Source organism: Sulfurimonas hydrogeniphila, assembly GCF_009068765.1.
Classification (GTDB): Bacteria; Campylobacterota; Campylobacteria; order Campylobacterales; family Sulfurimonadaceae; genus Sulfurimonas; species Sulfurimonas hydrogeniphila.
Genome location: NZ_CP035534.1, coordinates 517,025 through 574,695 on the forward strand (window position 1 = coordinate 517,025; position 57,671 = coordinate 574,695).

The window sequence follows — 57,671 nt, forward strand, 5'->3', positions numbered from 1 at the left end:
GTTTGAATCATATTTGATCGTTATAAATCTTAAAAGGTCTTCGTTGATACGGAAACGTCTTTCAATTTCAGCGATTGCAGCAGGTGCTACTGAGTAGTAGATTACATAGTAGTAACCACGTTCGTTTTTTTCAATTGGGTATGCTAATTTTCTCATTCCCATAGCGTTTGTCGCTGCAATTTCTCCACCGTTTGAAGTAATAACTTCTTCAACTGCTTTGACGCTGGCCTGGATTTCTTCTGCAGTAAAAGTAGGTTTTACGATTACTAGGTTTTCGTAGTGTCTCATATAGTATGATCTCCTCTTGGTATTGCCTAATTCTAGGCTTTTGTTTCCCTTTCGGATCTGAATATAGTGCCAATTCTGACATTACAAAGAGAAAGGAACTCGAAATTATACATAAGTTTTGCTTAAAAAAAGCAAATTGAATATATTTATCTTCTTTTAAGTGGTTCTTTATTTGTTTTTAGTTTAAATAGATTAATTTAAATTATACAGTATGAAGGGCATAATGAGAATATGAGTTATAAGGTTTTGATTGTGGATGATGTGATAGAAAATATTCAGGTAGCGATGAATATTCTCAAAGAAGAGGGATATGACTTTTCATATGCCAAAAACGGGGAAGAAGCTTTAGCCCTTCTGGATTTTAATAATTTTGATTTGGTACTGCTTGATATTATGATGCCTGGTATAGACGGATATGAAGTATGCCGACGGATGAAAAACGATCCAAGACTCGTAGATATTCCTGTTGTCTTTTTAACTGCAAAATCAGATATAGACTCTATGACCAGAGCATTTGAAGTAGGTGGGGTGGATTACCTTACAAAGCCTTTTCATGCGAATGAGCTTCTGGCCCGAACAAAAACACATCTTGAACTTTATACTGCAAAAAAAATACTTCAAATTCACAACCTGTCTTTGCAGACAAAATTAAAAGAGGAACAAAAACGTATATACAGTGAACTTGAAGAGAATCAGAAGGAGATGATTTTTATTTTAACAGAACTTGTTGAATCTGTATCGGATGAGACAGGCAGACACATAAAACGTGTGGCGGAGTACAGCAGACTTTTGGCACAGTATCATCCTGCTGTTTCGGAGGGAGATGCTGATGTGATTTATCATGCAAGTCCTATGCATGATATTGGGAAGATGGGTATCCCTGAAAATATTTTGCACAAAAAAGGTTCCCTCACAAAAGAAGAATTTGAAGTGATGAAAACGCATACTGAAATCGCCCATAAATACCTGAAAATCTCAAACAGAAAACTGATGAAAGCGGCAGATATAATTGCTTATGAACATCATGAAAAATACAACGGAGCGGGCTATCCTCGCGGGCTTCAGGGCAGAGATATTCACATATTTGCCCGTATTGTAGCCTTAGCGGATGTGTTTGATGCTTTGACACATAAAAGGGTCTACAAAGATGCCTGGAGTATAGATGATGCAGTCAATTATATACAAGAACACAGTGGAGATCATTTTGATCCGGAATTGGTTGCTATTTTTAAAGAACATCTTGATGAATTCATTGCAATTGCACAGGATTAGTTTTCTTTTTTTTGTATTTTTCTATACTTCGGCTCTTTTTGGAGTTACATTTTCTTCGCAGGAAAAAGAGTGGATAAAAGAGCATCCCGTCGTTCGTTTGGGAGCAGATTACAGTTGGCCTCCGTATGAATTTGTAGATAAACAGGGAAGACATACAGGGATTGCAGCTGATTTTTTAAAGCTCATAAGCCAAAAAAGCGGTTTGACATTTGCTGTTACATCAGAAGTTTGGGCTGATGTTATGCGCGATATGAAAGCAGGAAAATTTGACGGTCTGAGTTGTGCGGCAAAGACACCAAAAAGAGAAAAATTTTTAAAATTTACAACACCCTATGTTGAGATGCCCTTGGTTATTGTCACACAAGCTACGCGGCAAGATATAAAAAACATGGATGCACTGAATAACAAAACGGTTGCGGTAAACAGGGGCTCGTATCTGCATGAATGGTTGCAAAAAAACTATCCGAATATTCATCTTTACCTTACCTCCTCAAACCGAGAGTCTCTCAAAGCACTCTCTTTTTCAAAGGTTGATGCCTACATAGGCAATATTGCAGTGGCTTCTTATATAATGAAGCAGGATTATCTTTCAAATTTAAAAATTGTAAATAATGTTCCGGGAATGGATACAAAAGTTTCTATTGCTATAGACAAAAACAAGCCTGTATTATTTGCAATAATAGAAAAATCATTACAGGATATCAGTGATAAAGAACGGCAAAAAATTACAGATAAATGGTTTGAGGCTTCTCAGACAGATACAAAAGTCTCCCGGAGTTTGCAATGGAGTGAGAAAGAGCAAAGGTGGTTACAACAGCACAAACAGATTACTCTGTGTATAGATCCTGACTGGATGCCTTTTGAAGCTTTTGACAAAGATGGAAAATATATTGGCATCAGTGCCGAATATTTTAAAGAATTTCAAAAAAATATTCCTGTTCCCATAAAAGTTGTCCGGACAAAAACATGGAGCGAATCGCTTCTTTTTGTACAAAACGGGAGGTGCGAAATACTCTCTTTGGTTGTCAAAACGCCGCAAAGAGAAAAATATCTGCACTTTACAAAGCCGTATCTGCATACCCCTTTGGTAATTGCCACAAGACCGGATGTTACCTATATCAGCAGTATGGAACAACTCGAAGGTAAAAAGGTGGCAATAGTAAAAGACTACTCTTTTAACGAAAGCTACAGACAAAAATATCCAAAAGTAGATTTTATTGATGTCAAAAGCATAACGGAAGGGTTGCAAAAGGTGCAAAATGGAGAGTTGTTCGGTTATATAGGCACGCTTATAGGTGTTGGCTATCAAGTGCAGACAAAATTTCCAAACCAGTTGAAAATATCCGGACAATTGCAGGACACTCTTTCGTTCAGTGTGGGTATAAAAAAAGATTTGCCGGCACTCGCATCTATTTTTGAAAAAGTAATCAGCGCAATAAAAGAAGAAGACAGGCACAGAATAGAGTCACGCTGGATAGCTGTAGAATATGCACATGGCTTTGATTATAAACTTTTATGGAAACTTCTGGCCGGTGTTGTTTTTATCATTGCTGTTTTTGTCTATTGGAACAGAAAACTGGCATTAGAGATTAAAAAAAGAGAAAAAGCACAGGAAGAACTTTTGCAAACACAACACAGGCTGCAAATAGAAAAAGACAAGGCCGAAGCGGCAACAAAGGCAAAATCTGAATTTCTTTCAAATATGAGCCATGAAATCAGAACACCGCTTAATGCTATTATCGGCTTTTCGGATATACTCAGTGAAAAGATACAGGATCCAAAGTTAAAAAGCCATATAAAAACTGTGAAAAATGCAAGTCATACGCTTTTGACACTTATAAATGACATACTTGACCTTTCCAAGATAGAAGCAGGAAAACTGATTATAGAGACAAAACCGACAAATCTCTTTGCATTGGCTGATGAAGTGGGTTCTATCTTTGCAGTTGAGGTGGAGAGGAAAAATTTGGATTTTGTACTACATGTAAACACCAACATTCCTAAAAGTCTGTTACTCGATGAAGTACGCATACGCCAAATTTTACTCAACCTGATAGGAAATGCAATCAAATTTACGCAAAAAGGTTTTGTAAAGTTAAGCGTAAGAGCATTTGATATTGATCAGCATCTCTCAAAATTAAATCTGGAGATTTCTGTCGAGGACAGTGGTATCGGTATACCAAAAGAGCAGTTGGCAAAAATTTTTAATGAGTTTGAGCAGATGGACGGACAGGATACACGCAAGTTTGGCGGTACAGGACTTGGACTGAGTATATCAAAACGTTTGTGTGAAATGATGGGAGGCAATATTTCTGTAGAGAGCCAAGAGAAAAAAGGAACTGTCTTTAAAGTGCATCTGTATAATGTAAGCATAGCATCAATAGCAGAGAATGATGCACAGGATGATATTCGTATAAAAAATTTAAAAAATTTAAAATTTAAAAAAGCAAAAATACTGGTTGTTGATGATATTGAAAGTAATCGTGATTTGATAGTGAAAATTTTTGAAAACACTGCAATTACAGTGATAACGGCAAAAAACGGTTTGGAAGCGATAGCACTTTGTAAAACAGAGCAGCCGGACTTGGTTTTAATGGATATAAAAATGCCTGAGATGGATGGCTATGAAGTGACAACTGCATTGCGAAAAATCTCCAAGTGTCCTGTTATTGCATTAACAGCTTCGCTTATGGAAAATGAGCAGGAGTACAAAGATACCCATTTTGACGGTTTTTTACGAAAGCCTGTTTTGAAGTATGATCTTTTTGTGGAATTAAGCAAATTTTTGGCAGTTGATGAGGCGGAAATGCCTGATAAGCCAGATAAAGAGGTATTTGAACTCAGTGAAAAAGCAAAACAAAACAGTGCTGAGATACGAAAAACTATAGAAGAAGAGATACAGACTCTTTATAAAAAAGCACTGCAGACGCATAGCTTTTCTGACACAAAAGATTTTAGCAAAAGACTTTGTACCCTGGCAGCAGAGTATGATATAAAACCTCTTGAGCAGTATGCATTGCAACTTCAAGAGAGTATAGAAGCGTTCGATATCAAAGAGCTTGAAAAACTGCTTGAGCGTTTCGATACCACTGCCGAAGATCTATATGACAAACTGCAATAAAATTAAGATTTTTATTTTTTTAGGATATAGTTTCAATAAATTTAACTTTAAGATGAAGAGTAGATGGCAAAAAGAAAAAAAAGAACAAGAAGAACGAAGAAAAAAACCGGTTCTTCTTTATTAAAATATACAGCATGGTTTTTAGCACTGACAGCCCTTGTTTTAATATCTTTAATTACAGGGTATTATTTTGGAGCAAATGATGGAAAAACGCATAAAAAAGAAAAGTCAATAACAAAGCACAAGTCAGCACAAACAATTCCAAAGGCACCAGCTGTAAGTGTAAACAAAAGACTGCAGGAGGTACTGAAAAAAGAGACAAAAACATACGTTTCCGCAGCACATGAAATAGATAATGAAACCCTGGCAAACCCTCCGAAGCAAAAACCGAAAAAAGTGCAGATTTATACATCAAAACCGAAATTGGCTATCATCATAGATGATATGCAGACCGCATCTCAGGTAAGAGCCGTAAAACGTTTGCATCTCAATGTTACTATGTCTTTTCTGCCACCACGTGCAGCAAGACCCGACTCTGCGAAACTTGCATCACATGAAAAGTTTTATATGGTTCACTTACCGATGGAAGCAATGCACTTTAGTGCTGAGGAACCGCATACTCTCCGCATACATGATTCTCAGCAAAAAATCTCTGCAAAAATTAAAGATATTAAAAAACTGTTTCCAAAAGTCGCTTATATCAACAATCATACCGGCAGCAAGTTTACATCAAATGAAATAGCAATGAACAGACTGGTTTTTGCGCTAAATGCAAACCATATACGCTTTATAGACAGCAGAACGACTGCTAAAACAATGGCACCAAAAGTACTGAAAAATTTCGGACTGAAATATGTTGCGCGCGATGTTTTTTTGGATCATCACATGGACAAGCCATATATATTAAAGCAGATAAAAAAAGCTATTGCAGTTGCAAAGGCACATGGCAGTGCCATTGCAATAGGCCATCCTCATAAAAATACACTGCAGGCACTCTCTGAATCTAAGGCTTTGTTCAAAGATGTTGAGTTAGTGCAGATAAATAAAATATATTGACTTTGCAATGCAACAAATAAATTTTCATATACCCGAACTTGATGCTATGAAGCACTATCCGGAGAAACTTTTTTACAAAGGAAACAGTGAATTATTGCATAAAAAGAAAATTGCAATTGTAGGAAGCAGAAAACCAAATCAATATGCAAGAGAATTGACACACCGGCTTTCTCACAAGCTTTCTTTAGAGGGTGTCTGCATAGTAAGCGGCGGTGCTTTGGGCGTTGATGCCATTGCACATAAGGCTGCCGGTGCAAAAAACACCATTATGGTTGCAGCAACAGGACTTGACAAGCGCTATCCTGCAATCAACAAAAATATTATTGCAGATATTGAGATAAACGGTTTGGTACTGAGTCAGTTTGAAGAAGGGACTCCTTCTCGTAAGTATCATTTCCCTTTGCGAAATGAAATAGTTGTTGCTTTGGGAGATGTACTTGTAGTGACTTATGCAGATTTTAACTCAGGAACAATGCGCAGTGTTGAGTATGCTTTGAAAATGGGAAAAGAGGTATATGTTTTACCACACCGTATAGGAGAGAGTGAAGCGACAAATAATTTACTTGCAAAAGCAAAAGCAAAAGCTATTTATAATCTAGATGCTTTTGTAGCAGAGTTTGCAGGGTTTACATGTAAAGAAGTGGCTTTAGATGAGTTTTTGCACTATTGTCAAAGTAATCCGACATACGAAGAAGCTTTGCAAAAATATCCGACAAAAATTTTTGAAGCGGAACTGGCCGGAACCGTAGAGATAAAAAATGCAAGAGTCTATCTTAGTAACTGATTGATAAATAAAGACTGATGTCAAACTTATTGTCTTTGGATAAATACTTGTTTTTTTTATAAACGACATAAGGGGGTTTTGTTGTGGTTTCATACTCATTTTGCGGCAGCCAGCTGTGATATACCCAATGAATAAATTTCAAAAAGTCTCCGGATTCTCCCTGCAGATCAAATTTTGCATAGACTCCTCCTGAGATTTTAAAGTTTGGCAATCTGTCATTCACGGTAATATTTGGATCCTCATTGACGATGCAGGCGACATATTGGCACTCGTCAAGCGGTGTAATTGCCGGATTGTCATGCAGAAGTGCAATTTCTTTGTAGTTGGTGAGATTGTTGCTAAACACCCATGTTTGGAGTTTTTGCCAAGTCTGTTTTATGCTGTCGTTATATCCCCTGTGTCTTATGTAGTATGCTGAAAGTTCAGGCATCTTCACAATTTCAGGTGTAATGGTATGAAACTGTGCCTTTGATTTTGTGGCTATTAAAGACTGCTTGAGGATTTTGCTCGAATACTTTTTGTAGCCCCCTTTTCGCCACTCTTTGGGTGTCATGGCAAAGCGGATTTTAAAAGCGCGTATAAAAGAAGTCTGCGAAGAGTATCCACAGGAGTTTGCAACTTCGGATATTGTGGAGTATTTGTTGGTTAAGAGCAGATTGGAAGCTTTTTGCAGGCGTATGGATTTTATACTTTCATATATATTTCGGTTGAATATCTCTTTGAAAATCTTATGCATGTAAAATTTATTGATTTTCAGGTTTTGGGCAAGTTCATCCATATTGATATCTGTATCTATATTGGTATAGATGTAATACATAATATAATTGGAGATTTTTATCTTTTTTTCTAAAGTTGTTTTTTTCATAATTCTTATTATAGCAAAATTAGAAAATAAAAATTACAAAAATAGATAACTTTAATGCCAATTAAAGTATAGAGATAATTTTTTTAAAACTTTATAATACTGCAGTTTAAAATATTGGAGAATCACATGAAGCAAAAAATATCTAAAATGTTGATCGCAAACAGAGGCGAAATAGCGCTGAGAATTATTCGTGCGTGTAAAGAGTTGGAAATAAAAACAGTCGTTGTGTTTTCAGAAGTTGATGTGGAAGGCGTCTGGGTTGCCAAGGCAGATGAATGCTATCCTATAATGGGGAATCCTATTGAAGCATATTTGAACTATGACAGAATAATTTCAATGGCAAAAAAAGCAAACTGCGATGCCATACATCCGGGATACGGATTTTTATCTGAAAGTGCTGAATTCGCCAGAGCCTGTGAAGAGAACGGCATCATATTTATAGGCCCCAAACCAGAGCACATTGAACTTTTTGGTGATAAGATGGCTTCCAAAGTTGCGATGAAAAAAATCGGTGTTCCTGTCTTAGAAGGGACTGACACACCGGTTATAGATGTTAAAGAGGGTGAAAAAATTGCCAAAGAGATAGGATTTCCTGTAATTATCAAAGCTGCATTCGGCGGCGGCGGCAGAGGAATGAGAATTGTCAAGCAGGCAAAAGAGTTTTCTAAAATGTTTGAATCTGCTACAAATGAAGCGGTGAAATATTTTGGAAAAGGGGATGTTTTTATAGAAAAATATGTTGAAAATCCTCGTCATATCGAAGTCCAGATTGTTGCTGACAAATATGGCAATATTGTGCATTTGGGAGAGAGAGACTGCTCGATTCAGCGTCGTCACCAAAAAGTTATTGAAATTGCACCGTCGCCACTGCTTAATGATGCGGTTCGCAAAGAACTCTACAGAGTTTCCATCAAAGCAATGTTCAGACTGGGGTATGAGAGTGTCGGAACAGTAGAGTTTTTGGTTGACGAACAGGATAATATTTATTTTATAGAAATGAACACCAGAGTGCAGGTGGAACATCCTGTAACTGAAACGATTACAGGTGTGGATATTATACAAAGAATGATAGAGATTGCCGGCGGAGACAAATTGAAATTTTTACAAGAAGAGATACAGTTTCGAGGCTATTCCATTGAATTTAGAATCAATTCTGAAGATCCGCAAAACAACTTTATGCCAACTGCCGGTACGGTTACAAAATATCTGACACCTGGAGGACCGGGCGTGCGTCTTGATACAAGCCTTTATGCGGGCTATGAATTGCCTACATGTTATGATTCTATGCTTGGAAAACTCATAGTCTGGTCTCTGGACTGGGAGGGTGCTGTGAGAAAAGCCAAAAGAGCACTGGATGAGTTCTATATTGAAGGATTCAAAACAAATATTGTTCTTCACAGAGAAATTGTACGGGATAAAGAGTTTAGAGCAGGAAAATTTAATACAGGCTATCTGGATTCCAAAATGGAAAAATTCAATCTTGGTGCAGTCTCTCTTCTTGCTGATGAAGAGAAGAAAGTCTCTTTTTTAAGCAGTATTATCAAAAAAATCAAAGAGAATAATTTAATTACAAGAAGCTGAAACAGCAGTGCTTAGAGAATAAGCATTGCATCGCCGTAGGAGTAAAACCTGTATTTTTCTTGTATCGCTTCAGCGTAAAGCTGATGCGTTTTATCAAGCCCGACAAAAGATGCAACCAGCATAAGCAGTGTTGATTTTGGCAGATGAAAATTTGTCAAAAGATGATTCACGCGTAAGGGTTTGTTGTTTGGATGTAAAAATAGATTTGCTTCACCCCTCATTTGTCCTTTGTGTCTTGCATAAAATTCTATAGTTCTTGTTGATGTTGTTCCAACACTCAAGACAGGAATATCAGAATCCAAAATCTCTTTTGCTTCCTTTGAAATATCATAGTACTCCGAATGCATAGGATGGTTTGTAATCACTTCAGCTTCCACAGGTTTAAAAGTACCGCTTCCTACATGTAAAGTAATATAGGCATGCTTGTGTTTTTTACAAATTCTTTTATGCTGCTCGGAGGTAAAATGCAGCGAAGCGGTAGGTGCGGCAACGGCTCCTTCCTGCGAAGCAAATACGCTTTGGTATTCATCAGCATCTTCATCCTCATCTGGTCTTTGAATATAGGGAGGAAGAGGGATATGCCCTATTTTGTCTATTACAGGAAGCAAATCTTCAAACCGTAAGAGTATGTTATTTTGGTAAAAATTGACTTCACGACTGCCGTCATCATTTAATTGTGTCACTTTTGCCATGAGATTGTCATCAAAAAATATCTCTGTGTCTCTCTTCACTTTTCCTCGAATATATACATTGATATTGTGTGCAGTAATGGCTCTGTTTATGAGAAGTTCTATTTTCCCGCCACTCTGTTTTTTTCCAAAAAGTCTTGCTTTTATAACTTTTGTATCATTAAAAATGAGAGCACACTCCGGAGAAAGAAAGTTTTCAAGATTATAAAAAAAAGTATGTGTAATTGTGTCCGTGGCTCTGTCGTAGACTAAAAGTTTTGCATGATCACGGGGAGAAGCAGGATAGTTTGCTATAAGTTCATCAGGAAGAGTGAAGTCATAGCTTGCAGTGAGTAACTCTTGGTTACTCATCTTTGTCCTTTTTGTCTGTAAGCTCATCATATTCATCATGATGCTTAACACTTAAACTGCTTTCATCTTCTTCCTCTTCATCATCATCTTCTTCTTCTTCCAAAGGCGGGGCAGGGTTTACCATTTTCACTATCAAAATAGAAAGCAGATAGAGTATCACAAGCGGACCGGCCATAAGCAGCTGTGTTAACACATCCGGTGGAGTCAGCAGGGCTGCAACTATAAAAATAATAATGATTGCATATTTGAAAAATGCCGTCATCTGTCTGTCATCAACAAGTCCGAGAAGTGCCAAAAAGTAGGCAAACACAGGCAGTTCAAAAGCAAGACCGAAACCAAACATGATTTTTGTAAAAAATCCGACATAATCCTCGATGTTAATAAGCGGAGTAAATTTAAATGAACCGAAGGTAATGAGGAAGTCAAATCCAAAAGGTGTCACAATATAGTAGGCAAAAAGAACACCCACAAGAAACATAACTGTACCACCGACAATAAAAGGAATGATCATCTTTTTTTCGTGGGCATAGAGTCCAGGCGCGATAAAAAGCCAAATTTGCGAAAGTATAATAGGCAAGGCTCCGACAATCGCTGCAAAAAAGGAAACTTTCAATGCGACAAAGAATGCGCCGCCAACCTGTGATGTGGTAATCATACCGTTTGCCGCATTGACAGAGACTTTGCCGACTTCTGTCAGAGCATCATTGAGTGGCTGTACCATCCATGTAAGTATAGGTTCATGGAAGTAAAACATGACAAAAAACATAACTATTAAACTTGCTGCTGAAATAGCCAGCCTCTTTCGGAGTTCTACAAGGTGCGGTCTTAATTCATCAAACATTTTTATTTTCTTCTTCTTTCTCTGTATTTTCTTTTTCTTTCTCTTTCTTCTTTTTCTTAAAAGTCACTTCCTGCGTCTCTTTAGGTGCTTTTTCGATTGTATCTTCATCATCTTCTAAAAGATTGTCTGTGAGGTTTGTAAGTTTTGCACCGGCCTGCGCAGGAATGTCTGTAACTTTGTTCAGGCTTTCGCTGGCATTGAGAAGCTCTTGTTTATAAGCAAGTGCTTCCTGTTTTATCTGACTTAAATTCATCTCTTCTTCAAGGGAGTCTTTTACTGTTCCTATCGTGTTTTTAACGTTTCTAAAAAATTTAGCAATTTCGACCATTGTACTAGGCAGTTTGTCCGGACCTAGAAATAAAATAGCGACAACTGCTATGAGTAGCATCTCTGTAAAACCCATACCAAACATATTCAGCCTTCATAGTTTATTGATAGTGAGATTTTATCCAAAGAATCATTAAAAAATCTTCAAGAGGTCAAAAAGAGCGCAATTTCATCTGCCAAAAGGTAATCTGTGTTGTATAAAATATTATTTTTTAACATGATTTTGTTTTCATTGAGCAAAATTTCTGCTTTTTGCCGTTCCTGTGCATTTAATATATCCTGATCTACGCCGACAACAGAGCGCAGACCCAAAAAGATCTGTTCGAGTCTTTTGTCTTCTCGTGTGAGTATCTCTTGTCTGATTGACAGAGGATCGCTGATATATGCTTCTATATCAGTTAAGGGATAAAATCTTGTTAGTCCAAGTTTGCCGACAGCTCCGGCTCCGGCACCGATATAGTCTTTATATTGCCAATAGCCAAGATTGTGAAGAGATTGATAGCTTCCAAAATTGCTTATTTCATACTGTGAAAACCCATGCTTTTGAATCTCTTTGAAAATCCATTTTGTAAGTGAGAGCTGTTCACTTGACATTTGAGGACGGTTTTCAAAGGCCGTACCCTCTTCAATCATTAAGGCATAGGCACTGATGTGATTGATTGGCAGAGACATCGCTGTTTGTATGTCATGTGAAAGAAGTTCTTTTGTATCACCCAGGGTAGCATAAATCAAATCCAATGAGATGTTTTTAAAGCCGACAGCAGAGGCATTGTGAACAGCATCTGAAGACATCTGCGGGGTATGTGCTCTGTTTAAAATTTTGAGTTTTTCCTTATCAAAAGTCTGCGTTCCGAAGCTGATACGGTTCACTCCGAGAGTATACATGCCCTCAAGCCACTCTTTTGTTGCAGAGTTTGGATTTGCTTCACTGGTTATTTCTGCGTTTTTCACAAGATAAGGATTAAGCAGGTCGAAAATTTCTTCATAAAGCTGCGGGGCAACGGTTGAAGGCGTACCTCCTCCTATGAAAACAGTTTCTATGGTCTCTTTTTCTGCCTGAAATCTTTGCAATTCATACTGCAGCTGTTTTTTAAGTGCATACATGTAATTCTCTTTGAGATGAAACTTGTCAACATAAGAGTTGAAGGCACAGTAAGAGCATTTGGAATCGCAAAAAGGAATATGAATATAAACTAACATAGTGAAATTATAGCCGGATAAACTTATTTTAATTGCTATTGCTGTATAATCGCGTACAATTAAATACAGGTGCTTATATGAGTAAAGAAGAAATATACCGTCCCAATGTTGCTATGATAATCGTCTCAAATGAGTATCCGCAAAAAAAAGATGTTTTTATCGCACAAAGAAATGATTTGACTGACATTTGGCAGTTTCCACAGGGTGGCATTGATGAAGGCGAAGAGGTCAAAGAGGCTCTTTTCCGTGAAATGGAAGAAGAGATAGGGACAGACTCTGCTGAAATAATAGCAGAATATCCAGAGTGGATTTCTTATGATTTTCCTCCTAAAATTGCGAGTAAAATGAAGCCGTATAAGGGACAGACACAAAAATATTTTTTACTCAAACTCGCAAAAGATGCCAAAATAAACCTAGATACAAAGCATCCCGAGTTTATAAACTATAAATTTGTGGCAATAGAGGATGTTTTAGACTTTACACCGCATTTTAAGCAGTCTGTATATGAAAAAGTTATAAATCATTTTAAAAGAGAGGGGCTGTTGTAAATGCTAATAGTTCAAAAATTCGGTGGGACCAGTGTTGGTGATTTGGAACGCATACAAAATGTAGCGAATCGTGTGGCAAAAACAAAAGAAGCCGGGCATGATGTAGTAGTTGTTGTTTCGGCAATGAGCGGAGAAACAAACAAACTTGTTGGATATGCCGAACATTTTTCAAAAAATCCTGCCCGTGCAGAGATGGATATGCTCTTGAGCTCAGGTGAAAGAGTGACATCGGCACTCCTTTCTATTGCACTGCAGGAGATGGGAATCGATGCTGTTGCAATGACGGGGAGAAAAGCAGGTATTGTAACCGACAAGCAGCATACCAAAGCGCGTATTGAAGAGATTGATCCCAAAGCTATGAAAAGTGCGTTGCAAAGTGGCAAAGTTGTTGTAGTTGCCGGTTTTCAGGGAGTAAACACAGACGGAGATGTCACAACACTCGGACGTGGAGGAAGCGATCTCTCAGCTGTTGCTATCGCAGGTGCATTAGAAGCTGACTTATGTGAAATTTATACGGATGTGACAGGTATTTTTACAACAGATCCGCGAATTGAACCAAAAGCAAAAAAACTTGATAAAATCTCTTATGAAGAGATGCTTGAACTTGCATCATTAGGCGCAAAAGTATTACAAAACCGCTCTGTAGAGCTGGCAAAAAAACTCAATGTCAATCTCGTAACACGAAGCAGCTTTTGCGATGATGAGGGAACATTAATTACAAAGGAAGAAAATATTATGGAAAAACCACTAGTAAGCGGAATTGCGTTAGACAGAAACCAGGCACGCATCTCTTTAATGGGTGTCAAAGACAGACCGGGCATTGCTTCTGATATTTTTAATGCATTGGCAGATGCCGAGGTAAATGTGGATATGATCATTCAGAACAAAGCGGTTGATGATACAACAAATATTGACTTTACTGTACCTGTGAGTGATCTGCATGATGCAAAATCTGTTGTAGACACCTTTGTGCAAAGCGGTGAAATCAAAGATGATTCTTATAATGAAGATATCTGTAAGGTTTCGGTAGTGGGTGTTGGTATGAAATCGCATGCCGGTGTTGCTGCCAAAGCCTTCTCGACGATGGCAAAAGAAAATATCAATATCAATATGATTTCAACATCAGAAATAAAAGTATCCATGGTTATAGACGAAAAGTATGCAGAACTTGCGGTGCGATCTCTGCACAATACCTATGAGCTAGACAAATAAGTACTTACATGCCGGATTTTGCACAATGGAGCCTGGATGCCATAAGAGAAAAGGGCGGCAGTCTCAGCTGGCTTGAAGAACACCGGTTTGAGTGGTCTAAAACAACTGCATACGCACTGGAACAGATTCTTAATGGCAAAACAATTATTCTAATTACTGACGAAAAAAGAAAGTGGTTTGAAAATTACATTTTGAGTTCTTTAAACGGAGTACTGCTTGAACGCCCTATGATACCTATCATCAGCATTGACAATATTTATACCCATTACAACAGTGTAGGCAGTGGTGAAATGATAGATATTATAGACGATATGATTTCACTCTCTTTTAAGGGCGATTATTTTTTTTGGTACATCGGCAAAGGAGATGATAAACGCAGCGATATCGCCAAAAGAAAAGATGAAAGTTATTTTTGGATCTTTGATGAAGATTTTAACAATGCGTTTACACTCAAATCCTATGATACGGATTTGGATATCAAACTGTTACAGCTCTACAAACTTTTTGATGCTTCGTTGAATGCTGCAATGTTTGGAGAGGTTGATGCAAGTTCCTGATGCAATAAAAGGGCATATCCTCATTGCAAATGATGTGGAGGAAGCTGCTGAAAAACTGGAAAATGAACTGCAGGGCTTCCGGGTTGTAAAGTTTATAGAAGAAAATTTTAAAATTGAACATGCAAAACTTGTAACGGCTGAAGCGTACATCAGTGAAGCACAGACAAAGTATATCATCATCGCAGCTTTTGAGTTTACTGATGTGGCACAAAACTCTCTGCTAAAACTTTTGGAAGAACCGCCGACAAATATAGAGTTTATTATAATCTCCCCGACGAAATCCAACTTGCTGCCTACTGTACGCTCACGACTGCCGATTTTAAAGAACCAGCTCCATCACAGTGTTATGGATTTGGATATTACACTTGCACGACTTGACTATAAAGAGGTTTTTGCATTTTTAAAACAGCATGCCAGAGTCTCTAAAACAGAAGCCAAAGCTTTGGTTGAAGCGCTTTTTTACAGAGCAACTGTTATAGACAGGCTCATACTTTCTCCATTGCAGCTGGATAATTTTGACAAGGCCTACAGATTGCTTGATCTGAATTCACGGCCTCAAAGTGTTTTGGCAATGCTGCTTATGAGCTTTGCACAGGAGAGACCGTGAGAGTAGAAAAACTGTCAAATGAAATAAATATAAAAGATGCATTGCAAAAGCTTGGTGTTGATTCGGGCGGTATTACAATTTTGGCGTCAAAAGCAACAATGCATATTTTATATATATATGATTTGCATGTAGGGGCTGCCAATATTTTGAAACAGGATGCTCTCTCCATCGGGGCTGATTTGGCTGTTCCCCGGGGGACAGTTATCGCAGCAAAGCCAAAAGTTGACTGCATACTCATTGCGAATACAAAACAGCTGAAAGTTTTGGCAAAAAAAGAGTTGGCACAACCTTTTGGACTCAAAGAGTTAGCAAAAAAACTCAAAGAGTTTGCGCAGGTTCGTCAGCCGGATGCAGTAGAAATTATGGGTATTGTTAATGCGAATGATGACAGTTTTTACGCACAAAGCAGGCTCAAAGAAAAAGAAGCAATACAAACCATAGAGACTATGATTCAAGAGGGTGCAGATATAATAGATATCGGTGCTGTCTCTTCTCGTCCAAATGCTCCATATGTGAGTGTAGAAGAGGAATTGGCAAGAATAGAACCGCTTTTGAGACTTATAAAAGAAGAAAAACTGTATGAAAAGGTACAATTCAGTTGTGACAGTTATGAACCAAAAGTTTTACAAAGGGCACTGGAGAGCGGTTTTAGTATTGTAAATGACATAACCGGTTTGCAAAACGATGAGGTATGCAGGCTTTGTGCGGCTTATAATGCAACAGCGGTAATCATGCATATGAAAGGAACGCCCCAAACGATGCAGAAAAACCCCCATTATGAAAATGTCATAGAGGATGTATATGATTTCTTTAGCAAAAGAGTAGAAAAAGCTGAGAGTTTTGGAGTGAAAAAAATTGTGCTTGATGTAGGCATAGGTTTCGGAAAAAGAGTAGAAGACAATATAAGACTTTTAAATAGCCTTGAGCACTTTTTAACGCTGGGCAAGCCATTGCTGGTCGGAGCTTCCAGAAAATCCATGATAGATAAAATTTCACCTTCTTCTGTTGAAGAAAGGCTTCCCGGCACATTGACCCTTCATCTTGAAGCAGTAAAAAACGGTGCATCCATTTTACGGGTGCATGATGTCGCCCAGCACCTGCAAGCGCTTAAAGTTTTTAAGGCCTTGCATACATAAAGTATCTATTTTATGTATGCTTTGATTATTTCCTGACGTTCCAGCGGTCTGTCTCCGCCAGAACGTCCGGAGGTAGCGACATTGTTTAGTTTTTGCAAAGTTTGCATGGATTTTTGATTTGCAACCTTTCCAAAAATTGTATAGCCGCCGTTAAGCCATGGTGTCGGAGCTGTTGTGATAAAAAACTGACTGCCGTTTGTATTTGGACCTCTGTTTGCCATTGCCAAAATACCGGGTTTGTCAAAAACAAGATTTGCTTTGAATTCATCCTTAAACTCTTTATGCCAGATGCTTTCACCGCCTCTGCCGCTTTCAGTCGGATCACCGCCTTGAATCATAAAATTGTGAATGATTCGGTGAAAAGCAACACCGTTGTAATAGCCTTCCTTTACATGTGTAAGAAAGTTCTCAACCGCCAAAGGTGCCGCATCTGGAAAAAGTTCAAGTTCTATATTTCCCTGTGTTGTTTGCAGGACAACATGCGGATTATTCTCAGTTGAAAACAAAAGAGTCGTATAGAGTAATACCAGTGCCAGTAAAATTCGTTTCATTAAAAAGCTCCTTATTCTTCTTCAAAGTCTAAACATACAGAGTTGATGCAGTATCGCAATCCCGTAGGCTCAGGACCATCAGGAAAAAGATGGCCTAAGTGAGCATCACAACTGCTGCATCTGACTTCTGTACGAATCATACCGTGTGACATATCCTTTATTTCAGTGACAGCCCCTTCAACAGCTTCATAATAACTTGGCCAGCCTGTTCCTGAATCAAATTTTGTACCTGATTCAAAAAGCGGGGCACCACAACAGATACATTTGTAAATACCATCACTTTTGTTATCATAATATTTTCCGGAAAAAGGGGCTTCTGTGCCGTTTTTTCGGCATACCGAAAAAGCTTCAGGACTCAGAATTTTTTTCCATTCATCTTCACTCTTTGTTATTTTCATTGAATTTCCTTATGCTTTTTGCGTAGTATAGCAAGTCTGTTTTGTATTTTATATAAAAGGAGGGTTTTGTTCAAAAATTATAGGGGAAAAGAAAGAATAGTACTGCTTCTCAAAAGCAATACTATTAAATAGTTATTTACCAGCTGCAACGCGGTCTTTAAGACCTTTACCTGCTTTAAACTTAGGAACCATTTTATCTTGAGTCGTATAAGTTTTATCTGTACCCGGAACTTTACCGGTTTTACCTTTTTGAAGTACTGCCGCAAAACTACCAAAACCAACGAGAGAAACATCTTCCCCTTTTACTAAGGCTTCGATTACTGCTTCAGTGAAAGCTTTAATTGCATTTTCAGCTTCAACTTTAGTTTTGTAGTTTCCGTGTTCTTGTACTAACTCAACGAATTGTGCTTTATTCATAAATTTACCCTTGGATTAAGATTTGCCCTGAAATAATTCAGCTACAGATACTTTATAGTTTATTTGCTTAAATTTTTCTTCTTTTTGGTGTATTTAAGAAGAAAATCTGAAATTTTTGTTTCTTTTAGTCCACATTTAGCCTGTTTTAAGAGCTTTTTGAAATTTAGAGTCGTTTTAGGCATCATAATTAAAGCTGATAAATCTTTGATTTTTTTGTATTTATTTGTTGATGTATGTATTGATAAAAACACATCTTCAAGACCATCTCTTTCATTTTTAGTCAGTATCCCCATTCCGCTACTCCTCTAATCTGTTGATTTTTCTTACAGCCCTGATAATTTCATCATCATCTAATTTACCTAACATTTTTATAACAGTTGCCGCAGCCTGTGGTTTGGCACGTCCCAGTTTCCAGTCCTGATATGTACGCATAGAAATCCCCAGACTTTTAGCCATATCTTTAAGGGAAATCTTTTTCCCATTGTATTGAGACTCTATTGAGTTATGGAGGATGTTAAATAAATCATTTATTTGCATAAAAAATATTATACGGAATAAATACTTAAATATACATTTTTTATAATATAAATTGATAATTATCGTATGATAAATATTGATTAATGTGTATTATATAATTTATATATATTATAATGATGTATTTAATGTATTTTGTATACGGATTACCGTATGTAAAGAGTATGGAATTTTGAAGAATAAACAGAGAAAATTAAAAAAATACTATTTTTCTTCGATAACTATGGATTTTGCGACAGGGTGAAGGGTGATGATGTTTTCTTGTATTTCAAGATAAAAGGGAGGATAGAATTTTGCATCTGTTTTGTAGGCTATTTCATGGGCATTGTCAATAGTAAAGACAATGTTGTTTAAACCTTTGAAAGGTTCTTTGACAGTAATTTTTGCATTTTTGTAGGCGTTGTGTATTGCCTCTTTTTCTTTTTTAAGGCGTGTAATCTCTTTTTCCAGCTCTTCAACTTTACTTAAGTTGTGTCTTTTTGCTCCTTCTAATTTATGCCTGAGTTCCTTGATATCTTTGTCTATAAATTGCAGTTTGCTTTGCACTATTGGGACATCACGGTAGTTTATTTTAAAGAGATTGTCTTCACCGGATACAAGCCGGACGGTAATAGAATTCGAAGCATAAACTTTTAGATTGTTTTTCACGTGCTTGATGGTAACATCCTGGGCGTAAACAGCACCCCCTATGGAAGCCTCAATTTCTACAGTGGTTGCATGTACCACACCGCCTTCAAGCAGAGAAATTTTCCCCTCATGGCATCGTAATGTACCTTTATGTCTGTTAATGGTTGCATATTTTGCATACTGGAGTGAGTCCTGGTGGGTAGCTCCCTCAATTTCAAGGGTTATCGCTTCAAGACGGCTTTTTGCTCCCACAAAACCGTTTACATGTATTCTCTCTGAAACAAGTGTCACCCCTTCTTTTATGGTATCCCTTGCTGTATCATGCTGTGTCACCACTATTTCAATATTATTGTCTTCGAGGTCTTCTACAAGGTCTTTGTGCTTTGTGATTTCACTGACTTTTATGCGATTGTCAACAAGAAGTTCTTTGCCGTCATAATGTACATATCCGCGTATTTTGCTTATATATTTTTTTGATGTTGCATTTTCCTCTATTCTAATAGATTTTTCATCAACATCTGCCTGCAGGTCATCCATGTTGTTGGCAAAATTTGCGTCTATATATTCACCAAAAGCATTGAGTCCGTTTTGTCCGTATACAGGCTTTTTATACTCAACAAGAAGTTCATTTTCATCTACTTCAATAACTTCGCCTGTATGTGCTTTTTCTTTAAACCAAAAAATAAGTTTACCCGGACGTGTGAGAACAGGCTCTATTCCTTCAAACAGAGGAATTTTGACACGTTTGACAAATTTTCCTGCATATATGTACTTCACTAAAATTTTCAGAGATTTTTTCATCTCTTCATCAAAGATGTTCACAAGTATTTTATGATACGCTTTGATTTTGTTGCATTCTCTAAAGAGTATTTTTAACAACTCAACAGGCTGATGTGATTTATAGGGAATTTTTGAATCCGGTGACAGTATCAAAAAAGGATGTGTGAAAAATTTTGAAAAATCTATAGTATATTCAAGTTCAAGATCTCTTTTTTCTTTTTTCATCAGCGAGACAGTATAGCGCTGTTGAAATTCCACATGTTCATTGAGTATTTTTTCTTTATCTTTGTATTTTTCCTGTATCTCTTTGCTGTAAAGTTCAAAAGAAGTGCTGGCATTGCTTTTTATATATGTTTCTGTCTTGTTTATAACAAAGTCACATTCTGATGGAAGAATAAAATTTTCTTGCGCAAATGTTTGCAATGCTTCTTTGATATGACGGGTTTTTATAATTTTATGTTCTGTTTTTTTTGGCATTCATTAATACTCTAACAAATCACTGTAATCATACTTCGCAAAATCGAGGTAGAGTTTACCGTTTTGTTTAATGACTCTGATATCACTGTCATACACGGCTAAAAATCTTTTTTTGATGATTTTTCTCTGGTAGGGTTCCAGATCAAGTGTTTTCAAATAGGTTTTGAGTTCAACAATCTGGTTGTCTTTTTCCGCCTCTATGGTTTTTTGTGTTTGCGGCAAAGGTTCGACATCATGTACCGTGTTGCTGTTTTGGGCAAGAAGTTTTGTGTTGAGCAGTTCCAAAACCTGCTTTAACTGCTCGTCTTTTGTGGCATAAACTCTTTCTATTTTACTCATCTCATCACGGAGCATCTGCTCTTTGTCATTGATGAGCTTGTCTATTTTTTCTTCGAGCTGAACAATTTTAGCTTTGAGCTGCAGGTTCTCTTTTTGGTACAATGACAAAACCATGGCAACCGTTGTCCGTGGTTTTGCAGGCGGAGTGTTTTGCTGAGGTCTTTGTTGTGGTTGCGGTGAGGCTTCCTCGGGAACAATTATGTAAACAGTGTCATCTTCAACGATATAATTTAACTTTTTGCTGCGAAGTTTTGAACTGATCATCTCTTTTGACATTTTAAATTTTTTTGAATATTCATCGAGTGTAAATTTCATATACTGTCCTTTTTGAAACACCGGGTGTTAAAATTTAGAGGTGCCCTTTATAAATTGGAGGAATAATTATACCTGATTTTCTCAGCCATACACGGTATCCCTTTTTTTCATTGCCATGCTTGTCCTGAAAAGCAAAGAGGGTGGACTTTTTAAATTCTCTTTCCTGAAGGAGTTGGTTGTACTCTTTATGCACAGAAATGAAACGTTTAAAATTGTAATATGCTTCATGAGAGATCATTACCGTTGAAATACTGAAGTCTTTAATTTCCAAGTATCGGGCACAGTCATTGAGTCCTGTGCCTATAAAATTCTGATGCCCTAAAATGTCTGTAAATTTATTGATTCTCCCCGTATGCACTGCTATACGCAAGCCATGAAAATAGGAGAATTTCTTTGAAAGCTGCTCTGAAAAATGATGAAAGCTCAGCCCTAAAATTGTTCCGTAGCCTCTGAACTTTGGTGTGAGTATGCAGTAAAATCCGTCTCCTGTCGGGATATAACCCAAAATAAGTTCTTCTACAGGAAGTTTTGCACTTTCAAGCAGGCGTTGTATGATTTTTTTGTAACTGCGTGTCAAAAAATTGATGATTTCAAACTGTTGCTGTATGGTAAGCATTGAAAAATTAATGATATCTATTAAAACTATATCAGTATTGATTTCTTCACAAGCACTCATCTTTATGTATCCTTTGGGATTCTGATTTTAGCATAAAGTTCTTTTAAATGAACTATATATTATAATTGTAAAATTAAATTTTTTAGGGAATTATTATGAGTAATGGTGTATTGGATATTGTTAAACCCGGGGTCCTTTTTGGTGATGATGTTTTAAAAGTCTATGAATATGCAAAAGAAAATGGTTTTGCTATACCTGCTGTCAATGTTGTAAATACTGACTCTGTCAACGGTGTATTGGAAGCTGCTGCAAAAGCCGACTCTCCTGTGATTATACAGTTCAGTAACGGGGGTGCTTCCTACTATGCAGGCAAAGGTTTAAGCAATGATGGTGAAAAAGCAGCAATTATTGGAGCGGTGGCCGGTGCGATTCATACACATATGATGGCAGAGGCTTACGGTGTTGCGGTGATTCTGCATACTGACCATGCCTCAAAAAAGCTGCTTCCGTGGATAAATGCTCTGCTTGAAGCAGGTGAGAGTTATTACAAAACACAGGGAAAACCGCTGTTTTCTTCCCATATGCTTGATCTCTCAGAAGAGTCTTTAAATGAAAACATCGGTACATGTAAAGCCTATTTTGAAAGAATGAACAAAATCGGTATGAGCATCGAAATAGAGCTAGGCTGTACAGGCGGAGAAGAAGACGGTGTGGACAACACAAACATTGACAATGCACTTTTATATACCCAACCCGAAGAGGTGGCTCTTGCCTATAAAGAGTTGAGTGAAATTTCTCCAAATTTTACAATAGCCGCTTCCTTTGGAAATGTACACGGTGTTTACAAGCCGGGAAATGTACAGTTGACACCTAAGATACTAGACAATTCACAAAAATATATTCAGGAAAAACTGCATACAAAAGAGAAACCTGTCAACTTTGTATTTCACGGCGGTTCAGGATCTTTGCCTTCAGAAATCAGTGAAGCGATCAGTTACGGTGTTGTAAAAATGAATATCGATACCGATACTCAGTGGGCAACATGGAACGGCGTTCGTCAGTATATAGAAAAGTATCATGATTATCTTCAGAGTCAAATCGGAAATCCGGAAGGTGAAGACAAACCGAACAAAAAATACTATGATCCAAGAAAATGGCTGCGTGCCGGACAGGAAGGTCTGGTTGAGCGTGTTATTCAGGCCTATAAAGACTTGAATGCCATGAACAGAAACTAAGAGTGCAGTTTTTTGTGAATATCCCTGATACTTTTTGTATCAGGATTTTTTGTATAGTGTATATGTAACAGCTGTCTTAGTTTGTTTTCATTAAATCTCCAAAAATGCTCTTTGTCAAAATCTTCGTGTTTTGTGACCATTTCATGCAACTCTTTTTCTGTGAGTTCTCCATGACTGCCTTTTATGATTTTTAAAATCAAATCCATTAATTCTGTCTGTGCCTGAGGGGTTGTGTCATCATCTTTGAGTTGTTTTGTCGGCATAAATTTATACATTTTCCATGCACTCAGACCGAGACCGAGTAAAAAAGCAATCATCATCCAAGAAGAGAGTGAAAGTTCCATTAATATCCTTTTTTTGCTCAATTATAGGCTTATTTTGATAAAATTCCAGTTATGAATGATAAAGTATTTACAAAACCGATAAAAAAACAGTTTGAATTTGATGAAGAAGTGGCAGCTGTCTTTGATGATATGCTCGAGCGGAGTGTTCCTTTTTACAAAGAGGCGCAAAAAATTACAGAATTTTTTGCACTGAAAAACCTGAATGAAAATGGGAGAGTCTATGATCTTGGCTGTTCAACCGCATCAACACTGCTGAGTATTCACAGAAAACTCTCAAACAAGGCAGAGCTTATAGGTCTTGACAATTCTGAAGCAATGCTCACGCGTGCAAGAAAGAAATGCGAAGCGTATGGTGCCGACATAAAAGTTTGCAATGCGGATATATTGAGCTATGATTATAAAGAGGCAGATGTTTTTATCAGTAACTATACTCTGCAATTTATTCGTCCTCTTGTTCGTGAAGAGCTGGTAAAAAAAATAGCCGTTTCATTAAAAAAAGAGGGTGTATTTATATTTAGCGAAAAAGTCATCTCTCATCATCCCAAACTCAACAAAGAGTTGATTGAATGTTATTATGATTTTAAAAAAGCGCAGGGCTATTCCGAGTATGAAATCATGCAAAAACGCGAAGCTCTGGAAAATGTACTGGTGCCTTACAGTGAAGAAGAAAATATAAAAATGGCATTAAATGCAGGTTTCTCTCATTGTGAAGTACTTTTACGCTGGGCAAATTTTGCTACTTTTATTGCTGTAAAAGAGTAGAACCTACCAGACGTTTTTTTCTGCTTTTGGCTGCTCTTTTTCACCAAAAAAACTTTTGACTTTTGCGCTGCTTTTTTTTATTTCTTTGCCCATTGTCTCATAGGTAATGATGTCATCATCTCCGCACTCTTTGTGATAATATCCCTGAAAATCGTAGTACTCTTTGCAGTCACTGTAGTATTTTGCAGAAATCCCGTGTTTGTTTAGACAGCCGTTAAAAAAAAGCATGAATAAAACTAATAAATATATGCGTATCATAATAATCTCCAAGCACTTTGCATACCTAAACTTTGAAACTCTCTTTTGTTCTGCAAAACTCTGTTAAAAAACATTCATCGCATTTAGGATTTTTGGCAGTGCAGATGTACCTTCCAAACAAAACCATTGCCTGATGGAGTACATGCAGGTCGGTTTTGAATTTTTTTACCAAAGTGGCTTCTGTTGCCTTGGCTGTTTTGTCATCGCTCAGACCAAGTCTGTGTGCGACACGAAATACATGGGTATCCACTGCCATTAGGTTCGCACCGGTATACTCTATCATCACAACATGGGCTGTTTTTTGTCCGACGCCTGCCAGGGTCTGCAGGTCTTTTTCATTCATTGGTATTTCACCGTCATACACTTCCGCAACACGTTTTGCCATGGCTATGAGGTTTTTTGCTTTGTTGTTAAAGAAGGAGCAGGTGTTAATAAGCTTTTTCACCTCTTCTATATCAGCATCTGCCAAATCTTGAGGCGTCGGATACTTTGCAAACAGGGCAGGAGTAATAAGGTTGACTCTTTTGTCGGTACATTGCGCTGAGAGTGCTACGGCAATTACCAGTTCATAGGCATTTTTATAATGCAGTTCTGTGACCGCATCACTGTAGCGCTCCATAAAGCGTTTTTGGATCTCTTGGATCTCTTTTTTCGTTGCTTTTTTCATAAATGTATTTTAGCAACTTATATGTTATAATCAAAGCAATGACTTTTAAAAAGGGGTAAAATATGGGCATATTTTCACTGTTTTCGAAACAAAAAAACACGCATGTGTATGATACAGGCAAAAAAAAGGAGACACTTTTTTCACAATTGGACAAAGATTTCTTTATTGAAGTGGCAGACAGCAGTGATACAATGATGCTCTATTTTTTACAAGGTGAAGGATGGATTGGTGCAAATAAAACTTTTTTCACTACAATGAATTATTTTGATATAAAAGATTTTAAAAGAGCCAATGAAAGCATTCGTGATATGTTTTTGAGTGAGAGTGAAGAGATTTTTACCGAGTCTGACAAAAGTTGGCTGGATTATATCAAAAAGTACAAAAGCGATGGTTACAGGGTAAATATGACTGATGCTAAGGGGCAACTTCTCAGTATTGAAGCAAAGTGTCACAGGTATTCAAAAAACATGAAGCTGTATATTTTGGAATTAAAAGATGTTACAGAGTTGGAAAAAGCACGTTTGCAGGTGAAAGAGGTTGAAAAGCTGAAAACAAAATTTTTGGCCAATATAGGGCATGAATTTAGAACTCCGATGAATGGTATTCTCGGATTTATAGAGCTGCTCAAAGAAACCAGTCTCAACGAACATCAAAATGAATACCTTGATATGATTGATTATTCTTCTAAAAATCTGATGAATAATATTGAAAGTCTCTTGGATTTGGCGCAGTTGCAAAGTGGGCGTCTTGCAGTGGAGTCAGAACCTTTTAATCTTCTTGTCGCAATGGAAAAACTCATATATACATGTTTTGACAAGGCAAGCAACAACGGGGTACAGGTTATGAGTTTTATAGACCCGAAATTGCCACAGGAACTTGAAGGTGATGCAAACAAAATTTTGCAGGTTATGCGTTCTATCATTCAAAATGCAATTAAATTTACACCGCATGGCGGCAAGGTTATTATAGAAGTAAAACTTTTAAAACGACTCCAAAACGGAGCCTGTTCTGTCGGTTTTAGTGTCAAAGACAATGGTCAGGGGATGTCTCAAGAACAGATATCTCTTATGGATGAACCTTTTACCGCAGGCAGTCATGCAGATGAGAGACTCGGCATAGGATTGAGCCTCTCAAGCGGTCTGGTACGGTTGATGGGATCAGAATTACGTATAAAAAGTGAATTAGACAACGGTACCTACGTGAATTTTGTTCTTGATTTTAAAGCTTCAAGAGGGCAAAACTACAAAATGATGCCAAATAAAAAAGCAAAAGTGCTTTTACTGGATAAAGAAAAAGTTGATGATGCCAATTTCTTAACGACCTATTTGCGTTCTTTTGCTATTGATGTGACAAAATCTTCCGAACTCAATGCTGATATTTATACAGATATAGATGAGCTTTATGTGGTAGGTGACCAGGGTGATTCATCGTGGATACTGGATCTGGCGACATATAAAAAGCAGGCACCTGTTGTTTTTCTTTTGGATGAAGATGAAAAACTGCAAACAAAGATGACACACATTATTGATGAAGTGATAGAAAAACCATTGCTGGCCAGTGTGATAGCCAAACATCTGTATATGGCAAACAGCTACAAATATACCAATGAAGATAAAAATGAACTTACTCTCAAAGATAAAACCGAGGCTTTGGTTGTGGAAGACAATCTTATCAATCAGCGTCTGATAAAAATACTCCTGGAAGAGTATAACATAGATGTTTCTACCGCCTCTAACGGACTTGAAGCGGTAAAAATGTATAAAGAGAAAAAATATGACATTATATTTATGGATATAGATATGCCGTATATGAACGGGATTGTTGCAACCAAAGAGATTAAAGATATGATGCTCCTAAAATCACAGGCGCCGATTGTTGCCCTGACAGCAATGGCAATGGAAGGGGACAAGGAGATGCTTTTGGAAGAGGGGCTTGATGATTATCTTTCAAAGCCGCTAACAAGAGACAAACTGGAGTATATTTTAGACAAATACCTTAAAATAAGCTATGAAAATGAATCTGTTTAATAACTATTAATATATTGTTATTAAACTTCTCTTTATCAATTTAGTAAGGAACTCTATAATGAATAAAATTACAATGCTATTATCTGCCCTGTTGTTGACAGGTTCAGTCGTCTGTGCAAAAACATTAGTGACAGTAAACGGAAAACCAATTACCCAAGAAGAAGTTGACCAGGAGCTGATGCAGGCGACACAGGGGCGTTTTAACCAGGTACCGGCTGATCGTCAGGCTGCATTCAGACAACAGGTTTTACAACAGCTTATAGGCAAAGAGTTGATTTATGATGATGCAAAAAAATCCGGTATCATCAACTCTGCGGAGTATAAGAATGAATACAATAAGCTTGAACAAAGAATGAAAAAAGAGCTTGCTATTCAGGTTTGGCAGAAGAAACTGCTTGACGGCATTAAAATTTCAACAAAAGAGTTAAAAGACTACTATAACAAAAACAAAGAAGAATTTAATGAAAAAGAGAGCGTGCATGCCCGCCATATTTTAGTAAAAACCAAAGAGGAAGCAGAAAAAATCATTGCGCAGTTGAAACATTTAAGCGGAGAAAAACTCAAAGAAAAGTTTATAGAGCTTGCGAAAAAAGAGTCAACAGGGCCTAGCGGATCAAAAGGCGGAGATCTTGGATATTTCAGTAAAGGGCAAATGGTACCTGCTTTTAATGATAAAGTTTTTTCTATGAAAAAAGGCGAAGTGACATCAGAGCCGGTTAAAACACAGTTTGGATACCATGTTATTTATGTGGAAGACAAAAAACCTTCATTGACACGAAGTTTTGATGAGGTAAAAGCATTTATAGAACAGCGTCTGAAAATGGAAAAATTTAAAGCTGTTATGAAGAAAAAAATGGATGAACTGCAGAAAAAAGCATCTATTAAGTAGTTAGGCATGCAAAACTCTCCTCTTTCTAAAATTATTTTAGAAGAGAGAGAGTTTTTTGTCAAACGCGATGACCTCATTGACCCCTGTTTGGCAGGGAACAAATACAGAAAACTCTACACGCTCTTAAATACTCCAGACAACATTTATGATACGCTGATATCCTACGGCGGAACACAGTCTAATGCTATGCTGGCGTTGGCCGCCTTGTGTCAGAAAAAAAAATGGAAATTTCTTTACTATACAAAAAAACTCTCTGCAACACAAAAAGAGCAAGGCAGCGGAAACTATGCGCATGCGCTGAAATTAGGTATGCAGCATAGAGAGATAGAAAATGATTTTTATAAAGAGTTTATTGCTTCTTTGCGCTTACATGTAAATGCAAAAACCTGTTTTGTTGATCAGGGTGGCGCAGTACAGGAAGCAAAAACAGGATTGGAAGTTTTAGCGCAGGAGATACAGGAACAAAGCAGAGACTTACATGTAAAGGCAGTCGCAACACCTTCCGGTACAGGGACAACAGCACTTTTTTTAGCACTTGCTTTACCTGAGTACAGAGTTTATACAACACCCTGCATAGGGGACAGCAGCTATCTCAAAAAGCAAATGCGTGCTTTGGCAGAAATTCCGGACAATCTTGTTATCCTGGAACCAAAGAGAAAATACCATTTTGCAAAACCCTATAAGGAGTTTTATGAGATATACAAGGCTTTACATGTAAAGGGAATTGAGTTTGATTTACTTTATGCTCCGGCAATGTGGCAGGCACTTTTGGAACAAACTGATGAAAAAATTATGTATATACATAGCGGCGGAGTGAGCGGTAACAAAAGTATGCTTGCTCGTTATGAGAAAAAAGGACTCATATAACGGAGGCGCGGTGAGCGGATAACGACTGAAGATAGCCAATACATTGCCGTTAGGTAATTTATTGGATACTCTGTTTTGTTATACTTTTCATGAAAGCTGTTTTTTTAAAAACAAAGAAATTTTATCTAAACTCACTCTGTCATTTTCAAATAAATAAGCAACAATAATCTCTACAATTTCACTTCTACTTTTATTTCTAGCTCTTAATTCAGTATCAATGTGATTGTAAAACTTTTTACCATTGTTGTCTTTTGTAGTAGCTACTTCTGTTTTATATTCATCAATTATAGTTTTAAGACTTTTTTGATGAAAAATAAAATCATTTAATTCTCTAAATAGTTTATGGTCAACATTATCATATAGTTTAGATTTTAGATATTTTTCTAAACTTTCAATTGGTAAATAATTCAATGGAATATTGTTTGTTATCCCTTGCTTAGTAATATACTTTTGTGCTTCTTTTTTAACATCCCCATCTAGCACAATAGAAATACTTGAAGTTTTACCAATTAAATTACTAGCCACAACTTCTTGTGCTAAATCTATAACATTAGTATATCCTCCACAAGGAAGAATATGAATAAGTCGATTTGAATGTAGTTTTTCTTCTTTTAGTATTCTTTTAATAATCTCTTTTGCTAAGTCATCTTCAACAAGTATTACATAATCATATCCTGAATGGTCGTAAAGTATTCTTGTCGCATATGAAGGATAACAAGGATTTAATACTTCTAAACTATCATCTGCATATCTTTCAAGAAAAAAGATATTTTCAGGTGTAATACCACTAATAAGTTCTATAGAGTGAGTAGAAAAATAAATTGCATAATTATATTCAATAGCAATTTCTTTTAAAAATGCCACTAATCTTTTTAAAGACGATGGATGCAAAGCCAATTCAATTTCATCTAAAAATAATATACATGGTTTTAATAAACTAGCTCTATCACTATTTCTAATATTAATAGAATTTAGAACACTGATTAAAAGGTTTTCTCCAGTAGACATGTGAAACTGACTAATTCTTTTACTTCCTTTTTGATAATAAAAAATATCACCACGAAAATTAACTTCAGAGCCTGCATTAGAATTATTTAATTTAAAAACTTTATCATAAAAGCTTATATTATTATGCAGTATTTTTCCTAAGTTTTCGCGAATAAAATCATCAACATTTTCAAGTTCTTTATTACCAATTTTATCTAAACTTTTCAATGTTCTATAATCTGTATTTTTAAATCTGTTTCCAAAAATTATTGAGCCTTCATAAAATCCTTTAACATTCATTTTTCCATCTGAAGACTGTTCCCATTTACCATTGTTTTTTTTCCATGCACGAGTTGCATTATTAAGAGAAAATTTGATAAATGCATCATCATCAGTTTCACCAAAATAGTCATTCATTGGCATATTAAAAAATACACTGGAAGCACATGTTACTAAAGTACTTTTACCAGCACCATTTTGACCTGTAATTGCATATAAACCTTTATCAATAGGTAATTCTATTTCAAGATTATTGATAGATTTGATTTTGTTAATTGATATTTTCAATTTCATATATATTTCCATTTATTTATTTTTTAGGATAACGGAGGCGCGGGTGTTCAACCCGCGCCTCCGTTATCCGGTCACGTAGTGAGCGGATAACGATTGTCGTGAGCAATAATTTTCCCGTTAGAGTCAATTATTGATCTCCTCGTACTTGTTATATCTTTTACTTTTTCTGGTGCATGCATTGGCTTAAATCAGAATTATCCATTTTCACATAACCTTTAGCAACTATATAATATCTAGAAAACTGATTTGCAAAACACAATATTAAGGATGTTGCTTCTTTTAAATCTATTATAGGTGTAATTCTTTTTGGTTTTTTTGCATGTCCACCATGTCTAGCATTTATACCTAGAACAACTGGATTATTACAGGCAGATGTAAAGCGTTCTAAATCTTTTAAGTTAATTAATGATTCCAATGTAATATCAACCTCTTTAGAACCATATTTTATTGTATCTACAATCTTGTACAATGTATTCCATGTTAGAATTTTATCTGTAAAACTATTGCTTGAAATCACTCCTGCTTGAAATAATAATGTTCTAATAACAAAATCTATTTTAGAGATATTAAATAGTGTTGCGTCGAATGTAGATGGGAGCTTAATCTTAGGATTATTCGTATAATATTCTTCATTATGCAGAAATGGATATTCTTCTATTGAATCACTCCATAAAGACATGCCATTATTAGGTTCTATTCCCAGTTCTTTATTCTCAATATGGTAATTAGAAAATTTAATATTTGGTGGAGTCATTTTTGAGGAAACAAAGATAGCTCCATTAAAAAGAATATTTAAGCTAATTAATCGTTTATTTAATTCTTCTTTTTTTTTAGTCCTTCAATATGAGGGGAATAAGCTGAAAATATAATTTGATCTAAATGGTCATAGTCAAAAGTTAAGTGTAAGTCATGTGATTTCCAACTTTGTGTCATACCTCTAAGATAGATATGATGGTCTAGAATAATTTCAATTTCACGTGTGTCTATCATTGTGCCTCTCTTTAGCTGATAATGTTTTTTAAGTGATATAACAAAAAGTGGGTGGCACGTTTAGGGCTCAGCTACGTTTTGTTATATCTTTTACATTTAATTATAATCTTTTATAACTTTATATGTAATATTCATATTTGTTGCTTTTAAGACTTTGATTCGTAGTCCTTTGAAACCGATTATTGTTTTTCCATCTTTTTCTAACTCGTATTCAATATCTTGCGTAAATGCTGGTCTTGCCATATTGTCTTTAAATTCTCTAAATGAGATTTTTATAAGATTTCCTTTTTTACCTTGATATAAAGCTACATATTTAAATGAGTCTTCTGTATAAATAGGTTTAGATTTTTCCAATTTATATTTAGTTGATTGATCTAATTTAACAAAATCCTTACTCCCTTGTGTAGTCAAATATGTAAAAGTATTATCATTGTTCATATCTATTAAACAATCATAAGGAGAATAACACATTGCATTTTTTCCTTCAACATTTCTTAATAAGTGCCATGAATCGTATGGATAGAGCGTTTTAGTGACTTTGACTCCCAATGAAGTGACTGGAAGAGTTTCTGATGAATCGATACTGATTCCATATCTACTACCTTTTGCGACACCTTCTAAAATTACTTTCTGTGTTGTTGGATTTATCAAATAAGACTTACTATACATATTTTGTCCTATTTCAGCTGTAGTAATTTTATTTAACTTAGGATCTCGTATTACAGTTCCTGGACCATTTGGATCCACAATATGACGAATTGATGGATTTATTTGTGGACCGCTACTACACCCTACTAACATCAATGTCCCTGCAATCGCGAATGATACAATTAACTTTCTTTCCATTTTATTTTACTCCAAAAATTCAATTTACCTAATTTACATTTATAAATAGGCATATTCAAATTTCCAGATAATGTGGCTTCTTGGATATAACTATTCTATCAACGAACATTATAACACAAATGACTCATATATTAAAAAATAAATGAACACCAATAATGTTAGTTTATTGGAAATTTTATTGTGGTTTGTCATGTTTTTGATGATTTATGAAAATAATGACTGTTATGCTTAAAAATAAAGTGTGCTTTTATTGCTGAATTGACTAATATTTGAACAAAGTGTTTGTTCCTTTAGGTAGGAGAGATTATTATGAGTGCTAAAAAAATCTAATGAATGATTTTGCTTAACTTCCTTGACAAATAAAGACTCAGGTCGGTATAATTGTAACGCTTTGCAACTAAAGTAGCAAAATGATATTTTGCAAAAAGGTATACTTTCAGCATAAATAAAAAAAAGGATTGAGAGATGAATAACATTTTTGAGAAACTAACACATAATATGACAGAGGCGATTGAGAGTGCGTTGTCTTTAGCTTTACATAACAAAAATCAGGAAGTGACACCGGTACACTTTTTGTGGGCACTTTTAACAAATTCGGATTCTGTACTGAACCAAATGTTTAACAAGTTGGGTATAGATAAAGTCGCAATGGAATTAGATATTAAAAGTATGGCAGAAAAACTGCCAAAATCTTCAAGTGTGACAAAAGAAAATATCAAACTTTCCCAGGATTTTGTACGAACACTTGAAAACGGTATAGGTCTGATGACAAAAAACGGAGATTTTTATCTTGCTGTAGATACATATATATTAGCAAATTTAAATACAGAGCCGTTTTCAACAATACTGCCAAAATATGTTGATGTCATGCAGTTGAGCAAAGAGCTTGAAGCAGCTCGCGGCGGTGCGAAAATTGATTCGCAAACAGCGGATGAAACATTAGAGGCACTTTCCAAGTATGGTATTGACTTGACAAAAGAAGCAGCGGAGGGAAAACTCGCACCGGTTATCGGACGTGATGAAGAGATAGCACGAACAATGCAGATTCTGATCCGTAAAACGAAAAACAACCCAATGCTTCTAGGAGAGCCTGGGGTTGGTAAAACAGCACTGGTTGAAGGACTTGCACAGAGAATTCAAAGTGGCAATGTTCCAACTTCTTTACAGAACAAGCGTGTGGTTGCGCTTGATATGTCGGCATTGATAGCCGGTGCAAAATACCGTGGTGAGTTTGAAGACAGACTCAAAGCGGTTATAGATGAAGTCAAAGAAAACGGGAATATTATTCTGTTTATTGACGAAATTCATACTATAGTCGGTGCCGGAGCATCAGAGGGTTCAATGGATGCGGCAAACATCCTGAAACCTGCGCTTGCCCGTGGAGAACTCCATACTATAGGTGCAACGACGCTCAAAGAGTACAGAAAATATTTTGAAAAAGATGCTGCATTGCAACGCCGTTTCCTGCCGATCGCTGTGGATGAACCGAGTGTAAACCAGTCACTGCAGATTCTTCGCGGAATCAAAGAGAGATTGGAAGCTCACCATAATGTGAGTATTGCAGACAGTGCATTGGTCGCTGCGGCAAAACTCTCTGACAGATATATAGCAGACAGATTCTTGCCGGATAAAGCGATCGATCTGATCGATGAAGCAGCAGCGGAACTCAAAATGCAAATAGAGTCTGAACCAAATGAACTGAGTGCTGCAAAACGCAAGCTCTCAGAGCTTATGGTTGAAAAAGAAGCACTGAAGATGGAAGAGACACCTGCGAATAAAAAGCGACTTGAAGAGATAGAAAAAGAGTTGGCTGATATTGAAGAAAAAGTAAGAAAACTTGAGTCTCAGTTCCAAACAGAAAAAGAGGTGTTTGAAAAAATCTCAGCTATTAAAGCTGAAATAGAAGCAAAACGCCGTGAAGCAGAGCTTGCAAAAAGCCGTTCTGAATTTAACCGTGCTGCAGAAATTGAGTATGGAGAAATTCCAAAACTCATTGAAGAAGAAAAAGCCTTAAATGAGCAGTGGAACAGAATGCAGGCAGAGGGAACTCTCTTGAAAAATTCTGTTGATGAAGAGTCGATTGCTTCTATTGTCAGCAGATGGACAGGTATTCCTGTAAATAAAATGCTGCAAAGCGAGAAAGACAAGATCCTGCATGTCGAAGATGTGCTGAATGAAACGGTTGTAGGACAGTCACAGGCGACGCATGCTGTTGCTCGTGCTATTAAACGCAACAAAGCAGGTCTGAGCGACAAAAACAGACCTATAGGCAGCTTTATGTTCCTTGGGCCAACAGGTGTCGGTAAAACACAGACTGCAAAAACTTTGGCAAAATTCTTGTTTGACTCTGAGGATGCGCTCATTAGAATTGATATGAGTGAATATATGGAAAAACATGCTGTGTCACGCTTGGTCGGTGCAGCTCCTGGATATGTCGGCTATGAAGAGGGAGGACAGCTTACAGAGGCTGTAAGAAGAAAACCTTATTCTGTTGTACTTTTTGATGAAGTGGAAAAGGCACATCCTGATGTGTTCAATATGCTTCTTCAGGTGCTTGATGACGGGCGTTTGACAGACAACAAAGGTGTTACGGTTGATTTTAGCAATACTATTATCATCCTGACATCAAATATTGCAAGTGACAAAATTATCACTCATTCAGGAAGTCCTGAACTTGAAGGCATGGTTATGGCCGAACTCAAAAAAGCCTTTAAACCTGAATTTTTGAACAGACTTGATGAAGTGGTAATCTTTAATGCGCTTGGCAAAGAACAAATTAAAGGGATTGTCGATATATTCTTTAACGAGATTGTCAACAAAGTTAAAGAGAGAAATATTGAACTTTCTTTAAGTGAAGAGGCAAAAGAGTATATTGCAGAAGCCGGATTTGATCCTGTATACGGAGCACGTCCGCTCAAACGAGCATTGTACGAAATTGTGGAAGACCGTTTGGCTGACTTGATTCTTGAAGGGACAGTGAAAGAGGGCTCTCATGTTGAATTTACCGTTGTAAACGGTGAGGTGGAAGTTAAGGTTTCTTAAGAATCTTAACCACGCTTTAAGTAAAGTTTTTGTAAACTTCCGAACTTAAATCAGATAAGGATATGTCGAATGAAAAGAACATACCAGCCACACAATACACCTAGAAAGCGAACACACGGTTTTAGAGCCAGAATGGCTACTAAAAATGGTCGTAACATCATTAATCGTCGTCGTGCCAAAGGTCGTAAAAAATTGACAGTATAGGCGGATTCAACACACTGAAACTCCATAAAGAGTTTCAATATGTTTACAACAAAGGAAAAAACCAACATTCTCAGAGTGTTGTCCTCTTTTTCCTTCCTCAACCAGGAGTACGCAAAGTAGGTTTTACCGCCACCAAAAAACTTGGCAATGCGGTAAAGCGTAATCGGGCGAAGCGCCGTCTTCGTGCGCTTTTTTGTGAGTACTCCTATTCACTAAAAGACGGTATCTATGTATTTGTTGCAAAAGCGGCAATCTTTGACGCACCATTTGAAAAACTCACCAATGATTTCCATAAAGTATTAACCCGTGCGAAAACTTTTACTTAAGCTTTTATGGCTCTATCAGAAATTTTTTACACTTATCGGCTATGGATCATGCCGCTATTATCCTACATGTAGCGAATATGCACGTATAAATTTCGAAAATAATTCAATTTCAAGTGCTTTTTACCACTCTTTTACTAGAATACTACGTTGCAATCAATTTTTTGACGGCGGAATAGAGTATCCACTCCTGGACAAACTCTCTTTAGAGCCCGCTAAACTTGAAATTGATACTGTAAAATATTGGTTGGTTCCAAATAAAAAAAACCGCTATTACATCATAAAAAATTTTTTATATAAAGGGTAATTTGTGTTAGACAAAATGTCACCAAACCAAAGACTGATAGTCGCCGTACTATTGTCAATAATTTTTTTCGTAGGCTATACTGCGATATTTCCGCCAAAAGAACAAAAGGTAGCAGAGAATGCTAAAACAGAAAATGCTGCGTCTTTAACAGATACACAGAACAAAGATGTTGCATCACGAGTAGAAGAGGCGTCAGGACATGCTGTATCTGAATTGGAAAAAGCAGATAAAAGCATATCCAATACCATCGTTACAATTACAAACAAGAATTTTATCTTAAAAATTGACACGCTCGGACGTATCTCTTCAAAAGAGTTGCTTGAAGAAAAGTTCAGAAATGATGATAATCTGCATGCACAGGTTATTCCGGAATTTGGAACGAAACCGCTTTATATCCGTTTCAGTGATGATGCTGTTAATGATGAAGCTACAAAAGTGGCATATAGTGCAAATGTAAGCAGTGTAGAGCTATCCGACAAGCCGGTTACTGTTACGCTGACACAAAAGTTGTCAAATCTTACCGTTACAAAAATACTGACATTTTATGCAGATGGGCATTATGATGCAAAAATATCTACATCGCAGGATGTCAGACATTATGTTTATCTGGGAGACAGACCGCAGGTTTCCAAAAAGCTTATGGCAGTTGCCGGTGCACTCATCTATACAGATGATGATGTTGTGCATATTATTGAAGACGGTGATGCCGAGGGAAGAAAAGTATTTCAGGGTGTAAAACTTGCATCATCGTTTGATCAGTACACTGCAATTATACTCTATGGATTTCAAAAAGATACCAATGTCATCGTTGAACGCGGAAAAGATGACAACCCTGTTGTCTACTTTGAAGCAGGCAAAGAAGAGAACATACACGGATACATCGGACCAAAAGAGCATAAAGTCCTTAAAGCGATTGATCCGATGCTGACAAATGCTATAGAGTACGGCTGGTTTACTTTTGCTGCCAAACCTCTTTTTGCACTGCTTTCCTGGTTACACGGAATTTTTGGAAACTGGGGATGGGCTATTATTGCATTGACGGCAATTATCAGAATTGTACTTTATCCTTTGACATACAAAGGTATGGTTTCTATGCAAAAAATGAAAGAACTGGCACCGAAACTCAAAGAGCTCAAAGAAAAGTACAAAAAAGATCCGCAACGTCTCAATGCGGCTACGATGGAGATGTATAAAAAACACGGTGCCAACCCATTGGGCGGATGTCTCCCTATGATATTGCAGATTCCTGTGTTTTTCGCGCTTTACAGAACACTTTTGAATGCTGTTGAACTGCAGGGTGCGCCATGGATTCTGTGGATTAACGATCTGTCCCGTATGGATCCGTACTATGTGCTGCCGATTTTAATGGGTGCGTCTATGTTTTTACAGCAACGTATGACACCAAACAACTTTACAGACCCTATGCAGGAAAAAGTATTCAAATATCTTCCTGTCATATTTACATTTTTCTTTGTAACTTTTCCTTCGGGATTGGTGCTGTACTGGTTTACAAACAACCTGTTCTCAATTGCACAGCAGTATATTGTAAATCAGCAGTTCAAAAATGCCAAAGATGCAAAAGCGGCAATTGAAAAAAGCAGTGAGAAAAAGTAATGATTAAGATTGAGGCAGTAACCCTGGAAGGTGCATTCAAAGATGCAGCCACTGCACTGGACTGCTCTGTAACGCAGCTGGCTGTTGAAGTTGTACAGGCTCCAAGCAGTGGCTTTTTAGGCTTTTTTAAAAAGAAAGCTATAATAGTTGCAACAATAAAAAATGAGATTTCCAAAGAAGAAAAAGAACCGCAAAAGACTCCTCAAAAGGCTCCGGAAATTTTGCCGGATACAAATGATGATATACAACAGCATACAATGCTCAACGATACAATTATGCCTACGTCATTTGTAAGTGATCAGGATGAAGATGAACTCGAAGAAGATTTGGCGAGCGGGCTTGCATATACAGCAGACTATGATGATGAATATGATGACATAGCAATAGAAGAAGTGAGCGATACTCCAAATATAGAAACAATTGTTACAGAGGTTGAAAAAGACATTAGCCAACTCTTTGCTCTTATCTGTTTTGACATAGAAAAAGTTGAAGTTTCAGCCTATGACAAAGAAACACTGTTGGTTGAGTTTAAGGGTGAAGATGCAGCACTTCTTATAGGAAAAGAGGGCTATAGATACAAGGCGCTCTCTTATATGCTGTTTAATTGGATTAATACAAAATATGGTTTGCAAATACGTCTTGAGATAGCAGAGTTTTTAAAAAACCAGGAAGAGTCGGTTGGGAGATACCTAACAAATGTTTATGAAAATATTGACAGAGACGGACGGGCACAGACAAAAATACTTGACGGTGTACTGGTACAAATTGCACTCAAAGAGTTGCGTGAACGGTATCCGGACAAATACGTAGTTATCCGTTCTACAAAAGACGGTCTGAAATATATAATCATTAATGATTACCACAACAACTAGACTATGAATGAAACTATAGCTGCCATTGCAACAGCAAATGGCATTGGCTCTATTGCTATTATTCGTTTGAGTGGTGAAAAAGCTCTGACAATAGCAAAACAGCTTACATGTAAAGAGAATTTCATCCCCAGATATGCCACACTCACAAATATTTACAATAATGAAAATGAGCTTATTGATGAAGCGATAGTTATTTACTTTCAGGGACCATACTCTTTTACTGCTGAGGATGTTGTAGAGATACAGTGTCACGGCGGTTTTATAGTTGCACAGAGTATTCTCAGAGCAACACTCAAAGCAGGGGCACGTCTTGCCAATGCCGGTGAATTTTCAAAACGGGCTTTTCTAAACGGAAGAATTGACTTGAGTGAAGCAGAAGCCATAGCACAGCTTATAGAAGCCAAAAGTGAAGATGCGGCAAAAATTTTGGCTTCTCAGATGAAAGGTTCTTTGAAAGAATTTATAGAGCAGGTCAGAGATGAGATTATTCATATTCTGGCATACAGTGAGGTTACTATAGATTATGCAGAAGAAGACTTGCCTCAGGATTTGGTAGCACAGATAGAGTCAAAACTTGAGGAACTCTATGCACTGCTCGAAAAAACCCTTATTGCTTCAAAGTCAAGAGAGGGATTGATGCAAGGGTTTAAGGTGGCTATTATCGGAAAGCCAAATGTTGGTAAAAGTTCACTCTTGAATGCCCTGCTTAATTATAACCGTGCGATAGTCAGTGATATAGCCGGCACAACACGGGATACAATAGAAGAGCAGGTCAGAATAGGCACACACCTTATACGGATTGTAGATACTGCCGGTATTCGTGAATCAAACGATGAAATAGAGCGTATTGGAATACAGCGTAGCCTTGAGGCAATCCGTGAAAGTGATATTGTTATAGCTTTGTTTGATGCTTCGCGCGTTGCAGATGCACAAGACAAAGAAATAGTAAAACTTATTGCCTCAAACAAAGAAAAAAAAGAGATACTTGTTGTTAAAAATAAAATAGACCTGGAAGAAAAATTTGACTTGCCGGGCTTGGCTTTTGATTTGGCATTGAATTCCAAGAGTGATGTGACGGCTTTGGTTAAAAAGCTTGAAGAAATTATGGACTCAAATAATGTAAGTGATGAGATTATGCTTATCTCTGAGCGTCAAATTTCTGCAGTTGAAGCGACAATGCAAAATATACAAGAGGCTTTTGAACCGCTCAAGGATCAGGAATTGGAAATATTTTCTTTTCATCTCAATGAAGCTGTAAAGGCAATGGCAGGCATTACCCGTCCGTTTGAAAATGATGAAATGCTTGATAAAATGTTCGGCTCTTTTTGTCTGGGTAAATAGTTTTGAAATATATTGCAATAGATTTGGGGCTCAAACGTATCGGATTGGCATATTCAGCACATAAAGAGATCGTTACACCTCTTCCCGCCATTATAAGAAAAAACCGCAACCAGGCTTCACTGGAAGTAAAAAAAGCCATAAAAGAGTGGGAAGCTGATGCGGTTGTCATAGGCATTCCTCTGGGCGGGAGCAGTGAAGATGAGATGCGCAGACGTATTGAACATTTTATGAATCTGGTTGCTTTTGAGGGAGAAATCTTTTATCAGGATGAAGCTGGCAGCTCACTTGAAGCGGAGCAGATGATGAAAGGTAAAATAAAATATATCCGCGATGGTCGAGTGGACTCACTTTCAGCAATGATTATTTTACAAAGATTTTTACAACTTAAAGGCACCTCTAAAAACCCTGATATATATTAACATTCACAGCAATATTCCTACTGCTTTGCTATGGTGTCAATGATATTAAAGCTTCAGTTTACTACAATATAACTATGTTAAATAAAACTATAACGTTTCAAAATATATCAGAATTAAAAAAAATGAAGCCTTTTGCTTCAGACTCTAAAACACTTATACAAATATTTTGTGCAAATAATAATCTACAAGAGATAAAAGAGATACAAAACTATTTTGCAACAACTTATCCCCAGACTACGATTATCGGGACAACAACAGATGGTGCCTTGCACAATACAGATATTTATATTGCATCAAAGCATGTTGTAACCTTTACGAAATTTGAAAAGACAGAGTTGAAGGCTATCCTTGTAGAGCATGCCGATTCTACACAAATGAGCTATATCTGCGGTAAAAAATTACTAAGAAAAATTCTGCGTCCCAATACAAAAGCACTCATCAGTTTTGCTGACGGACTCCACACAAACGGGGAAGAGTTCCTAAAGGGCATTAACAGTATTAATCCAAACATCGTAGTTTCAGGCGGGTTGGCCGGTGACAACGGAGAACTCAAAAAAACTTTTGTATTTAACAATAAGCATATTACTGAGAATGGAGCAGTCGGTGTTACTTTGAATTCTGATGCATTGAATGTTTTTACCCACTACAGTTTTGACTGGACACCTATAGGCAAGAAGCTTACAATTACAAAAGCAGTTAAAAACAGAGTGTATGAAATAGACGGTATAAGCGCCGTAGATATGTATGCAAAATATATGGGCAAAGAACTGGCTCAAAATCTTCCTAAAATCGGTATAGAATTTCCACTTATATTTGAAAAAGACGGGGTAAACATAGGCAGGGCAGTACTGTTTAAACACGAAGACGGTTCGTTGACCTTTGCCGGCAATCTTGACGAGGGTGAGAAAGTCCGTTTTGGTGTAGGTAATGTTGATAATCTGCTAAAAAGTGGTGAATATCAGCTGGATAAAATATTTGACAGACTTCAGTTTCAACCCGAAGCCGTATTTGTTTACTCCTGTATGGCAAGAAGACGTTTTATGGAAAAATATATAGAGTATGAATTAGAAGGACTCTCTACGCTTGGCGACATAAGCGGTTTTTTTACTTATGGAGAATTTTTTTCTAATCAGAAAAGTGATTTGCTTAATGAATCCATTACTCTGCTTGGTCTAAGCGAAAGCAATAAAACACTCGAGAGTGTTCACAGAAAAAGTGTTATACACAAAAAAGATTTCGCAGTGAGTACAGAATATGCCCTTGCAAACCTTGCAAACAGCGTATCGCAGGAGTTGGCTGAGTTAAATGCCGAACTTGAAAAAAGAGTGCAAAGAAGTGCGGAGTTTATCTACAAACAGGCATATTTTGATAAATTGACAGAGATGCCAAACAGATTGAGTCTGCTTCACAGGATAGATGAGTGTGTGGGTGAAACAGTTTTTTTGGTAAATATTGATGATTTTACTACTATAAATGATTTTTACGGGCATGCGGTAGGCGATACTGTGTTGGTAAAAATGTCGCAATATTTACACGAATTTACAAAACGTGAGGGAATGGAGTTATTTAAGTTGCCTTCGGATGAGTTTGCCATTATTTCAAATAAAGAACAAACCTATACGGTTATTGAAAATACCATTCAACAGCTTATAAGTAATATAGAACAAAAAGAGTTTTTGGTAAAAGATCAGGTTATTCATGTTTCGGTGACTGTTTCAGCAGCATATATCAATGAGAAAAAAACCGGTCTGGCTAATGCCGATATGGTGCTTAAAGCTGCGAAAAAAGCGCACAAACCCTATTTGATTTTCAATAAATCTTTAGAACTTGCAAAAAAATATGAGTCAAATCTGCAAATGGCAAATGAGATTAAAAGAGCGATAGAGAATGATGACATTATTCCGTACTATCAGCCTATTTTTAGTATAAAAACAGGAAAAATTGAAAAATATGAAGCACTTGTACGCCTGAGAAAAGCTGATGGAAAAATTCTTTCTCCCTATTTTTTTCTTGAAATCAGTGAAAAAATAAGGCTCTACCCTCGAATAACCGAAATTATGATAGAAAAAACATTTTCTTTTTTTGCCGGCAACGGTTTGGACTTTAGCATCAATCTCTCTTTCAGTGACATATTCAGCGAAAAAATGCGAAATTTTCTTTTTGAAAAAATCAAAGAGTATAGTATTGCAAAGCAGTTAACAATAGAAATTCTGGAAACACAGGAGTATACGAACGAAAATATCGTAAACGATTTTACAAAAGAAGTCTATGCATCAGGCGCATCTATTGCCATTGATGATTTTGGAAGCGGATTTGCCAATTTTCAATATATGACAAGTATTTCATGTGATTATATGAAAATAGACGGTTCGCTGATTAAAAATATTCATCAGGATCAAAATTCGCGCTTGATTGTCGAAACAATTGTGGTATTTGCAAAAAAACTTGGGAAAAAAGTCATAGCAGAGTTTGTGCACTCTGCCGAGGTGTTGGATGTTGTCAGAGAAATTGGTATAGAATATGCGCAAGGGTATTACCTTGGCGAACCACAGGAAAAGCTTATTGAGCCATTATGAAAAGATTATTGCTTGGATGGGTTATTTCGCTGAAACGTTCTTTTAATTCTCTGTCAAAAGTCAAAATAAAGACATTTGTATTTTTTAATCCGGCATCTTGAAAATTTTGCAGTAAAACATCATCTGCCACATTTTTTCCATGATCACACTTCATAAAATTAAATGAGTTGAGTGTTTTGCCGTAATCATATAAATTTGCCTCCCATTCCGCTCGTTTAAGATAGAGGGAATCAGGGTTTGCTGCTAAAAAAATATTGGTATCAGAAATTTTGTAAGGCTCGATAATATCATTGAAAATCGAGGCAATACTTGAAAAATTTTCTATATCCCAAAAAAGATAACTTTGTTTGGCCTGTGATTTTTGTTTTTTGTTGATAAGTTTGAGCCTTTTTGTAATATTGAAACTTGAATGTGCCGTGTCGTTGATAATTTGAATACGCTTTTTTAACTGTTGGGCGTCATTTGTGGGAAAACCCAGAATTTCACCCAGGTTTATATAAAAATCCAGGTTCAGCAGCTCTTTTTCTGCGCCGCCTTTTTGATACTTTTTTAATTTTGCCAGTTTTGCATCACAAAACAGAAGGTTTATGCTCATTTTTTCATGATTCGCATAGGCCTGTTTTGTTTTAAAAAAAATATCTTTCGCTTCAGGAGTATCTGGGAACTCTATTGATCCTCTGTATTTATACTCTATAGTAATTTTTTGTTTGTTTAAAGACATTTGAAATACTCAGCTGCTTCTTTTTCATCGTCAGTAAGTTTCTCTGTTGTATATAAAGGATTTTCGCTCATTAATTTTTTAATCTCATTTTGACAGTAGGAAAAAAGAATTTCTTTTGCATGTGTGTTATCATCCAAAAAACCCAGTCCGCTGAATTTATACGGATCTTCCTGTTCTATGCACAGCAGTGTTCCCTCACACTCTTTTTCAAGGATATCAACAAGCGTTCTGTAGTTTATGTCAAATTCTGTTGCATTCCAGCCTATCTCTTCAAGTGTTTCATCGGCAAATTTGTCAACACCGTCGCCTGTTGTATCATCATAGGAGGCACGGGGTGTATTCACTCTAATCAACTCCTGCCAATTGGAAAATGCTTTTATAAGTACCTGCTGTTCATTTTCGGTGATTTGATAATTGTTACCAAATATTTCTGCAAGAGAAGGTGTTTTTGCCGATGAGAGTGCATTCATCGGCAGAGGTGTATGCCTGCCCTGATAAATGAGGATTTCTGTTTCGTTAAAAGGCGCATATTTTATTGCTCCGTCTATATTGATGCCGTACTCTTTTGCAGAGTTTATTGCTTTAAGCAGTTCCGATTTATCAACTGTAATGATTTCATTAAAAAGGTTGAATTTTTTCATTTTTTCTCCAAATTTTTTCATATTATACAGAGTATGAGATTAACTCAGATAATTTAACAGAAGTTATAAGTTTAGTATAATAAAAGTTTTACTATTAATAGAGTATAATGCGACAAATTTTTCAAGGGATATACCCATGAAGCTCAAGGAAATGTAATGGCATTAAATGTTTACTATGATAAAGATTGTGATATTAATATAATCAGAAGCAAAAAAGTTGCAATGATAGGATTTGGTTCTCAGGGGCACGCACACGCTGAAAACCTTAGAGACAGCGGTGTAGATGTTGTTGTCGGTCTTCGTAAAGGCGGCGCAAGCTGGGCAAAAGCCGAGGCAAAAGGATTTGAGGTCTTAACAGTTGCTGAAGCTACTGCAAAAGCAGATGTTGTTATGATTCTTCTTCCTGATGAAGATCAGGCAAGAATTTACAAAGAAGAGATTGAACCAAATTTAAAAGCGGGCGATACGATCGCTTTTGGTCATGGTTTTAACATTCACTACAAGAGTATTATTCCTGCTGCAGATATTAATGTTACTATGATTGCACCAAAGGCTCCGGGACATACCGTACGTTCTGAATTTGTACGCGGCGGTGGTATTCCGGATCTTATTGCTATTGAAAATGATCCTTCAGGAACTACAAAAGAGTTGGCACTCTCTTACGCTTCTGCAATCGGTGGCGGGCGTACTGCGATTATTGAAACAACTTTCAAAGATGAAACAGAAACTGACCTTTTTGGAGAGCAGGCTGTTCTTTGCGGCGGTGTTACTTCTTTGGTTCAAGCCGGTTTTGAAACATTGACAGAAGCCGGATATGCTCCTGAAATGGCTTACTTTGAGTGTCTTCACGAACTCAAGCTTATCGTTGACCTGATGTTTGAGGGCGGAATCGCTGATATGAGATACTCTATCTCAAACACTGCTGAGTATGGTGACTATGTTTCTGGCAAACGTGTTATCAACAAAGAATCAAAAGAGGCAATGAAAGAGATTCTCAAAGAGATTCAAGACGGCAGATTTGCAAAAGACTTTATACTTGAAGGTCAGGCCGGGTATCCTCGTATGAATGCAGAAAGAGCAAATGCCCGTGCTTCATTGATTGAACAAACCGGTGTAAAGTTACGTGAAATGATGCCTTGGATTTCAGCAAATAAAATTGTCAACCAAGATACAAACTAATTTTATTCTCAGCACTTGCCATTTGGCAGTGTGCTGATGATCATCTGCATATATTTTCATCATTTTTCCAAATATTTATAAACTTCTCTTTAAAAAGATAACCCTGTATATAGTCAACACCCATCTCTTGTGCTATTTTTAAATCATTGCTGTTTTCAATACCTTCCAAAATCGTTTTTTTGGATGAGATTTTTGCATAGTTGACAACACCTTTCATCACTTCTATATATGCGGGATGCTGTTTGATTCTCTTTAAAACATCTATATCCAGTTTAATAACATCCGCTCTGCATAACAGAGAGGTAAAATAGATACTGTTTGGTTTGGCAAAGTCATCATAGGCATAGGATATTTCATATTCATTCATCCAGTCCATAAAATTTTCAACATCCTGAGCATTTTCTTCATCAGAATTTTCTATAATTTCCACAACAACATTATCGGTATTTTGGAAAAAGTCGATCCAAAAAGCAACATGATGATCACTGATAGCGACATCAGGGTCAAGATTTAAAAATAATTTTTTGCCGGGAGGCTGATGGTGCAACTGAAATTTTTTCAAAACAGTTTCAACATAAAAAAAGAGTTCAATATTTTGATGGATACTCTTAAAAAATTCATAAGGAGATATGATAGTATTTCCGTATTTAAATCGGCTTAATGCCTCATAGGCAAATATTTCCATATTTTTTAACTCAATTATCGGCTCATAACAGACGCCATACCCTTCATTCGCTATAATAGAACCGATATATTCTTTTATCTTCATGCTATACAAGAGACTTTGTGAGTGTATAAATTTTATTTTTTGAAAGATATGGATATCTCATAGAAAGTATTTTAACAATAGGACAAATGAGTTTAACACTTTTGTCATAAGCAGATTGCTGCAGCAGAGTCTGTATTTTTGATTTTAGTATTGTGTCTGACATAAGAAGCCTTTTAATGATAATTAGTATCAATTTTTGAAATTGTAGCATGCTCTTTCTTAAGTATATATTAATATCGATAGTGGTTATCAATATATAGTTTGGTTTTCTATGATATAATTTGAAAAAAGGAAATAGATTTGGCAAAACGTATTTTTGTAACAGCTACCAATACCGATATAGGCAAAACATATACTACAAAACTTCTACTGGAGTCATTTGCTTCGCGAGGTTTGCGTGTAGGTGTGATGAAACCGATAGAAACAGGTGTTGTTGATGGTTTTTATCCTGATGGAAGTGAACTTTTGACATTGGTGCAAAAATTAAATCCGGAGTTTTTGGGTTTACATGTAGAAGATATAGTTCCTGTATCATATGAGCTTCCTGCCGCTCCTTTTGTCGCATCAGGCGGTAAGGCGCTTGATAAGAGCAGATTACATGTAACTGTGCAAAAGCTTGAGAAACTGTGTGATGTATTGATAATCGAAGGGGCGGGCGGATTATATGTGCCTGTGGATGAAAAGTATATGATTATTGACCTGATAGCAGAGTTTGAAGCACCCGCACTCCTGGTAACACACTGCTCTTTGGGCTGCATTAATGATACTCTGTTGAGTAAAAAAGCTTTGGAAGATAAAAATATTGCGCATGTAGTTGGATTTAACTGCCGGGATCAAGAGGCTGGTTTTGATAAAATCAGTCGGCCTTATTTTGACAAAAGCGGATTTGGTGTGTTGAAAATTCAAGAGGATATTGACACTATAAGCCAACTCCTGTATAATTTGTAAATTATATAATTTAGGATAAAAATGCAGCATTTAATACGCACTGATGATTTTACAAAAGAAGAGATACAAAAGTTGTTGGCAGATGCAAAAAAATTCAGTGACGGCCGTTTTGAAAGAATTTTAGAAGACAAGATTATTATTACACTTTTTTTTGAAAATTCGACACGAACAAAAAGTTCGTTTGAAATAGCCGCAAAAAGACTCGGTGCTGAAATAGTGCATCTTGATGTTGCAAAAAGTTCTACAAAAAAAGGTGAAACACTTGTAGATACGGCAATGAATCTTGATGCTATGGGACCACATGCCATCATAGTCCGTCATGAAAATGCGGGTGTGCCCCAGATTCTTTCAAAGCATACCAAGGCTAGCATTGTCAATGCCGGCGACGGTGCCCATGCCCATCCTTCTCAGGCGCTTTTGGATTTGTATACACTCAAGGAGCACTTTGGCTCACTTGAAGGAAAAAAAATCGCTATTGTCGGAGATATTAAAAACTCCCGTGTTGCAAACTCAAATATAGAACTTTTAACACGTTTTGGAATGGAGGTGATTTTGGTGGCACCACCGCATTTTCTGCCAAAAACCCGTCTAAGAACAACTCATTATTTGTCAGAGATTATTGACGAGGTGGATGCTATTATGAGTCTTCGTACACAGACAGAGCGACACTCTTCGCAAAGTTACGCTTCGTTAAAAGACTATGCAAGCGATTTTTGTATAACGGAGGAACTCATTGGAGACAGAGAGATTATACTCCTGCACCCGGGACCAGTTCATCGAAATATCGATATCAGTGATGCAATGCTCGAAGATAAGCGTTGCAAGGTCTTGGAGCAGGTGAGTAACGGGGTTAATATACGAATGGCTATACTCAAAAAACTGATTGCATGAGTTTTGAGAAAATAAATGTTTTGGCAAAACAGAAAAAGCCGTTTTTGTTTATAAGTGACTTTAAAGGGGAAGATGTTGAGGTAATTCTTCTTGAAGACCTGGAAAAAGAAGATATAGAGTTTTGTATTAACGAAAAATACAGTTTCAAAAAACATTTGCATATTCTTCAGACTGATCCCATAAAATTTTCAGAGTATAAAAAAAAATTTGATGCTGTTATTGAAAAGATTAAATCAGGTGAGACCTATATCCTCAATCTTACCCAACAGACACCTGTAAAAACAGACCTTACTTTAAAAGAGATGTTCAGGGTGGCAAATGCGCATTATAAACTGCGTTATAAAGATGAGTTTCTCTGCTTTTCTCCTGAAAAATTTATACAAATAGCCGACAATACGATTCATACCTTTCCTATGAAAGGCACTATTGATGCTGCCAAAGTCAATGCCGAGAAAAAAATATTAGCCGATGAAAAAGAGATGGCTGAGCATATTATGATAGTAGATTTGCTCAGAAATGATCTTTCCATGGTCGCTTCTGATGTTACAGTAGAGAGATTTCGTTATATACAGACAATAGAAGCCGGAGAGAAGAAACTTTTACAGATAAGCTCCCATATACGCGGTTCTTTACATGTAAACTGGCAGGAAGAACTCGGTACAATATTGCAAACACTTCTTCCGGCGGGCAGTATAAGCGGTGCACCCAAAAAAAGTACCGTCAATATTATTGAAGATATTGAAGGCTATGCCCGCGGATTTTTCAGTGGAGTATTTGGTGTGTTTGACGGGAACAGCCTGGACAGCGGTGTGATGATACGTTTTATACAAAAGAGTGCCAAGGGGTACTTCTATAAAAGCGGCGGTGGAATTACTTTGGACAGTGATGTACAAAGTGAGTATAAAGAACTGCAGGATAAGATATATTTACCATGAAAAACAAATTGTTAGAGAACTTTTTTACCAGTGGCTGGGATTTTAAAGAAGATGAAAGTGAATTAAAAAATAAATTTCAAATGGTGAATATTGTTTTTTTACTCTCTTTTGCCGGATTGATTTTTGGGATCAGTGCAAATATTCTCAGAGCAACGCCGGCGCTTATTCCTGTAGAAACTGTCTTATTGTTGAGTGCTGTTGGACTCATGTTGGCTTTACGTATCAATAAAAAGTATTTTAAAGTCATATCTTTTTTGATGACTCTGCAGTACAGTATACTGTTTTTACTCCTGGTTTATATGAGCAAGCCTGAAGAATTAAAACATATATGGATTTTTACCTACCCTATTATTCTTCTCTACTTTGGAAGTGACAGGTATGTGTTTTTTTGGGTTGCGGCAATGGTGTTTTTCTTGCTCATCGCACCGCTACAGCCTTTTGTACATGTATCGTATTCTCTGTTTCAGGTGACGTATATCTCTTTTGTGCTTATTCTTGTAAGTATCATTATCTATTTTTATCAAAAGCGTATGAATGAAGCGGCAAGTTTAATCATTGAACAGAAAAATATGCTCAAAAAGCAGCTGGATGAACTGACGAAAAAAGATAAAATATTGTCTGTACAGTCCAAACAGGCGGTTATGGGCGAGATGATAAGCATGATAGCCCACCAATGGCGTCAGCCTCTTTCAACTGTCACCCTCAATATATCAAATTTACAGATAAAACGCCTGTTGGGAAAAGAGATCAGAGAAAAAGAATATGAAACCGCTTTTGAAGAGATAAACAATACTATTGCCTACCTTTCGGCCACGATTGATGATTTTCAAACCTATTTTCATCCCAAAAAAGAGATAAATTCCATAGAGATAAACGAGTTGATACAAAAAGCGATTAATTTTACTAAACCGAGACTCAAAGAAACATATATAAAAATTTTATATATGCAAAAAAACAGTGCAGTTATCAATACATATACCAATGAACTTATTCAGGTACTGTTGAATATTTTAAATAACGCCGTTGATGAACTTATTGCAAGAGAGATTAAAGATCCGAAAATAATTATTCGTGTACAGAACCGGGGAGATGCCTTGCAGTTAGAAATTGAAGATAATGCGGGAGGGATAAAAAAAGAGCATATTGATTCTATTTTTGAACCTTATTTCAGTACAAAAGGCAAGAATGGGACAGGACTTGGCCTTTACATGTCACAAATGATAATGCAAAAACAGTTTCATACAACAATAGAGGTTGAGAGTGAAAATAACAGTACTGTATTTCATTTTACAGTACCAAAGAAACTAGCTTAATTTTAGATTGATTGGGTTATAATAGATTTCAAAAATTACTAAACAGTAGGAATTAAAATGTATATAGAAGATTTGAAGTTTTCATTATGGGCTGATTTTATAGAAAGAGATTACCTGGACAAAGAATTTAAAGAACTTATAGACAAAAAAATAATCAATGGAGCCACTTCGAATCCGGCAATATTTAAGAATGCAATTTTAAGCTCTCCTGCATACAAAGAGCAACTTGCATCACTGGATGCGCTTTCTCCAAAAGAAAAATATGAAGCAGTGGCAATATATGACATACGAAAAGCAGCAGATATTTTAAAACCCTTATACGACAAAGGGGATGACGGATATGTCAGTATAGAAGTTGATCCTTTTTTGTGTGATGACGCACAGGCAACTGCTGCAGAGGGAAAAAGGCTTTTTAAGGCGATAAACAGAGAAAATGTTATGATAAAAGTTCCGGCCACAGAAGCCGGATATGAAGCGATGCAGGCGTTGACATCTGTTGGAATCCCTGTGAACGCAACATTGATTTTTAAAAAATCCCAAGCCATATACTGTGCGCAGGCTTTTGAAAAAGGAAGTGAAATATATGGCAAAAGCGTGCCTACTGTTATCAGTATTTTTGTCAGCAGAATCGACCGGGCACTTGATATACTCTTAAAAGAAAACGGTATAGAAACAGGATTGACAGGCATATACAATACTTCTGTCATCTATGAAGAGATACAGAGTATGAATGTAGAGGGATGCAGGGCTCTTTTTGCCAGTACCGGAGTAAAAGACGACTCTCTGCCGCCCTATTATTACATCGAAAAACTGTTGGCGTATAACAGTGTCAATACAGCCCCTGTAGATACCATAAAAGCTTTCCATGCGCATAACGGTTCAAAAAAAGCAGCTTTGCCGATTGATAAAAAAATCATTAACAGACATTTCACACAGATAGAAGATACCGGTGTTAAAATGGATGAAGTACTGCAAAAGCAAATTGATGATGGTTTGGAAGCATTTAAAAAAGCATTCCAAGAGATATTGGAGGCATTATGAATACAGAGGTTGATGTCAGTAAGCTGACATTTGAGCAGTTAAAAAAAATACGCCTGCATCTGAAAAAAATGATTGAGGTGGGAGGCAGTGACTTACATGTAAAGGCCAATGCTGTAATTCGGGCAAGGATTAATGGAAATATTGTCCAGTTTTCCGGTGGTATTTTAACAAAAGAGGATGCCCTGATATTTGCAAAAGAACTTTTAAAAGGGCGTTTTGCCGAGTTTGTTGAAAAAAAAGAACTCGATTTGGTATATCCTTATGATGAAAACAATCGTTTCCGTGTCAATATATTTTTTCAGATGGACGGAGTGTCGGCAGTATTTCGTGTGATTCCTATCAAAATTCCTTCATTTGAAGAACTCTATTTACCGGATATTGTCAAAAGTTTTACACAAAGAGAAAGAGGCTTGGTTCTTGTGACGGGTGTGACCGGAAGCGGTAAGTCTACAACACTTGCAGCACTTGTCAATGAGATTAATCTTACTAAGAAAAAGCATATAATTACCATTGAAGATCCGATCGAATTTGTGCACAAGGACAGAAACTGTATCATCAATCAGCGTTCTGTAGGCCAGGATACCCTCTCTTTTGGAACAGCTCTGCGTGCAGCACTTCGTGAAGACCCTGATATTATTCTGGTAGGGGAAATGCGGGATCAGGAGACGATAAACCTTGCCCTGCACGCGGCAGACACCGGTCACCTTGTTTTTTCAACACTGCATACAGTGGATGCGAAAGAGACGATCAACCGTATAATTGCCCAGTTCCCGACAGATGAGCAAAATCGTGTGCGTCTTTCACTTGCAGGTGTTTTGCAGGGAGTAGTTTCTCAAAGGCTGATACCTACTGTAGACGGAAAGCGCCGCGCCGCTCTTGAAGTACTGGTACGGACTCCGACAATTGAAAAACTTATTTTGGAAAACAGAGATTACGAAATTCGTGATGCAATTGAAGCAGGAAAAGAGCATTACAAATCACAAAGTTTTGACCAGGCTATTCTGGATCTCTACAATGAAGGTGTTATTTCCAAAGAAGAAGCGCTTAACAATGCGACGAGTGCTTCTGATGTAGAACTGAAAATGAACGGACTTATAAGCGGGACAATGGCAGATATGGCTGAAGAAAATGAACTGCCAAAAGTTGAAATATCTTCTGACGATGATGATATTTTTGATTTAAAGTAAAGTTTAATCCATAAAACTGTATAATTGCGCCTATTTTAAAAGACAAAGGACTTCATATGTTAGAAGGTATAGTTAGAGAGAGTATTGGCAAAAAGGGCACAAAAGCGCTTCGCCGTGATGGTTATCTAATTGCGAATATTTACGGAAAAGGGCTTGAAAATATCAATGCTGCATTTAAAGAAAATGAGTATATCCGTACTGTTCGTAATAAAAACACATTGGCATTTCCTGTTTCAATTGATGGAAAAGAGATGCAGGTTGTTGTTCAGGCATATGAGTCTCATCCGGTAACAGGAAAACTTTTACATGTAGATTTAATGGTGGCACAGCCAGGTGTTGTAACACACTATATGGTTCCTGTTGAAGCGGTCGGTGATTCAATCGGTGTGAAAAACAAAGGACTTGTAAATATTTCAAAAAGACGTTTGAGAGTCAAAGCAAAGATTGAAGATTTACCAAAAGCAATTACAATTGATGTAACAGATATGGATATTGGCGACGCTAAGCTTATTCGTGACATCGAAGTAACTGAAAATGTACAATTTACAGATGCTGACCGTGTTGCCGTACTAAGTATTATCAAAGCTAAGTAGTAGCAATATGCTTATAGTTGGGCTGGGAAACCCTGGATCCGACTATGAGGCTACACGCCATAATATCGGTTTTATGGTTATAGATGAACTGATTCGTCGTCATAATGCCAGTAAGATTTCCTCCTCATCATTTCAAGGTGAACTCTATAAATTTCAAAATCATTTTTTATTAAAACCATTGACATATATGAATCTTTCCGGAGAATCTGTTGTAAAAGTAAAGCAGTTTTACAAAATCGAAGATGTCGTTGTAATACATGATGATTTGGATCTTCCCTTTGGTGCCTTACGTTTTAAAAAAGGCGGAGGACATGGCGGGCACAACGGTCTTAAATCAATAGATTCAAAAATATCCCGTGAATATGTCAGAGTAAGAATGGGCATAGCAAAACCAGCGCATAAGGGAGAAGTGGCCTCTTATGTATTAAGCCCTTTCAGTGCAACAGAACAAAAATGTCTGTCGGAATGGATAGATAAATGTTGTGATGCAGTGGAGTTTTTACTGACACATTCATTGGAAGAGACACGGTGCAAATACTCCCAAAAGGCAATGGAATGTTAGCATTCAGATATATTTCATGGCACTATATAAAATATTTTTTGATTATACTGATAGCTTTGGTTCTGTTTGTTGTCGGTTTTGACTATATGGGCAGTGCCCAGGATTTATCCAAGTCATCGGCAAACCTTATTTTGATTTATCTGGTGTACAAATCATTTTCTGCCATAGATATTTTACTGCCAATCGCACTGGTATTTGGAATGATATCTACAAAAATATATCTTATCCGCTCCAATGCACTTGTTTCATTCTTTTCTTTGGGATATTCAAGAGTAGATGTTTTGCGTCCCTTTGTTCTTGTTTCTACCGCTGTTATTGTTCTGTTTATAGCGCTGCATGCGTGGTCGAATTTTGCCAGAGCAGAAGAGTTTTCCAGAAATATTAAAAAGAATTCACAATATTTAAGTCCCACACGCGATCTTTTTTTTGCGTACAAGGGAAAGTATATATATTTTTCAAAACTGCTTCCTTTGCAGGAAACTGCGAAGAATATTCGTGTGTTTAGTGTTACAAATGAGTCTTTAAAAGAAGTGGTTGTTGCCAAGTCAGCCAGATACATAGATAACTACTGGTTTATCAGGCAGGCTGACATTATTACAAAGCCTGATGATTTGTCTCTTGCCTCACCCGGAATAAAAGTCACTAAAGCAAAAGATTTGAAAATTTTAGAAGGGTTTCGCCCTAAAATGCTTGACCAGGTATATGAGGGAAAAGTGAACTTTACAATTATAGATGCCGTGGATGCTATGCTTTTACTGAATAAACAAAACATTAATACGGATAATATCAAGTCAGCACTTTATAAAATATTTATCTATCCTTTTTTTGTTCCGTGTCTCATTGTTATAATATTTTTCTTTGTCCCAATGAGTGTACGATTTTTGAATGTTTCTCTTTTTACATTTGGTGCAATCCTGGCAACGTTGCTCACCTGGGGAATTCTCTTTTTTCTGATAAAGCTTGCAAACAATAAAGTGATACCGAGTGAAGTCGGGATAGTTCTTCCTGTTGCGATATTGGCTCTATTGGCCTTTTTTCAGTGGTATAGACACAGAACACTACTGTCTTAGGCACTTCTAAGCACATTTTAGATAAAATTATCTAAAAAATATTTGGAATTTTTATGATTGATTTTAAAGCATTGGCAGATGAGTATGGAACACCCTTGTACGTATATGATTTTGATTATATGTCCGCACAGTATACAGAGTTAAAAGAAGCATTCAGGGGACGTAAGTCTATTATTGCTTATGCAGTAAAAGCAAATTCAAATTTAAGTGTTGTTCGTCATTTTGCAAAAATGGGCAGTGGTGCTGACTGTGTTTCTATCGGTGAAGTGCGTCGTGCTCTTTTGGCAGGAATTCCCGCATATAAAATTATATTTTCTGGTGTCGGCAAAAGTGATGAGGAGATACGTGAAGCGATAGAAAAAGATATTTTATATATCAATGTTGAAAGCGAAGCGGAGCTTGATCGGGTTGAGGCTATTGCAGAGAGACTGGACAAGCCTTCACGCATAAGTATCAGAGTGAATCCCAATATTGACCCGCAGACACATCCTTATATCTCTACCGGACTGCATGACAATAAATTTGGTGTGGATCTCTCAAGTGCTAAACGTATGTATATCAAGGCTAAAAATTCTCAATATTTGGACCCTGTCGGTATTCATTTTCATATAGGCTCACAACTGACACAATTGCAGCCGATAAGAGAAGCTGCCGAAATAGTTGCAGATTTGGTGCGTTCACTGCAGGCTATTGATATAGAGTTGAAGTTTTTTGATGTTGGTGGCGGACTTGGCGTCAAATATGATAATGAAGAGACGATAAAACCATATGATTATGCACAGGCAATTTTAGGAACACTTACGGCACTTGATTTGACGATTCTTTGTGAACCGGGCAGGTTTTTGACGGCAAATGCAGGATACTTTGTGACGAGAGTTCTCTATGAAAAACAAAATGGTGATAAAAAATTTGTTGTTGTTGACGGTGCAATGAATGATCTGCTGCGTCCGTCACTCTATAATGCATATCATAAGATAGAAGCAATTACAGACAATAATGGTCCGGTGAGAGAAGTAGACATAGTCGGTCCGGTGTGTGAAAGCGGTGACTTTTTTGCGAAAAACTATCCTCTGCCGGAGCTAAAGAGAAATGATTTGCTTGTGATTCACAGTGCCGGTGCCTATGGATTTGGAATGGGGAGCAATTACAATACACGTGGACGAAGTGCGGAAGTCGCTGTTGAAAACTCCAAAGCAAGACTTATCAGAAAAAGAGAGTGCTTTGAAGATCTTATCTGTCTAGAACAAGAATTTTTAGTAGACTAAAATGTATTTTATAGATGTGCAGGGAACGCTTATCAGTGATGAAGACAAATCTCCAATAGATGGAAGCAGGGAGTTTATACAAATGCTCAATCGTGAGCATATTCCTTATATGATCATAACAAATAATACAAAAAAAGCATCACAGAATTTTTTGGCATATCTAAACAGACTGGGTTTTGAATTTGACGCGACAAAGTACCTTGATCCTTTAATGCTTCTGGAATCCCGTGTCGAAAAAGAGGCTGTGGCTGCATATGGTGCAAAAGAGTTTTTACAAACACTGCAAAGCATGGGATACAAACTTGACTACACAAACCCCAAAACCGTACTGATTGCCATAAAAGAGGATTTTTCTGCGGATGAATATGCACAAATGATAGATTTTTTACTTGATGGTGCGAAACTTGTCGGTATGCATGAGACATCTATTTATGCAAAAAACAACAGGCGCTACCCTGGAGTAGGTGCGATTTTGAAGATGCTTGAATTCGCGACAAGCTGTTCTTATGATGTTGTAGGCAAACCAAGTCAGGCATTTTACAATGAAGCACTTAAAAGAATTAAAAGACAAAATCCTGCCGCAGATTTTCAAAACATAACTATTATCAGTGATGATGTAAAAGGTGATTTGGGCGGAGCAAAAGAGCTTGGTATGAAAACACTCTTTGTAACAAGCGGAAAATATAAAAGTGCCGAGGAAATTGTCCCTTTTTTAAAAGAAGCAAATATCCCCGATTTTATATATAAAAATATGCAGGATATTTTAATCCGCCACAAGATGGAGCAATAATGAAAACTTTAGATGACTGTAGAGAAGCGATAGATGCGATCGACAATGAGATGCTTACACTGTTGAATAAGCGTATGAAAGTTGTCCAGAGAGTCGGAGAAATCAAAAAAGAGACCGGTGGCGCAATCTATAGACCAGAACGTGAAAAAGCAATTATTGACAGACTGGTTTCTTTGAATGAAAAAGAGGGCGGACTGTTAAATAACAAAGCGATAGAAGCAATATTTTTAGAAATTTTTGCTGTGGCAAGAAATTTGGAACTGCCGGAACGTATAGCCTATTTGGGGCCTGAAGGGAGTTTTACGCATCAGGCGGCTGAGAGCCGTTTTGGGGCTATGAGTGACTATCTTTCGTTAAATTCTATCGCTTCTGTATTTAAAACACTTGAATCCGGCCGTGCCAAATTTGCAGTTGTGCCTATTGAAAATTCCCGTGACGGAATTGTTGGAGAGACACTTGATCTGCTTGCAAAAAGTCCTATGAAAATTGTTGCAGAACTTTATATGCCGATACACATGTCTTTTGCAACAAAGGCGGAAAAACTTGAGGATATTACAAAAATCTACTCAAAAGACAAAGGCTTTGGGCAGTGTCGGGAATTTTTAAATGAACATGGTTTGATCAATGTTGAACTGATCCCGGTAGAATCGACGGCAAAAGCAGCCATTTTGGCGGCACGTGAGCCAAATTCGGCTGCAATATGTTCTCATATTGCAGCAAAACTGTATGGACTTCCTACTCTGTTTGAAAACATTGAAGATGCCATAGACAATACAACGCGTTTCGTCATTTTAAGTGATTTTAAAAATTCTGTCAGCGAGAATGATAAAACTTCGATACTGGTACGATTAAAAGACGCTGTTGAAGCTGGTTCTCTGGTGCGTTTTTTACAGGATTTTGAAGAAGAGAAGATAAATCTTTCAAAAATTGAGTCTCGTCCCTCAAGAGACAAAGGTGGTTTTGGCTACTGGTTTTATATAGACTTTTATGGTCATATAGATGAGGAAAAGATTCAAAAAGTCATACAGAAACATAAAGACGAAGTCACTTGGCTTGGAAGTTACGTAAAGGGTGAAGAGTGAAATTTAATAAAAAACTACAAAATATCAAAACTTATGAGGCGGGCAAGCCTAT

General features: G+C 36.9%; 62 protein-coding genes (2 of these 62 running past the window's edge). 38 read left to right on the forward strand and 24 right to left on the reverse strand.

All coding sequences use genetic code 11. From position 1 onward, the window contains the following. Positions 1–288, reverse strand: the 5' portion of a protein-coding gene (gene rpsF / locus ETP70_RS02760; RefSeq protein WP_151899743.1) for a 30S ribosomal protein S6. It extends 159 nt beyond the left edge of the window; only the first 288 of its 447 coding nucleotides appear in the window; it begins with the start codon at positions 286–288; its stop codon lies beyond the left edge, outside the window. Between the two features lie 231 nt (positions 289–519). Between rpsF and ETP70_RS02765 the strand changes: the two genes are divergently transcribed. From ETP70_RS02765 to ETP70_RS02780, 4 genes are all read left to right on the forward strand, one after another. Further along, the gene (locus ETP70_RS02765; RefSeq protein ID WP_151899744.1) at positions 520–1,560 is read left to right on the forward strand and encodes an HD domain-containing phosphohydrolase; all 1,041 of its coding nucleotides are present in this window, start codon (positions 520–522) and stop codon (positions 1,558–1,560) included. Then, positions 1,532–4,681: a transporter substrate-binding domain-containing protein gene (locus ETP70_RS02770; RefSeq protein ID WP_188110033.1), complete on the forward strand. Its 3,150-nt coding sequence runs from the start codon at positions 1,532–1,534 to the stop codon at positions 4,679–4,681. Before ETP70_RS02765 ends, ETP70_RS02770 begins: the two co-directional genes overlap by 29 nt. A gap of 63 nt (positions 4,682–4,744) precedes the next feature. Next, positions 4,745–5,737: a divergent polysaccharide deacetylase family protein gene (locus ETP70_RS02775; RefSeq protein ID WP_151899746.1), complete on the forward strand. Its 993-nt coding sequence runs from the start codon at positions 4,745–4,747 to the stop codon at positions 5,735–5,737. A gap of 7 nt (positions 5,738–5,744) precedes the next feature. Beyond that, entirely contained in the window at positions 5,745–6,521 is a 777-nt protein-coding gene (locus tag ETP70_RS02780; protein ID WP_151899747.1) for a DNA-processing protein DprA, read from the forward strand. Here the strand turns inward: ETP70_RS02780 and ETP70_RS02785 are convergent. After that, entirely contained in the window at positions 6,511–7,386 is an 876-nt protein-coding gene (locus ETP70_RS02785; protein ID WP_151899748.1) for an AraC family transcriptional regulator, read from the reverse strand. The two genes, ETP70_RS02780 and ETP70_RS02785, sit on opposite strands and share 11 nt — an antisense overlap. Before the next feature lie 126 nt (positions 7,387–7,512). Between ETP70_RS02785 and ETP70_RS02790 the strand changes: the two genes are divergently transcribed. Continuing rightward, complete coding sequence (locus ETP70_RS02790; RefSeq protein WP_151899749.1) at positions 7,513–8,967, forward strand: acetyl-CoA carboxylase biotin carboxylase subunit; 1,455 nt, start codon at positions 7,513–7,515, stop codon at positions 8,965–8,967. An 11-nt stretch (positions 8,968–8,978) separates the two neighbouring features. On the opposite strand, the gene queA is transcribed toward ETP70_RS02790, so the two are convergent. From queA to hemW, 4 genes are read right to left on the reverse strand one after another with little or no spacing between them, the layout of a single operon-like run. Continuing rightward, on the reverse strand, positions 8,979–10,007 hold the full coding sequence (gene queA, locus ETP70_RS02795; protein ID WP_151899750.1) for a tRNA preQ1(34) S-adenosylmethionine ribosyltransferase-isomerase QueA: 1,029 nt from the start codon (positions 10,005–10,007) through the stop codon (positions 8,979–8,981). Further along, the gene (gene tatC, locus ETP70_RS02800) at positions 10,000–10,848 is read right to left on the reverse strand and encodes a twin-arginine translocase subunit TatC (RefSeq protein ID WP_151899751.1); all 849 of its coding nucleotides are present in this window, start codon (positions 10,846–10,848) and stop codon (positions 10,000–10,002) included. Before tatC ends, queA begins: the two co-directional genes overlap by 8 nt. Beyond that, positions 10,841–11,260: a Sec-independent protein translocase protein TatB gene (gene tatB / locus ETP70_RS02805; protein WP_151899752.1), complete on the reverse strand. Its 420-nt coding sequence runs from the start codon at positions 11,258–11,260 to the stop codon at positions 10,841–10,843. Before tatB ends, tatC begins: the two co-directional genes overlap by 8 nt. Positions 11,261–11,319: 59 nt before the next feature. Then, entirely contained in the window at positions 11,320–12,375 is a 1,056-nt protein-coding gene (gene hemW / locus ETP70_RS02810; RefSeq protein ID WP_151899753.1) for a radical SAM family heme chaperone HemW, read from the reverse strand. A 77-nt stretch (positions 12,376–12,452) separates the two neighbouring features. Between hemW and ETP70_RS02815 the strand changes: the two genes are divergently transcribed. The 5 genes from ETP70_RS02815 to folP are packed head-to-tail and all read left to right on the forward strand — an operon-like array spanning position 12,453 to position 16,435. Continuing rightward, complete coding sequence (locus ETP70_RS02815; protein WP_151899754.1) at positions 12,453–12,923, forward strand: RNA pyrophosphohydrolase; 471 nt, start codon at positions 12,453–12,455, stop codon at positions 12,921–12,923. Next, the gene (locus ETP70_RS02820) at positions 12,924–14,135 is read left to right on the forward strand and encodes an aspartate kinase (protein WP_151899755.1); all 1,212 of its coding nucleotides are present in this window, start codon (positions 12,924–12,926) and stop codon (positions 14,133–14,135) included. A gap of 8 nt (positions 14,136–14,143) precedes the next feature. After that, a complete protein-coding gene (locus tag ETP70_RS02825; RefSeq protein WP_151899756.1) occupies positions 14,144–14,692 on the forward strand; it encodes a HobA family DNA replication regulator in 549 nt (182 codons plus the stop codon). Beyond that, positions 14,679–15,299 (forward strand): DNA polymerase III subunit delta', encoded by a 621-nt coding sequence (locus ETP70_RS02830; protein ID WP_151899757.1) that lies wholly within the window; start codon positions 14,679–14,681, stop codon positions 15,297–15,299. Before ETP70_RS02825 ends, ETP70_RS02830 begins: the two co-directional genes overlap by 14 nt. Beyond that, complete coding sequence (gene folP, locus ETP70_RS02835; protein WP_151899758.1) at positions 15,296–16,435, forward strand: dihydropteroate synthase; 1,140 nt, start codon at positions 15,296–15,298, stop codon at positions 16,433–16,435. The genes ETP70_RS02830 and folP overlap by 4 nt, the downstream gene beginning before the upstream one ends. A 5-nt stretch (positions 16,436–16,440) precedes the next feature. On the opposite strand, the gene ETP70_RS02840 is transcribed toward folP, so the two are convergent. The 8 genes from ETP70_RS02840 to ETP70_RS02875 all read right to left on the reverse strand — a co-directional run bounded on the left by ETP70_RS02840 (position 16,441) and on the right by ETP70_RS02875 (position 21,549). Then, positions 16,441–16,986, reverse strand: coding sequence for a peptidylprolyl isomerase (locus tag ETP70_RS02840; protein WP_151899759.1), 546 nt, complete (start codon positions 16,984–16,986; stop codon positions 16,441–16,443). Positions 16,987–16,997: 11 nt separating this feature from the next. Then, positions 16,998–17,384, reverse strand: a complete 387-nt coding sequence (gene msrB / locus ETP70_RS02845) for a peptide-methionine (R)-S-oxide reductase MsrB (protein WP_151899760.1) — start codon at positions 17,382–17,384, stop codon at positions 16,998–17,000. A 132-nt stretch (positions 17,385–17,516) separates the two neighbouring features. Further along, positions 17,517–17,801, reverse strand: coding sequence for an HU family DNA-binding protein (locus tag ETP70_RS02850; protein WP_151899761.1), 285 nt, complete (start codon positions 17,799–17,801; stop codon positions 17,517–17,519). Positions 17,802–17,860: 59 nt separating this feature from the next. After that, a complete protein-coding gene (locus tag ETP70_RS02855; RefSeq protein WP_151899762.1) occupies positions 17,861–18,094 on the reverse strand; it encodes a hypothetical protein in 234 nt (77 codons plus the stop codon). A gap of 4 nt (positions 18,095–18,098) precedes the next feature. Then, positions 18,099–18,338: a helix-turn-helix domain-containing protein gene (locus ETP70_RS02860; RefSeq protein WP_151899763.1), complete on the reverse strand. Its 240-nt coding sequence runs from the start codon at positions 18,336–18,338 to the stop codon at positions 18,099–18,101. 201 nt (positions 18,339–18,539) lie between these two features. Then, positions 18,540–20,219, reverse strand: a complete 1,680-nt coding sequence (locus ETP70_RS02865; RefSeq protein WP_151899764.1) for a flagellar assembly protein A — start codon at positions 20,217–20,219, stop codon at positions 18,540–18,542. Between the two features lie 3 nt (positions 20,220–20,222). Then, on the reverse strand, positions 20,223–20,873 hold the full coding sequence (locus ETP70_RS02870; RefSeq protein WP_151899765.1) for a hypothetical protein: 651 nt from the start codon (positions 20,871–20,873) through the stop codon (positions 20,223–20,225). 34 nt (positions 20,874–20,907) lie between these two features. Beyond that, entirely contained in the window at positions 20,908–21,549 is a 642-nt protein-coding gene (locus ETP70_RS02875; protein ID WP_151899766.1) for a hypothetical protein, read from the reverse strand. Between the two features lie 95 nt (positions 21,550–21,644). Between ETP70_RS02875 and fbaA the strand changes: the two genes are divergently transcribed. Beyond that, positions 21,645–22,724, forward strand: a complete 1,080-nt coding sequence (gene fbaA / locus ETP70_RS02880) for a class II fructose-bisphosphate aldolase (RefSeq protein ID WP_151899767.1) — start codon at positions 21,645–21,647, stop codon at positions 22,722–22,724. Here fbaA and ETP70_RS02885 read toward each other — a convergent pair. Further along, positions 22,721–23,068, reverse strand: a complete 348-nt coding sequence (locus ETP70_RS02885; RefSeq protein ID WP_151899768.1) for a hypothetical protein — start codon at positions 23,066–23,068, stop codon at positions 22,721–22,723. The genes fbaA and ETP70_RS02885 overlap by 4 nt on opposite strands. A 51-nt stretch (positions 23,069–23,119) precedes the next feature. Between ETP70_RS02885 and cmoA the strand changes: the two genes are divergently transcribed. After that, positions 23,120–23,830 (forward strand): carboxy-S-adenosyl-L-methionine synthase CmoA, encoded by a 711-nt coding sequence (gene cmoA / locus ETP70_RS02890; RefSeq protein ID WP_151899769.1) that lies wholly within the window; start codon positions 23,120–23,122, stop codon positions 23,828–23,830. Positions 23,831–23,833: 3 nt separating this feature from the next. On the opposite strand, the gene ETP70_RS02895 is transcribed toward cmoA, so the two are convergent. Both ETP70_RS02895 and nth read right to left on the reverse strand, forming a co-directional pair. Then, positions 23,834–24,088, reverse strand: a complete 255-nt coding sequence (locus tag ETP70_RS02895) for a hypothetical protein (RefSeq protein WP_151899770.1) — start codon at positions 24,086–24,088, stop codon at positions 23,834–23,836. A gap of 25 nt (positions 24,089–24,113) precedes the next feature. Beyond that, on the reverse strand, positions 24,114–24,755 hold the full coding sequence (gene nth, locus ETP70_RS02900) for an endonuclease III (protein WP_151899771.1): 642 nt from the start codon (positions 24,753–24,755) through the stop codon (positions 24,114–24,116). A 62-nt stretch (positions 24,756–24,817) separates the two neighbouring features. Between nth and ETP70_RS02905 the strand changes: the two genes are divergently transcribed. Genes ETP70_RS02905 through ETP70_RS02915 form a run of 3 tightly spaced genes read left to right on the forward strand, consistent with a single transcriptional unit; the run spans position 24,818 to position 28,538 of the window. Continuing rightward, positions 24,818–26,782: a response regulator gene (locus tag ETP70_RS02905; RefSeq protein WP_151899772.1), complete on the forward strand. Its 1,965-nt coding sequence runs from the start codon at positions 24,818–24,820 to the stop codon at positions 26,780–26,782. Positions 26,783–26,840: 58 nt separating this feature from the next. Further along, on the forward strand, positions 26,841–27,671 hold the full coding sequence (locus tag ETP70_RS02910) for a peptidylprolyl isomerase (protein WP_151899773.1): 831 nt from the start codon (positions 26,841–26,843) through the stop codon (positions 27,669–27,671). Positions 27,672–27,677: 6 nt separating this feature from the next. After that, complete coding sequence (locus tag ETP70_RS02915; RefSeq protein WP_151899774.1) at positions 27,678–28,538, forward strand: pyridoxal-phosphate dependent enzyme; 861 nt, start codon at positions 27,678–27,680, stop codon at positions 28,536–28,538. An 87-nt stretch (positions 28,539–28,625) separates the two neighbouring features. Here ETP70_RS02915 and ETP70_RS02920 read toward each other — a convergent pair whose 3' ends face one another. From ETP70_RS02920 to ETP70_RS02930, 4 genes are all read right to left on the reverse strand, one after another. Further along, positions 28,626–30,098, reverse strand: a complete 1,473-nt coding sequence (locus ETP70_RS02920; protein ID WP_151899775.1) for an ATP-dependent nuclease — start codon at positions 30,096–30,098, stop codon at positions 28,626–28,628. 157 nt (positions 30,099–30,255) lie between these two features. Continuing rightward, positions 30,256–30,852: a hypothetical protein gene (locus tag ETP70_RS02925; RefSeq protein ID WP_151899776.1), complete on the reverse strand. Its 597-nt coding sequence runs from the start codon at positions 30,850–30,852 to the stop codon at positions 30,256–30,258. Between the two features lie 59 nt (positions 30,853–30,911). After that, positions 30,912–31,088: a hypothetical protein gene (locus tag ETP70_RS12365; RefSeq protein WP_188110034.1), complete on the reverse strand. Its 177-nt coding sequence runs from the start codon at positions 31,086–31,088 to the stop codon at positions 30,912–30,914. A gap of 96 nt (positions 31,089–31,184) precedes the next feature. Then, positions 31,185–31,934, reverse strand: coding sequence for a hypothetical protein (locus tag ETP70_RS02930; protein WP_151899777.1), 750 nt, complete (start codon positions 31,932–31,934; stop codon positions 31,185–31,187). A 465-nt stretch (positions 31,935–32,399) separates the two neighbouring features. Here ETP70_RS02930 and ETP70_RS02935 point away from each other — a divergent pair, with 465 nt between their 5' ends. The 9 genes from ETP70_RS02935 (at position 32,400) to ETP70_RS02975 (ending at position 42,632) form a co-directional block, all read left to right on the forward strand. Next, a complete protein-coding gene (locus ETP70_RS02935; protein ID WP_151899778.1) occupies positions 32,400–34,976 on the forward strand; it encodes an ATP-dependent Clp protease ATP-binding subunit in 2,577 nt (858 codons plus the stop codon). A gap of 69 nt (positions 34,977–35,045) precedes the next feature. Continuing rightward, positions 35,046–35,180, forward strand: coding sequence for a 50S ribosomal protein L34 (gene rpmH, locus ETP70_RS02940; RefSeq protein WP_013327469.1), 135 nt, complete (start codon positions 35,046–35,048; stop codon positions 35,178–35,180). A gap of 14 nt (positions 35,181–35,194) precedes the next feature. Next, positions 35,195–35,506 (forward strand): ribonuclease P protein component, encoded by a 312-nt coding sequence (gene rnpA, locus ETP70_RS02945; protein WP_151901483.1) that lies wholly within the window; start codon positions 35,195–35,197, stop codon positions 35,504–35,506. Next, positions 35,487–35,810: a membrane protein insertion efficiency factor YidD gene (gene yidD / locus ETP70_RS02950; protein WP_151899779.1), complete on the forward strand. Its 324-nt coding sequence runs from the start codon at positions 35,487–35,489 to the stop codon at positions 35,808–35,810. The genes rnpA and yidD overlap by 20 nt, the downstream gene beginning before the upstream one ends. Positions 35,811–35,813: 3 nt before the next feature. Beyond that, positions 35,814–37,424 (forward strand): membrane protein insertase YidC, encoded by a 1,611-nt coding sequence (yidC, locus tag ETP70_RS02955; protein ID WP_151899780.1) that lies wholly within the window; start codon positions 35,814–35,816, stop codon positions 37,422–37,424. Then, positions 37,424–38,296, forward strand: a complete 873-nt coding sequence (locus ETP70_RS02960) for a Jag N-terminal domain-containing protein (RefSeq protein WP_151899781.1) — start codon at positions 37,424–37,426, stop codon at positions 38,294–38,296. Before yidC ends, ETP70_RS02960 begins: the two co-directional genes overlap by 1 nt. 3 nt (positions 38,297–38,299) lie before the next feature. Continuing rightward, complete coding sequence (gene mnmE, locus ETP70_RS02965) at positions 38,300–39,637, forward strand: tRNA uridine-5-carboxymethylaminomethyl(34) synthesis GTPase MnmE (RefSeq protein WP_151899782.1); 1,338 nt, start codon at positions 38,300–38,302, stop codon at positions 39,635–39,637. A 2-nt stretch (positions 39,638–39,639) separates the two neighbouring features. After that, the gene (ruvX, locus tag ETP70_RS02970; RefSeq protein ID WP_151899783.1) at positions 39,640–40,056 is read left to right on the forward strand and encodes a Holliday junction resolvase RuvX; all 417 of its coding nucleotides are present in this window, start codon (positions 39,640–39,642) and stop codon (positions 40,054–40,056) included. A 74-nt stretch (positions 40,057–40,130) separates the two neighbouring features. Beyond that, a complete protein-coding gene (locus ETP70_RS02975; RefSeq protein ID WP_151899784.1) occupies positions 40,131–42,632 on the forward strand; it encodes a bifunctional diguanylate cyclase/phosphodiesterase in 2,502 nt (833 codons plus the stop codon). Here the strand turns inward: ETP70_RS02975 and ETP70_RS02980 are convergent. Together ETP70_RS02980 and ETP70_RS02985 are read right to left on the reverse strand one after the other, a co-directional pair. Further along, the gene (locus ETP70_RS02980; RefSeq protein ID WP_151899785.1) at positions 42,616–43,353 is read right to left on the reverse strand and encodes a hypothetical protein; all 738 of its coding nucleotides are present in this window, start codon (positions 43,351–43,353) and stop codon (positions 42,616–42,618) included. The two genes, ETP70_RS02975 and ETP70_RS02980, sit on opposite strands and share 17 nt — an antisense overlap. Next, positions 43,344–44,015: a hypothetical protein gene (locus tag ETP70_RS02985; RefSeq protein WP_230973298.1), complete on the reverse strand. Its 672-nt coding sequence runs from the start codon at positions 44,013–44,015 to the stop codon at positions 43,344–43,346. The genes ETP70_RS02980 and ETP70_RS02985 overlap by 10 nt, the downstream gene beginning before the upstream one ends. Before the next feature lie 135 nt (positions 44,016–44,150). Between ETP70_RS02985 and ilvC the strand changes: the two genes are divergently transcribed. Beyond that, entirely contained in the window at positions 44,151–45,173 is a 1,023-nt protein-coding gene (gene ilvC / locus ETP70_RS02990; protein ID WP_151899787.1) for a ketol-acid reductoisomerase, read from the forward strand. Positions 45,174–45,213: 40 nt separating this feature from the next. On the opposite strand, the gene ETP70_RS02995 is transcribed toward ilvC, so the two are convergent. Then, complete coding sequence (locus ETP70_RS02995) at positions 45,214–45,942, reverse strand: EAL domain-containing protein (protein ID WP_151899788.1); 729 nt, start codon at positions 45,940–45,942, stop codon at positions 45,214–45,216. A gap of 300 nt (positions 45,943–46,242) precedes the next feature. Between ETP70_RS02995 and bioD the strand changes: the two genes are divergently transcribed. The 13 genes in view from bioD to hisC are tightly spaced (at most 57 nt apart) and all read left to right on the forward strand, a layout consistent with a single transcriptional unit that may run on beyond the window. Next, positions 46,243–46,890, forward strand: coding sequence for a dethiobiotin synthase (gene bioD / locus ETP70_RS03000; protein WP_151899789.1), 648 nt, complete (start codon positions 46,243–46,245; stop codon positions 46,888–46,890). 21 nt (positions 46,891–46,911) lie between these two features. Further along, positions 46,912–47,781, forward strand: coding sequence for an aspartate carbamoyltransferase catalytic subunit (locus ETP70_RS03005; protein WP_151899790.1), 870 nt, complete (start codon positions 46,912–46,914; stop codon positions 47,779–47,781). Next, positions 47,778–48,716, forward strand: coding sequence for an aminodeoxychorismate synthase component I (locus ETP70_RS03010; RefSeq protein ID WP_151899791.1), 939 nt, complete (start codon positions 47,778–47,780; stop codon positions 48,714–48,716). The genes ETP70_RS03005 and ETP70_RS03010 overlap by 4 nt, the downstream gene beginning before the upstream one ends. Then, a complete protein-coding gene (locus tag ETP70_RS03015) occupies positions 48,713–50,029 on the forward strand; it encodes a sensor histidine kinase (RefSeq protein ID WP_230973299.1) in 1,317 nt (438 codons plus the stop codon). Before ETP70_RS03010 ends, ETP70_RS03015 begins: the two co-directional genes overlap by 4 nt. Before the next feature lie 57 nt (positions 50,030–50,086). Further along, positions 50,087–51,070, forward strand: a complete 984-nt coding sequence (locus tag ETP70_RS03020) for a transaldolase (protein WP_151899792.1) — start codon at positions 50,087–50,089, stop codon at positions 51,068–51,070. Continuing rightward, entirely contained in the window at positions 51,067–52,257 is a 1,191-nt protein-coding gene (locus ETP70_RS03025) for a type IV pilus twitching motility protein PilT (RefSeq protein WP_151899793.1), read from the forward strand. The genes ETP70_RS03020 and ETP70_RS03025 overlap by 4 nt, the downstream gene beginning before the upstream one ends. A 56-nt stretch (positions 52,258–52,313) precedes the next feature. Then, positions 52,314–52,850 (forward strand): 50S ribosomal protein L25/general stress protein Ctc, encoded by a 537-nt coding sequence (locus tag ETP70_RS03030; protein ID WP_151899794.1) that lies wholly within the window; start codon positions 52,314–52,316, stop codon positions 52,848–52,850. Positions 52,851–52,857: 7 nt separating this feature from the next. Beyond that, the gene (gene pth / locus ETP70_RS03035) at positions 52,858–53,412 is read left to right on the forward strand and encodes an aminoacyl-tRNA hydrolase (protein WP_151899795.1); all 555 of its coding nucleotides are present in this window, start codon (positions 52,858–52,860) and stop codon (positions 53,410–53,412) included. Further along, a complete protein-coding gene (locus ETP70_RS03040) occupies positions 53,406–54,482 on the forward strand; it encodes an LptF/LptG family permease (RefSeq protein WP_151899796.1) in 1,077 nt (358 codons plus the stop codon). Before pth ends, ETP70_RS03040 begins: the two co-directional genes overlap by 7 nt. Before the next feature lie 53 nt (positions 54,483–54,535). Next, positions 54,536–55,747, forward strand: coding sequence for a diaminopimelate decarboxylase (gene lysA / locus ETP70_RS03045; RefSeq protein ID WP_188110035.1), 1,212 nt, complete (start codon positions 54,536–54,538; stop codon positions 55,745–55,747). A 1-nt stretch (position 55,748) separates the two neighbouring features. Then, positions 55,749–56,537 (forward strand): HAD-IIA family hydrolase, encoded by a 789-nt coding sequence (locus ETP70_RS03050; RefSeq protein ID WP_151899797.1) that lies wholly within the window; start codon positions 55,749–55,751, stop codon positions 56,535–56,537. Next, positions 56,537–57,619, forward strand: a complete 1,083-nt coding sequence (pheA, locus tag ETP70_RS03055) for a prephenate dehydratase (RefSeq protein WP_151899798.1) — start codon at positions 56,537–56,539, stop codon at positions 57,617–57,619. The genes ETP70_RS03050 and pheA overlap by 1 nt, the downstream gene beginning before the upstream one ends. Further along, positions 57,616–57,671: the beginning of a histidinol-phosphate transaminase gene (gene hisC / locus ETP70_RS03060; protein ID WP_151899799.1), read on the forward strand. The gene runs 1,039 nt beyond the window's last position; only the first 56 of its 1,095 coding nucleotides appear in the window; the start codon lies at positions 57,616–57,618; its stop codon lies beyond the right edge, outside the window. Before pheA ends, hisC begins: the two co-directional genes overlap by 4 nt.

Coding starts and splice junctions, on each gene's coding strand:
- ETP70_RS02850 (WP_151899761.1), bottom strand. CDS start 17,801: ATGAATAAAGCACAATTCGTTGAGTTAGTACAAGAACACGGAAACTAC.
- ETP70_RS02910 (WP_151899773.1), top strand. CDS start 26,841: ATGAATAAAATTACAATGCTATTATCTGCCCTGTTGTTGACAGGTTCA.
- ETP70_RS02840 (WP_151899759.1), bottom strand. CDS start 16,986: ATGAAACGAATTTTACTGGCACTGGTATTACTCTATACGACTCTTTTG.
- ETP70_RS03005 (WP_151899790.1), top strand. CDS start 46,912: ATGCAGCATTTAATACGCACTGATGATTTTACAAAAGAAGAGATACAA.
- nth (WP_151899771.1), bottom strand. CDS start 24,755: ATGAAAAAAGCAACGAAAAAAGAGATCCAAGAGATCCAAAAACGCTTT.
- ETP70_RS02915 (WP_151899774.1), top strand. CDS start 27,678: ATGCAAAACTCTCCTCTTTCTAAAATTATTTTAGAAGAGAGAGAGTTT.
- ETP70_RS02780 (WP_151899747.1), top strand. CDS start 5,745: ATGCAACAAATAAATTTTCATATACCCGAACTTGATGCTATGAAGCAC.
- ETP70_RS03020 (WP_151899792.1), top strand. CDS start 50,087: ATGTATATAGAAGATTTGAAGTTTTCATTATGGGCTGATTTTATAGAA.
- ETP70_RS02995 (WP_151899788.1), bottom strand. CDS start 45,942: ATGAAGATAAAAGAATATATCGGTTCTATTATAGCGAATGAAGGGTAT.
- ETP70_RS02865 (WP_151899764.1), bottom strand. CDS start 20,219: ATGCCAAAAAAAACAGAACATAAAATTATAAAAACCCGTCATATCAAA.
- ETP70_RS02905 (WP_151899772.1), top strand. CDS start 24,818: ATGGGCATATTTTCACTGTTTTCGAAACAAAAAAACACGCATGTGTAT.
- ilvC (WP_151899787.1), top strand. CDS start 44,151: ATGGCATTAAATGTTTACTATGATAAAGATTGTGATATTAATATAATC.
- tatB (WP_151899752.1), bottom strand. CDS start 11,260: ATGTTTGGTATGGGTTTTACAGAGATGCTACTCATAGCAGTTGTCGCT.
- ETP70_RS02895 (WP_151899770.1), bottom strand. CDS start 24,088: ATGATACGCATATATTTATTAGTTTTATTCATGCTTTTTTTTAACGGC.
- ETP70_RS03040 (WP_151899796.1), top strand. CDS start 53,406: ATGTTAGCATTCAGATATATTTCATGGCACTATATAAAATATTTTTTG.
- ETP70_RS02980 (WP_151899785.1), bottom strand. CDS start 43,353: ATGTCTTTAAACAAACAAAAAATTACTATAGAGTATAAATACAGAGGA.
- ETP70_RS03030 (WP_151899794.1), top strand. CDS start 52,314: ATGTTAGAAGGTATAGTTAGAGAGAGTATTGGCAAAAAGGGCACAAAA.
- ETP70_RS03015 (WP_230973299.1), top strand. CDS start 48,713: ATGAAAAACAAATTGTTAGAGAACTTTTTTACCAGTGGCTGGGATTTT.
- ETP70_RS02815 (WP_151899754.1), top strand. CDS start 12,453: ATGAGTAAAGAAGAAATATACCGTCCCAATGTTGCTATGATAATCGTC.
- ETP70_RS03050 (WP_151899797.1), top strand. CDS start 55,749: ATGTATTTTATAGATGTGCAGGGAACGCTTATCAGTGATGAAGACAAA.
- cmoA (WP_151899769.1), top strand. CDS start 23,120: ATGAATGATAAAGTATTTACAAAACCGATAAAAAAACAGTTTGAATTT.
- pth (WP_151899795.1), top strand. CDS start 52,858: ATGCTTATAGTTGGGCTGGGAAACCCTGGATCCGACTATGAGGCTACA.
- lysA (WP_188110035.1), top strand. CDS start 54,536: ATGATTGATTTTAAAGCATTGGCAGATGAGTATGGAACACCCTTGTAC.
- ETP70_RS02855 (WP_151899762.1), bottom strand. CDS start 18,094: ATGGGGATACTGACTAAAAATGAAAGAGATGGTCTTGAAGATGTGTTT.
- ETP70_RS12365 (WP_188110034.1), bottom strand. CDS start 31,088: ATGATAGACACACGTGAAATTGAAATTATTCTAGACCATCATATCTAT.
- queA (WP_151899750.1), bottom strand. CDS start 10,007: ATGAGTAACCAAGAGTTACTCACTGCAAGCTATGACTTCACTCTTCCT.
- pheA (WP_151899798.1), top strand. CDS start 56,537: ATGAAAACTTTAGATGACTGTAGAGAAGCGATAGATGCGATCGACAAT.
- msrB (WP_151899760.1), bottom strand. CDS start 17,384: ATGAAAATAACAAAGAGTGAAGATGAATGGAAAAAAATTCTGAGTCCT.
- ETP70_RS02860 (WP_151899763.1), bottom strand. CDS start 18,338: ATGCAAATAAATGATTTATTTAACATCCTCCATAACTCAATAGAGTCT.
- ETP70_RS03010 (WP_151899791.1), top strand. CDS start 47,778: ATGAGTTTTGAGAAAATAAATGTTTTGGCAAAACAGAAAAAGCCGTTT.
- ETP70_RS02770 (WP_188110033.1), top strand. CDS start 1,532: ATGAATTCATTGCAATTGCACAGGATTAGTTTTCTTTTTTTTGTATTT.
- ETP70_RS02935 (WP_151899778.1), top strand. CDS start 32,400: ATGAATAACATTTTTGAGAAACTAACACATAATATGACAGAGGCGATT.
- tatC (WP_151899751.1), bottom strand. CDS start 10,848: ATGTTTGATGAATTAAGACCGCACCTTGTAGAACTCCGAAAGAGGCTG.
- ETP70_RS02960 (WP_151899781.1), top strand. CDS start 37,424: ATGATTAAGATTGAGGCAGTAACCCTGGAAGGTGCATTCAAAGATGCA.
- mnmE (WP_151899782.1), top strand. CDS start 38,300: ATGAATGAAACTATAGCTGCCATTGCAACAGCAAATGGCATTGGCTCT.
- ETP70_RS02975 (WP_151899784.1), top strand. CDS start 40,131: ATGTTAAATAAAACTATAACGTTTCAAAATATATCAGAATTAAAAAAA.
- ETP70_RS02830 (WP_151899757.1), top strand. CDS start 14,679: ATGCAAGTTCCTGATGCAATAAAAGGGCATATCCTCATTGCAAATGAT.
- ETP70_RS02825 (WP_151899756.1), top strand. CDS start 14,144: ATGCCGGATTTTGCACAATGGAGCCTGGATGCCATAAGAGAAAAGGGC.
- ETP70_RS02785 (WP_151899748.1), bottom strand. CDS start 7,386: ATGAAAAAAACAACTTTAGAAAAAAAGATAAAAATCTCCAATTATATT.
- ETP70_RS02820 (WP_151899755.1), top strand. CDS start 12,924: ATGCTAATAGTTCAAAAATTCGGTGGGACCAGTGTTGGTGATTTGGAA.
- ETP70_RS02985 (WP_230973298.1), bottom strand. CDS start 44,015: ATGAAAAAATTTGGAGAAAAAATGAAAAAATTCAACCTTTTTAATGAA.
- rpmH (WP_013327469.1), top strand. CDS start 35,046: ATGAAAAGAACATACCAGCCACACAATACACCTAGAAAGCGAACACAC.
- ETP70_RS02765 (WP_151899744.1), top strand. CDS start 520: ATGAGTTATAAGGTTTTGATTGTGGATGATGTGATAGAAAATATTCAG.
- ETP70_RS02925 (WP_151899776.1), bottom strand. CDS start 30,852: ATGACTCCACCAAATATTAAATTTTCTAATTACCATATTGAGAATAAA.
- fbaA (WP_151899767.1), top strand. CDS start 21,645: ATGAGTAATGGTGTATTGGATATTGTTAAACCCGGGGTCCTTTTTGGT.
- ETP70_RS02885 (WP_151899768.1), bottom strand. CDS start 23,068: ATGGAACTTTCACTCTCTTCTTGGATGATGATTGCTTTTTTACTCGGT.
- ETP70_RS02875 (WP_151899766.1), bottom strand. CDS start 21,549: ATGAGTGCTTGTGAAGAAATCAATACTGATATAGTTTTAATAGATATC.
- ETP70_RS02930 (WP_151899777.1), bottom strand. CDS start 31,934: ATGGAAAGAAAGTTAATTGTATCATTCGCGATTGCAGGGACATTGATG.
- ETP70_RS02790 (WP_151899749.1), top strand. CDS start 7,513: ATGAAGCAAAAAATATCTAAAATGTTGATCGCAAACAGAGGCGAAATA.
- ETP70_RS03025 (WP_151899793.1), top strand. CDS start 51,067: ATGAATACAGAGGTTGATGTCAGTAAGCTGACATTTGAGCAGTTAAAA.
- ETP70_RS02920 (WP_151899775.1), bottom strand. CDS start 30,098: ATGAAATTGAAAATATCAATTAACAAAATCAAATCTATCAATAATCTT.
- ETP70_RS02775 (WP_151899746.1), top strand. CDS start 4,745: ATGGCAAAAAGAAAAAAAAGAACAAGAAGAACGAAGAAAAAAACCGGT.
- hemW (WP_151899753.1), bottom strand. CDS start 12,375: ATGTTAGTTTATATTCATATTCCTTTTTGCGATTCCAAATGCTCTTAC.
- ETP70_RS02870 (WP_151899765.1), bottom strand. CDS start 20,873: ATGAAATTTACACTCGATGAATATTCAAAAAAATTTAAAATGTCAAAA.